Genomic DNA, 53136 nt, shown 5'->3' with positions numbered 1-53136 from the left:
CTCGGCGCTGGCACCTTCGCCCACAAGCTCGAAGCCGCCGATTTCGCCGAGGCTGCGCGCCACGCCCTCGCGAAACAGGGGGTGGTCGTCCACTATTGCGATGCGGATGGATGTGCTCACGGTTGCTCCTCGACAGACAAGGCAATCACCAGTCTTGTTCCTTCCGGGCCGGACAGCGTCTCGAACTGCCCGCCTATGCTTTCGATGCGTTCCCTGAGGCCCGCAAGCCCAAGGCCCTCGCTTCGGGCCGGGTCGAAGCCGGGACCGCTATCCATCACCTCGACCAAAAGCTTGCCGCCTTTGGTCGTGGCTCTGACCTGCTGGCCCTTGCCCTTGCCATGCCGGAAGGCGTTGTTCAGGCCTTCCTGCACGAAGCGATAGACGCTGATCTTTTCCGAGGTGCCGAGTTCCGGCAAGCGCTCAGGCAGGGTTAGCAACACTTTGGTGCTGGTGCGGCGCTCATGCTCGGCCACCGCCAGCCGCAAAATGTCGGCGATGGCCTGCGCCTCGATCTGCGGCAGCACCAGCCCGTTGCAGATGCCGCGTATCTCGCGCATCGCTTCGCCGAGCGTCTTGTGTATGCCGGCGATCTCGGCTTCGCGCAGCGTGCTCGACGTGGCCGGGTCGACCAGCGCCGGGCTGTCCATCCTCAGCGCGGCAAGCGCCACCAGTTGCGCCGGTCCGTCATGCAGGTCGGCGCCGATGCGCCTCAGATACCGCTCGTTGATTGCTGTGGCGCGGCGCGAGGCGCGTTGAACGCGCTGGCGCAGCGACGAGTTCTGCGCCAGGGCCGTCTGCAATTCGGAAACTTTCGCCTCAAGCGCCGCCTGCTGCGTGACGATGGTGCGGCTGCCGCGGAAAACGATGCCGGAGAGCAGGGCGAGCGCCGCGGCGGTGGCGGCCGCCACCACCAGCCATGTCCACAGCAGGGCCGAGTGGAGCGATTCCTCGAAATCGCCGGACAATTCGTAGAATTCGCTGACAGCAACGACCTCGCCGGACCACGGCTCGCGCACCGGGTTGTAGATTTCGAGCAGCGGAACGCCCATCGACCGCTCCTTGTCGTCTTCCTCGTCCTCGAGCCTGTTGTATTTGACCATGACGTCGCCGGCGAAAGCGGCGATGAGGTTGGCGTTGGGCCTGACCTGCTTGCCGATCAGGCTGGCATCCTTGGAGTAGAGGATCGTTCCGTCGCGCCGCCACAGCTTGAACGAGACCAGCCTTTTCCCGAGCGCGCCCTGGCCCAGCGTCTCGTCCAGCGCCCGCTTGACGGTGTCGTCGAGCTCTTGGCTCTTGCGCATATCGGGCAACAGCGGTGCGATCACGCTGTCGACATAGAGCGCGGTGGTGGCGGCGGAATTGTGCAGAACCCCGTCACGGATCTGCGATGTCACCCACAGCCCGACCACGAGCATCACCGCCAGAAGGCCGATGCCGCCCGCGATCACGAACTGCCAGGCCAGAGAGAGCCCGCTCCAGACTCGTGCAGGTCGTGTTAAATACCTCCCAACCATCGGCACCATTCACCCACCCGTCCGCGACAGTATAGGTGAGGGGAGGCAATTGCGACACCGACCTTGGTCCGTGCCCGTGGGGAAGGTTAATGGCAGAGCAGGTTTGGGCGCACGCCGACGGGCGAGCTTTGATTCGCAAGCGAGGAGGCTGCTTGCTCTCCCGGGCGGCAAAGCCAGCGCCATTCCTGTTGACGGAGAAGACGCAGGCCGGCTGTCACCTGAAATTACAGGTTCTTTTGCAATGCCGACACAACCACCAATCAAGCCCCGGCTCCAGACCAACGGCATATGCCCCGCGGGATATAGCGCCACATCGCTGATGCCTTGGCTTGGCCAGGTCTCTTCATCGATCGTTGTGGATGTAGACATATAGCGGCGACCTCTCGGGCGGCCCAGCTTGCAACCCAGCCCATATCGGCGGCCGGGGCCGCTCTTTCCCGACATGAACCGCGGACGTCGCGGCAAAAATTTGCCCCCAAAAGAAGTCAGGATCAAGCTGTTGATGGGTCGAACAACCGCCGCATATACAATGGGCTTCATCACGCTGTTGTTGGCAACGCAGTATGGACGTCGGCAAAAAAAAGCAAAAAACAAACGAGCGGTTGTCGATTTTTGAGCTCGAGGCACTGCGGGAAGCTTTCAGGCAGTCCGTTCGGGAGAATGACGTGGCGGAAGCGGAATGGGCGCAACACGCCGAGCTTTTCGTCAAAAGAGCGCTTCAAGAAGACGGCCATCTTACACGAGTTTAAGCGTTCGGGCGCCTGGAGCAATTCGAGGAAAGTCTGCGCTTTTTTCAGCCTTGGAGTTGCGGCATCGCGGCTTCCAACCGGTCGGACCATTGCGCCGGCGCATCGGACTTCAGCAACAATTGTGGGTGCGGCGGGAAACGGACACTCTGTCCCTGCGCCGGCTCCCCCCAAGGAAACCCAAAGGTCGGCGCTTCAGCCCGGCTTGCCTGTCAAAGAGCCGTACTCTTTTACCGCCAAGGCAAGCCGGGCTACCCCAACCGCCGATCCGGCACTTTCCGCTCGTTTGTCGCACCAGTTGCAGCGTTGCGCGGTGCCGTCAGCCCTGGCCCCACGGGTCATTGCAATGCGCAGAGGGTCCGCTTTCGCGGAAGGAAAAGCGGAGTCGGCGCGTTTTCCGCCGCGATGTCGAGGACTCCTCACCATCACAAGGCCGTAAAGCCTTTTCAGGCTTCCGAAGCGGAGCGCCTGGCGCGTGCGCAAAAGAATGCCAGGCTGAAGGATCTTCGCACCCACGCTTCATGGCTCGTGCTCGATCCGCAGGCTCACTTCCAGGAGGTGATCGACTGTTCGGCATTGCTCGGCGACCTGCCGATCCGAAAGGTCGCCCGCGACGGTTAGGAATTCCGTGCCTTTCAGGCCTCAGGCGGGCTGTAGCCGGGCGGCGTCCTGTCGCGATATCTCCATCAGTCGCGCGATCGCCAATGGCGCCATCAGCGCAAGGAACGCCGTGACATCGAAGAGGATCGACCGCGCCAGATCGATCCCACTGTGGTCGTAGCAAACTGCGAATTGCATCACGCCTGACCCTTTTTGATCCACCCACTGCGCATGTCGTTTCGCGTGTGCCAAAAGCATGACCCTGATTTGCAACAAATACAAGATGTCGCTAATCTAAAGATGGGCCGCGACAGGCCAACGCAATCGACGCCGTCGGGCCCCGAAGCATTCAGGCCGGCTCTGGCCAGAACAGCCAAGTGAGCGCCAGCGCCGCCAGCACCCAGAGCGCGATCATGAAGGCGAGCCCGGCCTTGCTCACCGGCTTCTCGCGTCGCACCGCCTCTTCGCGGAATTCCTGCATCAGATCGGCCGGGACCAGCTTGACCGCGAGCATGATGCCGACAGGCACGATCACCAGGTCGTCCAGGTAGCCGATGATGGGGATGAAGTCCGGAATAAGATCGACTGGGCTCAGCGCATAGGCAGCGACGGCGCCCGCGGTGGCTTTCGCGTACCAGGGCACGCGCGGATCGCGGGCCGCAATCCACAGCGCCACCACATCGCGCTTGATCTTGCGCGCCCATTGTTTTGCCGAGGCGAAAGCCGACATGCGCCTATTCTATACAGCTGTGCGGTTCGTCAGGCCAACTGCCGATCGCCGGCACGGTTCCTTAGGCGCAGTCCTTCAGCTCGACGACCTCGACGCCGAGGCGGAAGGCCTGGCCATCAGCATAGGAGCGCGCATATTGCTCGGCTTCAAATGGAAAGATGAGCGTCGTGCCGTAGGCGGTGACGCGCACCGTCCACTTCTGGCCCCTGACGAGTTCAACGCCGTGAAGCTTCGCCGTAACCATCGCACCCTCCTCAGATCCGGCACTTCAGCGACATCCGCATAGCGTCGCGAAAGTCATTTGAACGCAAATAATCCGACGCAATCGTGTCGTTACGGTGTCGCTTCCAACATTGGGTCGTTTCCGTCCGTGAAATGGTTCACCGACAGGAGCGCTTTTTGCCGGCGGGCCACGATCGGGCAGCATGGCCTGCTCGGAACCGCGAAGGCCCCAGGCGGATTAGAGTCCTGGTTCACAAGGAGACCGCCATGATCCGCAAGCTGAAATCCGGCGAGTACCGGCTCTATTCGCGCAAGATCGATCCCAGAACCGGCAAGCGCCGCAATCTGGGCACCTTCAAGTCCCGCGAAGCGGCGGAAAAGCACGAGCGCGAAGTGCAGTATTTCAAGCGCCACTAAGCAATCCACCGTTTCGCGGGGAGGAGGATCGCGCCTCAGCCGCCGGTTTCACCCATGCGGCGTCGGCGGGGTGCGCGGGCGAGGGTGGCCGGGCACGTTCGAGCCGATATGGTCGAGGTCGCAACGTCTCGTCACCATTTCGACCGACTTGGTGTCGACGGTCACGCGCCCCAGCACCTGCACGGTCGTGCGTCCGAGATCCTCGTCGACATGCACGACGTCGCCCTCCAGTCTGAGCTTGTCGCCTGCCTTGGCATTGGGCTCGGCCATCGAATAATTATGGCCGTCGCCGTCGAGCTTCAGTATCACGCGGTCCTTGATGCGCTCGATCACGGTGGCGATGACAGCCACCCGGTCGCCTATCTCCACTGCGGGCCGTGTCATTGCGGCCTCCTTTCAGCCCCGCGCGGTCTCAGGCCACTGGAGCCGGCTGGCGCCACGGTGGGTGGCGGCAACCGCTAAAATAAACGGCAAACCAAGCATTTGGTTGCCGCGGGGCTGCCGGTCGCTGCAGCCGATCGATCACATGAAGCCGGGATTTCGCGGCAGATACTGCCCCGCAGGCAAGAACCGGCTGCGCCGGCGGGGGCAACATTGGCGAGGTCGCCGAGCGCGTCAGCTACGGCTCGGCCAGCACCTTCAGCGCCTTCAGCCGCCATGCCGGCCGGCCGCCCGGACGCTATGCCAGTGCGGAGGCGCATCAGGCAATTCCGGGGAAAGTGCCCAGTTGCCACGCTCGGCCGGGTGGCGAGTCCAGCCGCTGCAGGAGGCTAGCCTCGAGAGTTCGAGGCATACTGTCTGTTGGCAATATCCTACCCTGGGGGATAGGATATTGCCATGACGATACACAGCTCCCATCCCGATATCATCGCCCGGCTCAAGCGAGCGCATGGCCATCTCGCCGCCGTGCTCACCATGTTCGAGCAGGGTCGGTCCTGCCTTGACCTCGCGCAACAGCTCCACGCCGTCGAAAGCGCGGTCGGCAATGCCAAGCGCGAGCTGATCCACGACCATATGGAGCATTGCCTTGTCGAAGGCGGCGAACCGACCAGGGACACGCTCAAAGAGCTGAAGCAGCTCACCAAATATCTGTGAGGCGGCGATGTGGGAAAAAGCGCTCGACTGGTTCGGCTTCGGCGTGCACGGGCATGACCATGGCGGCCACGGCCACGCCGATCATGGGCCGCATGGCCATACTCATGGCGTGATCGACGCGACCATCGCCACCACAGACCGCGGCATTTGGGCGGTCAAGTGGTCGTTCGTGATTCTCGCGGTCACGGCCGCGCTCCAGATTGTCGTCGTGATGCTTTCGGGTAGCGTAGCCCTGCTTGCCGACACCATCCACAACGTCGCCGACGCGACCACCGCCATCCCGCTTTGGATCGCTTTTGTACTCGTGCGCCGCAAACCGACAAGGGCCTTCACCTACGGCCTCGGCCGGGTCGAAGATCTCGCCGGCATCATCATCGTGCTCATCATCCTGGCCAGCGCGCTGGTGGCCGGATACGAGGCGATCAATCGCCTGTTCAATCCGCAGCCGGTGCGTTTCCTTGGCTGGTTGGCCGTCGCCGGCGTCATCGGTTTCCTCGGCAATGAAGCGGTGGCGGTTTTTCGCATCCGCGTCGGTCGCCAGATCAACAGCGCGGCGCTGGTTGCCGACGGCTATCACGCCCGCACCGACGGCCTCACCAGCCTTGCCGTCGTCGCAGGCGCGGCCGGCGTCTGGCTCGGCCTTCCGCTCGCCGATCCGATCATCGGCCTGCTCATCACCGTCGCCATCTTCGCTATCGTCTGGCAATCGGCGCGCTCGGTGCTGACCCGCATGCTGGACGGCGTCGAGCCCGGCCTGGTCGGCGAGATTCATCACGCCGCCGACCATGTCGCCGGGATCGAAAGGGTGGCCGACGTCAAGGCCCGCTGGCTTGGCCACAAATTGCATGTCGATGTCGAGATCGCGGTCAATGACGGCCTGCTGCTTGCCGCCGCGAACAACATCGCCGCATCGCTCAAGGCCGAGCTCTTCGCGCACATCCCGGCACTCGACGTTGCCACGGTGCGCTTTGCCGAGCCGGAGACGGAAGTCGGCCACCATCATGCGCCGGATCCGTTCCTTGTCGACGGCAAGCTAGCCAGCGGGCTGCTCGAAATCGTCGGCACGCCGCAGGGCGAGCGCATGCGGCTGCGCCTGTCGCGTCACGCCGAGGGCCTGCGGGCGAACGTCGCTATTGAAAGGATGGACGGTGCGGTCGAAAGCCTGCCGCTGTCGCCGGTCGGCGGCGACCATCATTATTTGCAGAGCCTGGTCGCACCTGCCGAACCGCACGAATTCAGCGCCAGGCTGCAACTGGCGGCCGGTCCCGACACCGAGGATTTGCCCTTCGCCATGGCCGAACCGGAAGGCCACCACGATGGGCACGCGAATAGATGATACAGGCACTCTTCGAATATCAACGTGAGATCTATCTGGCTGTGGCGCAACACCTGAAGTCGTTCGCTACGGACGGCAACTGGTTGGCGCTTCTTGCGGTATTGCCGATGGGCGTCGTATTCGGCGCGGCGCACGCGCTGACGCCGGGCCACAGCAAGACGCTGCTCGCCGCCTACATCGCCGGCTCGCAGGTAAAGCTGTCGCGCGGGCTGCTGGTGTCGCTGGCGCTTTCCCTCACGCATATCAGCCTTGCCGTTCTGATCGCCGCGCTGGCGCTGCCGCTGGTTTCGATCGCGCTCGGCAGTGTCGGTCGCGCTCCGGCACTGGAAGCACTTAGCCGAGGGCTGCTCGGGCTCGCTGGTGTTTGGATGATCTGGCGCGCGGTGCGCGGCCGTCACCAACATCATGCCCACGAGGGCGAAGCGGTTGGCGTCATGGCGGGGCTCATCCCATGTCCGCTGACGCTTTTCGTAATGACCTTCGCGATCGCCCGCGGGGTGCCGTGGGCCGGACTGGTGTTCGCCGTCGCCATGATGGCGGGTGTGGCGATTACCCTCGGGATCGTCGTCGCCCTCGCGGTCCTGTTCCGAAAAGGCTCCGTCGCTATCTTCGACCGGTTTGGCTCTAATGACGCACGCATCTCGACGCTGTTGGAGATCGGCACCGGCTTGTTCCTGTTCGGCGCGGCTTTGCGCCAGTTCTTGGTTGCTTGAAATCGCTGGCTTTTTTGCAATTCAGAGGCGGCTGAGCTCTGCCCTGCGTAGGCTGAAATCGGGTTGATTGTCACCTTCTGCAGACAGGCGCAGCTTCATCGCTCCTCAGGCGGCTTAACGTGGCGGAAAGCCCAAAGCAAAGCCAGATCATAGAGGATCGATGGCGACAACGCCGATCTTGAGCGGTCCAAGCCCGATTGAAGCCAGGTATACCGGCAAGAGCACCGCGGCAAAGCCATCGCCGAAATCCCGGAGGGCCCGCGCCGCGTAGATGTCCGCAGCGCAGCCGCCATTCCTCTTGGAGCCGGGTTGCTCGACGCCGCCCGGGCCGATGTAGCTCCCTTCCGAATTTTGAAGGGCTTCTGCCAAAGATCAACTACCCGTCTTGAGGTGCACTTGATCGAGCGCCAGCCTCAGCCCTTTGGCCAACTTCCCGACATCGTCATTTGCCCAAAAATGCATGAAGAATAGCCGTGGTTGATCGTCGAGCATGTGGTTGTGCACAGCGGTCACCTCTATCCCGCTTTCCCGCAGAGCTCGTAGTACCGGATTCACTTCAGAGGCGATCAGGACGAAATCGCCGGTGATCGCGGCCTTGCCACTTCCGGTCGGCTGGAAGTTGATGGCAATCGCAGAGCCCATTGCATCCGGCACTTCCATGCCATCGTCCTTGACGGTCTCCGCGCGCGGGATGCTGACTTGATAGACGCCGCCGTTGACCTTGCCCTTGTGGCCAAGCGCCTGGTCGATGATCGACGTATCGAGATCAATTGACTTCGAAGCAGCGGCGGCGCTCGCCGGCGCGTCAGAAAGCGGCGTAGCACTCTGCTGCAACGCTGAATGCAGCGCGGTGGCCAATTTTTCCGGATCGCCGTGACCAAGGACGTGCATATACATCGTCTCCGGCTGGGCTCTCTGCAGGTGATTGTGGAGGGCCGTGATCTCGATCCCGCTTTCAATCAGTTTCATCATCACGGGGTCGATCTCTGGCACGGTCAACACGAGATCGCCCATTACCATGGCGTCGTGATCGCCCATGGGTTTGAATGCGAGCCATGAGCCGAGCGCCAAGGCCGGTTTGAGTTCCACGCTGTCGAGAGTGACTTTCAGATCGGAGCGAGGCAGCCCGACGCGGTAGACTCCCCCTGGTGCTTCTGTGCCGGATTTCCCGAGCGCCTGCGCTACCGCCTTCCAGTCGGGCGCGGCAAGGGAGGGTTGGGCAATTCCAAGGGAGGCTGCTAACGCGAGGCCAGCTATGATTCTTCCATGCATGATTTGCTCCTGTGTTCAGCCCAGGTGCCCAAATGAAAACGTCTGCCGTTCCGAGATGCCATCGCGCTCGCGGAATTGTGATGCGCGCTCGGTTTCCGTGAAACGGTGAAAAGCCCCTAGGCCGTGCGGCTACGCGGCGCGCCGATAATCGACCATGCGGCGGCGCCGAGCGCGGCCACAGTGCCGAGGATCACCGCAAGGCTCGGCAAGTGGAAGAAGATGTCGCGCCAGCGTGGCTCGACGACCGCGCCGGTGCTGAAGGCCTCGCCGCTATACTGGCACAGGATCCACGACGCGCCGCTGCGCACCATCTCGGCATCGATGTCCGAGATCAGCGCCTTCGCACCCCGTTCAGCTGAAGGCATCGTGGCCATATAGGTGAGCAGCGCCTTGGCGGTGGCGAGATAGGCGTGGCTGCATTCGTTGAACGGGCTTTCCTCGTCGCCGAGGCTGCCCGGCATCAAGCCCCAGAGGCAATAGGTGAATTGCAGATTGCCGTGATTGTAGAGCCGGCGGAAGGTCGGGTCGGTCGTGGTCTGGCGCTGGGCGAGGTCGAGGATATCGCCGCGATAGCGCGCGATGACGGCCATCTGGCCGTGGGTCAGGCTGGGGATCTGGATGCCCGGAGGAGGTGGGGCCGAGGATCCGCTATGCGCTTGCGCGGATGTGGCGGCCACAAATGCGAGCAGCGCCGCAACCGAGCAATTCCAGGAAAAGTGTGCGGCGGTTTTCCGTCCGGAATTGCGAGAAAACAAAAGACCAAAGTGGCTCTGCGGTCGTATCGACCGTTGAGCAACCGAGCAATTCCAGGAAAAGTGTGCGGCGGTTTTCCGTCTGGAATTGCGAGAAAACAAAAGACCAAAGTGGCTCTGCGGTCGTACCGACCGTTGAGCCGCTTTGGCCGCCAGGGCGCGAAACAGTGGCGGCCAACGCATCGGATTTCAGGCGTAGCGGCGTGCCGGGCTGCGCTGGTCGCGCACCGCGACCACGCGTTCGGCAACCGCGCCGAAGCCGAGCCCGACGACGGTCCACAGCACCAGCTGGATGCCGAGCGAGGCGACGCGGAATTGCCACAGCACGGTCGCTGAGAAGTTCTCCGGCACCTCGTTGATGTCGGGCAGCGCCGCCTTCACCAAAGCGAAGACGACGAGGAAGGCGAGCCCGGCCACGATCGAGGCGTTCCAGGCGCCGAGCTGCTTCCACAGACGCTGCGCCAGACCCACCGCCGCCACCATCGCCGCGATCGAGACGACGATCATGATGAAGAACAGCTCGGTGCGGTAGCCAATCGTTTCCGCATTGCCGACCGCGGGCGGGTTGGCCGGATATTTGAGGCCGGGCACCACGATCACGGCCAGAAAGCCGAGCAACGCCAGCAGCGCCGAGGTGCCGCGCGGTCCCAGCGAGCCCAGCCGGCCATAGGCGTAGGCGAAGACCAGCGAGAACAGCCCGCCAAGCGCGGCGCCATAGATCAGCACGCCGGTTGCCAGGCCGATGCCGGCTTGCGTGGCGCGGCTGACCATCTCGGGCTCCGGCGCCCCGCCGGCGGCCTGGGCCTGCTGTTCCTCGAAGGCGATCGCCTTGTCGACCTGCGGCTCGCCATAGACGTGGGCGAAGGCGAACGCCAGAATCCCGGCGACCAGCCCGACAAGCATGCCGCGCAGCAAAAGTTTTCCAACCATGTCACTAATCCCTCCAAGCAATTCCAGGAAAAGTGCGTAGCGGTTTTCCGTCCGGAATTGCGTTAGATCAGAATCGAAAGCGGGTTCAGCGATGCTGTACCGCTTTAGTGGCAGGGGAAGCCGAGCAGGTGTCGGCCGTCATGCACGAATTCGTGCACATAGGTGCCGCGGATCAGCGAGGTCGCGCCTTCTTCCGCGCCGACGAAATAGATCGCCAGCATCAAAAGCAGCCCGCCGAGGATGGCCCAGGGCAGAAGCTCGCGGACCGGAATCGCAACCGGGCCGTAGCTGGGGGCGAAGGTGGTGTCGGACATATTGACCTCCCGTGGGATACTGCGTCCCGTTGATCGAACGATGCTGCGGAATAAGGCCTGACTTTCGGCTGGTGCCGATCACAGTGGCGCGACCGTGCCGGACTCGCACCGGCTTCCAATCCCGTATAGCACTAAGACACTTGTCAGCACTTCGTTCGCCTGTCAACGACATGTAATGGCGGCACGGCTACGTGAGGCCTGTTTTTCGCTGGGCCACGGAGTTTTTCATGCTTGCCCGCCTGACGATGATCGCAAGCGGAGCGACGCCCGGCATGCGCAAGGGCCGCTTTCCGAACGATGAGCCGCCGGAGCCGCGCGCCCTCGATCGCGCCGGCGCGCTGGCCGCTTCGCTGCGTCGCGCCGACCGTGTCTGGACAAGTCCGGCGCTGGCCGCGCGGCGGACGGCCGAGGCGCTCGGCCTTGACGCGGCGATCGAGCCGCTGCTTGCCGAGCAGGATTTCGCACGCTGGGCCGACAAAAGTTTCGAGGAGGTGCAGGTCGAGGATCCCGAAGGCATGGCGGCCTGGCTCGCCGACGCAGACGCGGCGCCTCATGGCGGTGAATCGCTCGCCGCCGTCGCCCGGCGGGGTGCTGCGCTGATGGAGCGGCTGGCCGGCGAGAGCGGTCACACCATCGCGGTGACGCATGCCGTGCCGATCCGCGCCACCATGGCGCATGTGCTCGGCGCGCCGCTTTCCTCGGTCTGGAAGATCGACATCGAGCCGCTGTCGCTCACCGAGTTCCGCGGCGACGGCCGCCGCTGGGTGCTGCGCGCGAGCGGCGTCACTGTCGCCGGCTGAACGCTCAGGCGTGAACGCTCCATCCGTGGACCCGGCCGGCATATCAAGCCGGCACACCACCGTTTCAGTGATCGCTAACGGAACGGAAACGCTTCGCTGCTATGGTGCGGCCCCATGGCGAGGAGAGCCTTGCCTGAGGAGCCCGCCGGATATGGCCAGTTTTCCCGAGACCGAGCGACGTCTTCATGCGCGCGAATTCGTGCTCAAGCAAGCCACGATCATCGCCGCCGGCGTCAGGATCGGTTGCTCGGTCAGAAATCAGCACGAGCAGGGCGCGGAATTGCGCGTTGGCGCAGATGTGGAGATCCCGGACCGCTTCCTGCTCGAGGTCCCGGCCGACGATACGGCCTATCGCGCTTTGGTGCGGTGGCGGCGCAACGACCGCGTCGGCGTGGCGCTCTACAGCAACGTGCCGAAGGACTGATGCTCAAAGGTATCGGCGCACGCTCGCCCTGTAGGCGCGGTAGGGTTCGCCGAACTTGCGTTCCAGATAGGCCTCCTCGCGCAGCACCACGCCGTAATGCAGGATGGGGAAGCTCGCGATGGTCGCGATGACGGCCCACCAGCTGTCAAAGAGCAGCCCGATCCCGAGAAGCAGCCCCATCAGGCCGACATAGAGCGGGTTGCGGGTGAAGCCGAACGGGCCGCCGGTGATGATCGCGGTGGTCGGCAGCGTCGGGTTCACATTGGTGCCGCCGCGCAACATGATCGAGCGTCCCCAGGCGATGATCGCAACCGCCAGTACTGCCAGCACTATGCCGAGCACGATGGTCAGCGGGCGGCCGCCGATCGCCAGCGGCCAGACATAGCGCAGCGCCAGCATCGCGATCAGCGCCACGAGAAAGAGCAGCGGCGGGAACACCGCCACGCCCGGATTGTCCGCTTTGTCATCCATAGCCATCTTCATCGACCAGGCGCCATTGCCGCCACTATGCACGGACGCTCGTCGTCCAGCAATTCGTGACTTGATCCTGCCTAGGCGATGTGCAACCCGGCATATCGGGAACACAACCGTAGCGCGCGCGTTCACTATCGCCGATCAACAGGATTTCGCGGATGAGCAAGACAGCTGTTTGGGTGGCGCTGATCGCCATCGTTCTCGTGGGCCTCTATTTATTGCAGGCCAATGGCATGATCCGGTTTTGATCAGGCGCGGCGCGTCACCATTCGCGGGCTCAACAGCAGCGGCTCGCTCCGCAGCCACTTGCCGCCTTCTGTTCTTCCAGCCAGCGGTCGCGCGGCTTGCAGCTTGCCGGCCGTGGCGACAGCTCGACCTCGACGGTCCCGCCAACAAGGCTCGGCTGGGCTGCCCGGTGCAGTTCGATGGGGCGCAGGCCGTCGCTGACCTCGAAGGTCAGCTTCGCCGCCTGATCGAGCGCCACATGATCCGCCACCTTGCGGATGATCGCGGCGAATTTGCCGGCCGGCATATGGACCGGCCCGCCCTCGTCCACGTCCCACAGCTGGACGAAGATTTCAGACCATGATTCCGGGTTCGCTTCGCAATCCAGCGCCGCGAACTGCCCCGCTTTCACCTCGGTGACATGATAGCCCGGCTTTACCGGCCGCCCGCCACAGCGGAACACCAGCGGCGTGTCCGTATGATCGGCCAGCGCAACCAGCAGATCGCCGATCGTCAGGTCGGAGGGGTCGATTGGGGCCACATTTTTCCGGTTGTCGGAAGAGAGCATGTCGGCTATTCCTCATTTCAATATTTCAAGGATTGTTGAAACGTGGATGAACGTCAAGCCCTGACCGCCTTTGGCGCGCTGTCGCAGGAAACACGGCTGCGCCTGCTGCGGCTGCTGGTCGTTGCCGGCCCGGGAGGCATTGCCGCCGGCTCGCTCGCCGAGCAGGTCGAGGTCTCGCCGTCCAATGTCAGCTTTCACCTCAAGGAACTGGAGCGGTCTGGCCTCGTGACCGCGCGGCGCGATGCCCGCTCGATCGTCTACAGCGCCGAGTTCGACGCGCTATCCGGATTGATCCGCTTCCTGATGGAGGACTGCTGCTCCGGCCGGCCGGAAATCTGCGCGCCGGCGGCTGCCGCATCTTGCTGCCGGCCGGGCGAGGAGGCCCGGCAATGACCGCCACGCCCGTCGCAAAATCCAAGGCTAGCTAATGAACACCTTCGATCTGCCGCGCCGGTTCGCGGCTGAAGCCCTCGGCACCGGTCTGCTGGTGGCGACCGTCGTTGGCTCCGGCATCATGGCCGAGACGCTGACGCATGACACCGCGCTGGCGCTGCTTGGCAACACGCTAGCAACCGGCGCGATGCTGGTGGTGTTGATCACCATCCTCGGGCCGATCTCCGGCGCGCATTTCAATCCCGCCGTTTCGCTGGTGTTCTGCCTCAACCGGTCGCTGCCTGCTCGCGATCTCCCTGCCTATCTGTTCGCGCAGGTCGTCGGTGGAATCGCTGGCACGATCGCCGCGCATCTCATGTTCGCCCTGCCGGTGCTGGAGGTCGCGACGAAACTGCGTGCCGGGCCGGCGCAATGGTTCTCGGAAATGGTCGCGACATTCGGCCTTATCGCCGTCATTCTCGCTGGCCTCCGCTTCGAGCGGCGGGCCGTGCCGTGGCTGGTCGGGCTCTATATCACAGCGGCCTATTGGTTCACGGCATCCACTTCCTTCGCCAATCCCGCCGTCGCCGTGGCGCGCTCACTCACCAACACTTTCTCCGGCATCAGGCCGCTCGATCTGCCGGGCTTCGTCGTGGCCGAGCTGCTCGGCGCCCTGATCGCGCTCGCGTTGATGGCCTGGCTGCTCAAGCCCGAAACCGTTCAGCAATACCAGCCACTGAAAGCAGAGCCATGACGGTCACGATCTATCACAACCCCGACTGCGGCACCTCCCGCAACACGCTCGCCATGATCCGCGCCAGCGGCGAAGACCCTGTCGTGATCGAATACCTCAAGACGCCGCCGGGCCGCGAACGGCTGCTCGAACTGATCGCCGCGATGGGGATTTCTGCGCGCGATTTGTTGCGGGAGAAGGGCACGCCTTACGCCGAACTCGGCCTCGCCGATCCGAAATGGAGCGACGATGAGCTGATCGATTTCATGCTCGCCCATCCGATCCTCATCAACCGGCCCATCGTCGAGACGCCGAAAGGGACAAAACTGTGCCGGCCGTCGGAAGCGGTGCTGCCGCTGCTCGACAATCCGGTGCGGGAGTTCGTCAAGGAGGATGGCGAGAAGGTCGCCTATCCGCCAGAGCAAGCCTGATTGGAAGCCGCCACGCCTGCCGGACACAGTCGCCGCGTCCTCATTGCGGGTCTCGGCATCACGCAGATTCTCGCCTGGGGATCGTCCTACTACCTGCCCGCGGTGCTTGCCGTGCCGATTGCCAAGGATACCGGCTGGTCGCTCGCCTGGGTCATTGCCGGGCTATCCTGCGGGCTCCTGCTTGCCGGGCTGGTGTCCCCCATCACCGGGCGGCTGATCCAGCGCCACGGTGGGCGACCGGTGCTTGCCGCCAGCTCGCTGCTGCTGGCGGCCGCGCATTCGCTGTTGGCGACGGCGACCGACTATCCTCTTTATCTGGCTGCATGGCTGCTCATGGGCTTGGGCATGTCGAGCGGCCTCTACGATGCCGGCTTCGCCACACTCGGCCGCCTCTATGGACAGAGCGCGCGCGGCGCCATCACCAACCTGACGCTTTTCGGCGGCTTTGCCAGCACCATTTGCTGGCCGATCAGCGCCTTCCTTGTCGAGCATGGCGGCTGGCGCACCGCCTGCCTTGCCTATGCCGCGATCCATTTGGCAATCTGCTTGCCGCTCCATCTGTGGATAATACCGTCGCCTCCGGCCGCCGCGCCTGCGCCGGTCAAAGATAGGTCGAAAGAGGCATCGACCACCGGCAGAGCGCGGGCGCGCTTCATTTTGCTGGCCTCCATTCAGACCTTGGCCGCACTGGTCGCGTCCATGCTCTCCGTCCATCTGCTGACGCTGCTGCAGTTGCGCGGCGCGAGCCTGGCAGCCGCCGTCGGACTTGGCGCGCTAGTCGGTCCTTCACAAGTCGGCGCTAGGGTGGCGGAGCTGCTGATCGGCCGCAACCGGCACCATCCGATCTGGACGATGCTGACATCCGTAACGCTGCTCGCCGCCGGAATCTGGCTGCTCCTGACGAGCCAGACTTTCGTTGCTCTCGCCTTGATCCTTTATGGCGCGGGTAACGGCATCCATACGATCGCGCGCGGCGCGCTGCCGCTGGTGCTGTTCGACCCGCAGCAATACGCGGTGCTGATGGGCAAGCTCGCGACGCCCAGCCTCATCGTCCAGGCGGCGGCTCCGTCCGTTGGGGCGCTGCTTTTTGGCACGGGCGGCGCCAATCTTGTCCTGGTCACGCTGGCGCTCGCGGCAACGGTCAACGCGGGGCTGTGTATTTGCCTGCTTGCGAGCATGCGCCGCTGATCCTTGGAGCGGTTCATCGCCCCACGAAATCGCCGACCTGTCCCGGGCTCTCTCGCGGCTCCGGAAGGAACCCGCCACACATTTGTGCCGCGAGGGCAATCCGCATTGACGCTCGTCAGGCCACAAACGAATTTACCGCGCCGCGCAAAAAAACCGACCCGGCAATTGCCGGGCCGAAGTCTTCTGATTGATTGCCAGTCGCGAGGCGTTCCTGTCAGTCGCGATGCTCCGGCATCGCCTTGAGCTGATCCTTCGTCCAGCTGGTGACGGCATGCACGTCGCCGTCCTCGTCGCGCATGAAATCGAGCTGGCTGGCGGTGACAGCCACCGGCTTGGCGCCGATGCCGAGAAAGCCGCCGACATCGATGACGACCTGGCTGCCGTGCAGGTGGTCGACCGAGCCGATCTTCTCGTCATCCGGGCCGTAGATGGTGGCGCCTTCGAGGATGTCGGGCGTCAGCTCGGCGTTGGTCAATCTTACGTGGCTGGTGTGGTCCATGGCGCATCTCCTGTGGTTGTACAGGGATGAACCTCTGATCGGGGCGAGGGTTCCGCCGACGGAGCGAAAAGCGAGCGCTGCTCAGCGAAGCACTGCCCAGCCCGTCACGAGGACGAGGACAAGCGTGACCAGCGCTCCGGAGACATAGAGGATCGTCCTGACGCTGCCGCCCTTGGCGGCATTGCCGCCGCGCAGGTAGATGATCATGTGGACGAGACGAATCGCCAAGTGAACCCAGACGAGCACGGCGAGCGTCATCGGCTCGACGCCGACCATCATCGCCAGCAGCACGGGCACGACGAAGGGCGCGAGCGCCTCGACCGAGTTCATGTGGACGCGATCGATCCGGTAAAGGGAGTTGTCGTCGTCCGCCGGGATCACCGGCCCTGAAAGCTTGCCGGCAAAACCCTTGGACGAGCCTGAGTAGATCGCCAGCGCGACCGACAGGAGGCAGAGCGCAAGCACGCCGAGGGTGCTCAACCAATAGGCTTCCATTATTTCCAGTGCTCCTCCGATCGCCACCGTGCGGGCCATGCCCCAGGGGGGGTGCCGCTGTCAGGCCGCCCGGGAAAAAAGCGCCTGGAACCGCTGCAGGTAGAGCGGCCAGCCCTGATCGCCGTCGACCCCGCTGCGCACGCCTTCCCAGCCTTGGCCATGCCGTTCGATATGGCGGTGCTCGATTTCGACCCGGGTCCGGTTTTCCGCCTCGGCCGTGAAGCGGACCTCCCACTCGCTCGTCCTGGCGAGGTCGGTTTCGATCTGCCAGCGCGGGCTGATGTCCCAGCTCAGAAGCAGCCGGTCGGGCGGATCGTAGGCCAGCACGCGGGCGAAGCGGCACTCTGAGCCGTCGACGCCGCGGTCGTAGACGTGGCCGCCGACGTGCGGCTCGAAGATCGTTTCCGCGATCGGCACGGCAAGCAGATTGTGCTCGCGCGGCTTGAAGCTGCCGAAATCCTCGGTGAACACCTTGAAGGCGCGCGCGATCGGCGCCTCGACGACGACGGAATGCCTTACGGGAGCAGGTGCCGGTTGCTTGATCATGTCTCGTCCTTTGTCGGTTGCTCGACGGCCAGCTTGTAGGCTGCGAGCGTCTTCACCCAGAACTGGTCAATCTCCGCGCGAAACGCCGCGAGCCCGTCCGGATCGATCCGGTAAATGCGCTCCTTGCCGGAGCGCGTATCGGCCACCAGCCCGGCATCCTTGAGCACCTTCAGGTGCTGCGAGACGGCCGGCCGCGTCACGGGCAGCGCATTGGCGAGTCCGCCGACTGAACTGGGACTTTCGACCAGCAGTTCGAAGATCGTGCGTCGTGTCGGATCGCCGAGCGCTGTCCAGTATTTCGCGTTAGTGGCCACTAACGCGAAAATTAGGACGGTGCGTCTGACCTGTCAACCCGGGTGGAGAGTGCCACCTGTGGCCGGTCCGATTGGCTGGCCACCGCCTCTCGGTGCAAGATTCTCCGTTCATTTCCGTGTAATCAGCGCAAACGCCGGAGGATTGGTTTCGGCCGCCCCAACGTCGTCATTCTATGGCGGAGCAAGGAGCGAAGCGACGCGGCGCAGACCATAGAATCCATTCCGTGACTTGGAAGCGCCGCCACGGTGCAGAATTCTGCTCCGTTGCATTCCTTGACGAAGGTAACGGCATGGATTTCCAGGGTCTTCGCGACGGAGCTTCGCTCCTGCTCCGCCCTGGAATGACGATCGCCATGGCGTTTTCGGCCAATCTCCAACGCGTGCCACCTGCCAACGCAAACAGAGCCGACCGGTCAAAATCTCAGTGCAGTGCCACTAATCGACACCGCGCTTGCGTGCCTGCAGATCGCGCGCCGCTTGCTCGATCGCAGCGCGGTCGTTGCCCAGCCTGTCGAGCAGCTCTTGCGCCTCGTCGCCCGAAATGCCGGTGCGCATGGCAAGCGCCTCCACCGTCAGCACATCGGCGCTGTCGATCTCGCGCGTTTCTGGCAGCGCATCGCCTGCCGTCAGCGGCAGGGCGGCCTCGCGGTCGATCTCCATCTCCGCCTGATGCCAGTGCCGTTCATGATTGCCCAGGATGCCGCCCTCGCGCTGAAAGATCTCATAGGCACGCTGCCTGATCTTTTCGGTCCGATCGTCGTCCATCGCCGTTCCTCCTTGCGTGTCACAAGAACGCAGGACAGGGCGGAACGATCCGCGTCGTTCACGAAGTGATCGCCGGCACAATTTCGGCCTCCACCGCGCAGATTTGCGCCTAGTGTTACCGTCCGTATATCGCCACCGCTTTGCCGAACATGCCGGGCTCCGGCTTCACGCCCAGCCCCGGCCCCTGCGGCACGGCGATGTGCCCTTGCTTGATGATCACCGGCTGCTTCTGGTCGAAATGCCCCTTGATGTATTCCTGGGCGATCCAGGCGCCCTCCATGCGGCGCGGCTCGACGGTCGCGGCCAGATGCACACAGGCCGCCGCGATGATGTCGCCGCCCCAGGCGTCGTCGCAACTGTGCGGCAGCGAGCGGATGGCGCAAAGGTCGCGCACGGTCGTCATCTTCGTCAGGCCACCCAGACGTGTCACTTTGAAGCCGAAGCCATCGGCGATGCCCAGCGAGATCGCCCGCAGCACAGCGTTCTGATCCTCGGTGCTTTCGTCGAGATAAACCGGATGTGTCATGCGGCCTTTCAGCGTCGCGATCTCGTCCATCGTGTTGCAGGGCTGCTCGAAGACGAAGGGAATTTGCTGGCAGAGCCGGTCAAGATGGATCGCTGCGGCCACCGTCAGGCCCCGGTTGCCGTCGACCGCTAGCCGAGCCTTGTAGCCGACCGCTTCCCAGACCTTGTGGACGACGGCGACGTCTTCTTCGAGATTGCGCCCGCCGATCTTCACCTGCAGGCGCGGGTAACCGGCGCTCACCTTGTCGGCGGCGATCCTCGCCGTCTCCTCCGGCGGGCCGACGATCAGCGAATAATAGGCCGGCACGCGGTCGGTCAGCGCGCCGCCCAGCAGCGTCGAGACCGGCACGCCGAGTTTTTGGCCGAGCAGGTCGAGGAACGCTATGTCGAAAGCGGCCTTGGCATAACCGTGGCCGTTGAGCCGCTCGTCCATCTGCTTGGCCAGAAGTCTGATCGAGGCGATCTCCGAACCGATCAGCCCCGGGGCGATTTCGGCGATCGCGGCGCGGGCGCCCAGCGCATGATGCGGCTGGTAGACCGGGCCGATCGGACAGGTCTCGCCCCATCCGGCAAAACCGTCATCGGTAACGATCTCGACCAGCGTCGAGTCCAGCGCCTCCACATCGGCGCTGGCCATGCGGTAGACGCCGCCTTTGACCGGCAATTGCGCCGAATAGACGTTGATCCGATCGATACGCATACGGGCTTCCCTCCGAAGGACACGTCGGCAACGGGGCCTTTGCAGGCCCTGCCTATTACATCCGCGCCCTGGCCGAGGTCGGATCGTAAGGCGAATCCGCGATCACCTCGGCGACCTTCCAGTCGCCCAGGATCGCGACGTCGAGCTTGGTGCCGGGTTTCGAAAACCGCTCGGGCAGCAGCGCCAGCGCCACGTCATGCCCGAGCGCGTAGCCGTAGCCGCCCGACGTGATGCGCCCGATCAGCGCGCCGTCGCTGTAGAGTCCTTCATTGGCAAGCGTGCTGGCGCCGTCGGTGTCGATCCTGAGCGTCACGGATCGGCGCTGGTCGTTGCGCTCCTTGTATTTCAGAACCGCGTCACGGCCGACGAAGTCGCCCTTGTCGAGGCGGATGAAGCGCTCCAGCCCGCTCTCCAGCGCGTTGAGCTCCGGGTTCATGTCGCGATGCATGGCGCGATAGGATTTCTCGAGCCTGAGCGACTCCAGCGCGTGCAGCCCGACCAGCCGCATGCCGTGCTTCTCGCCTTCCTTGAGGATCGCGTCGAGCAATCGCCGCTGGTAGGGCAGGGGGTGATAGAGTTCCCAGCCGAGCTCGCCCTCATAGTTCACCCGCAGCAGCCGCACGTCGCTTGCCAAGGCGACGCTGCCGGTCTTGACGCCGAACCACGGAAAATTTTCGTTGGAAAGGTCGATCTCGGTCAGCGGCTGCAGCACCTCGCGCGCCTTGGGTCCGACGACGGTAAAGCAGCCGCGGTCGTTGGTGACGTTCTTCAAGAATACGCTGCCGTCGGCGGGAAGCAGTTTGGAAAGATCGTCGAAGTTCCAGCGTTCGGCGCGCGGCGTCGAGATCAGGTAGAACAGGTCCTCGCCAAGCCGCGCCGCCATATATTCCGCCTGCACGCCGCCGGTTGCGGTCAGCTGATGCGCCAGCGTCACCTTGCCGACGGCCGGCAGGCGGTTGGCGATGATCCGGTCCAGCCAGGCGGCCGCGCTGGGACCTGACACCTCGAACTTGGTCATCGGCGTCATCTCGACCAACCCGACGGCGTTGCGTACCGCCTGCACTTCCTCGCCGACGAGGTTTCCCTTGGGCGTCCAGCGCCAGCTATATTGGTCCTTGGCCTTGACTCCGTCGCGCGCGAACCAGTTGGGCATCTCCCAGCCATTGAGCACGCCCCAAACCGCTCCCAGTTCCGTCAGCCGGTCATAGGAGGGCGCGGTCTTCTGCGGCCGCGCGGCGGGCATGTCCTGTCCCGGGTATTTCTGCTCGGCATGCGTGCCCCACGCCTCTCGCACCTTCTCGCGCGTCCATTCCTTGTTGGCGTAGTCGCCGAAGCGGCGCGGGTCGAGGTCGGATGTGTCGATACTGTTGCCGCCTTCGACGATCCGCTCCGACAAATAGTAGCCGATCGTGCCACCCCACAAGATGCCGCCCGGCACGCCTTCGGCCAGCCAGACGTTGGGCAGGCCCCAGGCCTGCCCCATCAAGGGCAGCTCGTCCGGCGTCATCTGGAACGGGCCACGCACATTGGCCTTGATGCCGACGCGCCCGAGCGCAGGCACCAGCTGCAGCGCCTGCTCCCAGTTCCACGACACCGCCTCGAAATCCTCTTCCAGCAGGTCGGCGCCGAACCAGTCGGGAACGCCGTCCTCGGCGAACAGCTTCAGGTTTTCGGTGCGCTCATAGGGACCGAACATCAGCCCGTCGCCTTCCTCGCGTAGATAGCCCTCGAAACCTTCGTCGCGCAGGATCGGCATTTCGGGCCGGCCAGCGCGCTTGCGCTCCACCACTTCCGGCACCGCTTCGGTGATCCAGTACTGGTGCAGGATGGGGATCGCCGGGATCTCCAAGCCAAGCAGCGCGCCGGTCTGGCGCGCGTAATTGCCGGTGGCGCAAATCACATGCTCGCAGGTGATGTCGCCCTGGTTGGTCTCGACCAGCCATTCGCCGGAAGCGGTCCGCTTGAAGCCTGTGACCTCGGTGTTGAGATAGACTTTTGCGCCGAGATCCCGCGCGCCCTTGGCCATGGCATGCGTCACGTCGGCCGGCGCGATATGGCCGTCATCGGGATGGTAGAGCGCGCCCAGCATGTCCTTGTTGTCGAGCAGCGGCCAGAGCTTGCGCGCCTCGTCGGGGGTAAGCAATTGCGCCCGCATACCCTGCACCTCGGCGACGCTCATATAGCTCTTGAACTCGTCGAGCCGGTCTCTCGAATTGGCGATGCGCAACTGTCCGCATTTGTGCCAGCCGACCGGCTGCCCGGTCTCCGCTTCGAGGCCCTCATAGATTTCGATCGTCTTTTTGATCATCCGCCCAACATTGATGTTGCGGGAATAGGACGGAATCAGCCCCGCCGCATGCCAGGTCGAGCCGGCTGTAAGCTGCGTGCGCTCGAGCAGCGCGACATCCGTCCAGCCGCGCTTGGCCAGGCCATAAAGAATACCCGCGCCGACGCATCCGCCGCCGACGATCACCACCCGCGCATGTGCTTGCATCGAACCACCAAATCCGGACCATTCTCCAAACCGCGCCGTCGAAGCTACAGGCGAGGCAAGGCGGTGTAACGTTCTGAAAAACTGAGGATGACGATAAATTGGGCTTATGCAGCGGTGCGGCTCGGCGGATCGCGACCTGCCGGCATCTCACTGCACTTGCCCGTCCTGCGCCGTCTCGTCCTTGAAGTCGACTTTGGTGCCCGGCTTGACCATGGCGGCGAGGTCCTCGGCGTCCCAGTTGGTCAGCCGGATGCAGCCATGCGAGAAGGTGGTGCCGATCTTGCCTGGGTCAGGCGTGCCGTGAATGCCGTAGCTCTCGATCGAGAGATCGATCCACACCGATCCGACCGGATTGTTCGGCCCCTTGGCGATGGTGAAGGGCCGCTTGCTCTTGACGCCCTTGAAGCCGAATTTCGGATTGTAGCGATAGGTCGGATTGTGCACCACGCGCTTGACCTCGGCCATGCCGCTCGGCGCCGGCTTTTCCTCACTGCCGATCGAGGCAGGATAGACCGCGAGCGCTTTGCCCGAAGCATCGAGCGCGCGCACCTGGCGGGCGCCCTTGTCGACCTCGACGCTCGCGACGGCCGCGGGAGGATCGCCACGGCCGACATCGGGCACCACCAACGTGGTGTCGGCCTTCCTGAAACCGGCTTTGGGATTGAGCAGCCTCAGCAACTGTTCGCTGACATGGAAGCGCTCCGCCAGTTTTTCCCGCGCGCTGCGATAGCCGAGCCGCTTCAGATGCGCCATCCGCTCCATGCGGGCGGGGATGCGCCTGGTGAACGGCCCGCGCACATCCTTGGCCGTGACCTCGTAGTTTATCAGCACCGGCCCGGCGAAAGTCGCCGCGAGCTTGTCCCAGGTCTCGCGGGTGAGCTTGCCGTCGGAGGGCAGTCCGTTGGCCGCCTGGAAGGCCGCGACGGCCTTGGAGAAATTGTCGGAAAGGCGACCGTCGATCAGGCCGGGGGAGAAGCGGGCGCGATCGAGAAGGATCTGCGCTCTGAGCACCATCGGATCGACGCCCTTCGGCTCGCCCTCGCTGAATTGCGCCTGGTTGACAGCGGCGAGGTCGAGCTTGGCTGCCAGCGTCCCGCCGCACGCGAGCGCCAGCGCCAATCCAGCGATAACAAGCAGCCTGATCATCGACGTCACTCCAGGATCGCGGCAAGAGCCTGTCTCTATGACGCGGCACGGCCGATGTGGTTCCTGTCGCGAGGAGCCGCACGAAGATCATCACGAGGGTGCGCTTTCTCCCATATACGTTTGAATTTTAAGCTGGAAACCAGTTCCCATGAACGCAGAGAACTGGCATTATGGTATCAGGGCCTGCGCATTTTCTTATTCCATGGCTCCTCGTCCTGGTAACCGGCGGCTCCCCAACACCCCCCGCCCATGCCGTCGGTTGCCCTGTTGGGCGCGTCTGAGCCCGAACGGCTGCGTCAGCAGCGGCTAATCATCGGCTGGAATTAAGCTTCTGGATACGGCCCTTATCCAGCCGGAACACGCCGTCCGTGCCGCCCTGGAGCTCGAAATCGGTTTGAAGCTCATCCCATGAGCCGAGATATTTACCGCACTCGGCGCAATGGATCGCCGTTTCGGGTTGAGCATCGGCCGGAATTTGCAAACGGATGGTGCCGCAAAACGGGCATTCCAATTTGTGGTCCAGATACTCGCCAGTCATGGTTGCGCAGCATCGCGCAATCGGCGCGTCTTCGCAAGGCTGGGGATTTCGGCAAGCCTTTGCTTCAGCCCGGCTCGATCTCGGAAAACAGCCAATCGCGAAACGCCTTCACCTTGCGCTGGCGGATCGCTTCCGGCGGGTAGACCAGATAGAAACTGGAGACCGCCTTCAGCGCATGGTCGAAGGGCCGGACCAACCTGCCGGTGGCGAGGTCGGCCGAGACGAGCATGGTCCGGCCGAGCACCACGCCTTCGCCCTGCACGGCCGATTCCACCGCGAAAGTGGCTGAATCGAAAGTGAGCCCGCTGTTCGGGTCGACGCCTTCGACGCCGGCGCTGGCCAGCCACGCGGCCCAGTCGATGCGGTATCCGTCGCGGATCAGCGTGTGGTGCTTGAGGTCCTGCGGGTGCTTGAGCGGATACGGCCCTTCCAGAAGCTTCGGGCTGCAGACCGGAAAGACTTCCTCGCCGGTGAGAAATTCCGACGTCAGCCCGTGATAGTGGCCGGCGCCGTAGCGGATGGCGACGTCGATGCCGTCGCCGCGGAAATTGGTCAGTCGCCCGGTGGTCGAGACGCGCACGTCGATATCGCTATGCGCGCGATGAAAGCGGTAGAGCCTCGGCACCAGCCATTTTCCGGCGAAGCCGTCCGAGGTGCTGACGTTGAGCGTCGAGCCGGAATGACGCGAGGTCGCGGTTTGCGTCGCCAGCGCGAGCTGGTCGAGCGCCTCGCGCACGGCAACCGCATAGGGCTCCCCGACGGGGGTGAGCCGCACTGAGCGCGTTGCCCGCTCGAAGAGCTGCACACCAAGCTGGTCCTCGAGATGCTTCACCGCGCGGCTGATCGCGCCATGGGTGAGGTTGAGCTCGTCGGCGGCCCGCGAAAAATTCAAATGCCGTGCAGCGGCCTCGAAGGCCGGCAAGGCGTTGAGCGGCGGCAGTCTGCGGGCCATGACGACAAAGCCATTTGTGAGTTATGGTAACAAATACTTGCCAAATTTTGGTTTGTCCGTCGAGCCTTTTCCAATCAAAAATCCTCACAGAATTTGTGATCAATACTCACTCAAGATCAAACCTGCGAGGACATCATGGCGACCGTTCATCCCTTCCTCTGGTTCAACCTCGATGCCGAAGCCGCGCGAGATTTCTATCTCTCGGTCTTCAGCAACAGCCGCGCGCTGCGGACCATCGAGTTCACCGACAAGCCGCATGCGATCTTCGATTTCGAGCTCGAAGGCCAGCGCTTTACCGCGCTCAACGCCGGCGGAGTGCCGCCCTTCAATGAGCGGATTTCGCTCTACATCGAAACCAAGGACCAGGCCGAAACCGATTATTTTTGGAACGCGCTGACCGCCGGCGGCGGCTCGGAGCAGCCCTGCGGCTGGCTGAAGGACAAGTTTGGCGTCTATTGGCAGGTCATTCCCGAACCGGCGCTGCGCCTGATGGACGACCCCGACCGCGCCAAGGCCGACCGGGCGCGTCAGGCGATGTATTCGATGAAGAAGATCATCCTCGCCGATATCGAAGCAGCCCACGCCGGCCGCGCCTGATTTTGAACCCATCATTGGAAGGACGGAGAAGACCCCCATGACCAGTCTCCCCATGACATCGCTCAATGGAAAGAAGATCATTGTCGTCGGCGGCAGCTCCGGCATCGGTTTCGGCGTCGCGGCAGCGGCGCTTGAAAGCGGCGCGGAGGTGGTGATCGCCGGCCGTTCGGCCGAAAAGCTGAAGGCCGCCGAAAAGCGGCTCGGCGGGGCAGGGCGCGTGACGGGCATCGCCGCCGACATGGCCAATGAGGCCGAGGTGTCCGGCTTGTTCGAGCAGGCCGGCGCTTTCGATCATCTGGTGGCGACGGCCGGCACGCCGCCGCCCAATCATCCGATCGGCGAGACCGATATGGATTTCGTGCGCCGATTTGTCGACGGCAAGCTGATCGGCGCGGTGATGCTAGCCAAGCACGCCGTGCGCACGCTGAACAAGGCTGGCTCGATGATCTTCACCTCCGGCATCAACAAGGACCGCCCGCCGGTCCCCGGCGGCTCGGTCGTTTCGGCGGTCGCCGGCTCCTTCACCTATTTCGCCCGGGCGCTGGCGCTGGAACTTGCGCCAACCCGCGTCAACATCGTCTCGCCTGGTTGGGTGGACACCGAAATGTGGGACGAGATCGTCGGCACCGCCAAATCAGGCTATTTCGAGCAGATGGGCGCCCGACTGCCGGCTGGAAAGATCGCCAGGCCCGCCGATATCGCGCCGGCCTATCTCTATCTCATGCAGAACGAGTTCATGACCGGCGAGACCATCCACATCGACGGCGGACAGCGGCTGGTGTGAGCGGTAGAGCCGGACCTTGATTGGAAGGTTCCGGCTTCACCTATTGCCACCCAAAAGGCCGGGCGCCGCCTTCCACACTTTCGCCGGCCAATGGCGTTTCCAGCGGAACGCTAATATAGATGATGCTCGAATGAGCAGCGCCTCCGCACCGTCGAGGAACGCCATGCGAAGGGTCATCGTCACAGCCATGTGGATTGTCGCCGCGACAGGCGCCGATGCTCATGACTGGTACGAAAACAAGGTCGACCCGGTAACCAACTTCAAATGTTGCGGCGGCACGGATTGCCGCCCCATCCCCGAGTCTGCCGTGCAATCCGGGGCCGACGGCGGCTATGTCTATCTTCCCGATGGCTTCAACATCCCGCGAGACCGCGTGCAGGAATCGCCGGACGGCCGATACCATATCTGCGAGAACCATTACGTCATAACCAACCAGCCCTATCTGCGCTGCTTCTTCGCGCCGCGGCTCAAGGTCTCCCGACTGCTCCCGCGCTAGTCACGGCCCGCGATATCTGCATGGCACCTGACACTGGTCATCGCCACCATTTGAGCTTTCACTTTCGTGCGAAGCTGAAGGTGAAATGGCTGCCGCGGTGATAGACGGCGGCATGGACGACCGGGGTTCCGGTCCCATCGAAACAGGTTTCCGTAATGAGCAGGGCTGGCCCGAAGTCGCGTAAGTCGTTGCGCTGCACGATTTCGTCGGGCAGCGTTACGGCTGCAACGGAGGCGGCCGACATACGCGGCTGATGGCGGTGCTTTTCCAGCAGGGCGAGCAGCGAGCCGCTCCATTCGATGTCGAAAAGGCGCCCCGGCAAAAGGCTGCGTGGTACGTAGTCGAGCGAATAAATGAGGGGCAGATCATTGTGCAGCCGCAGCCGTTCAAGCCGGATGACGCGCTCTCCGTCCGCTAACCGCAATTGCTGCTGGATCAATGGATCGGGCGTTTCCTCGTTGATGGAAAGAACCTTGTTGACGGTGTTGTAGCCATAGTGGCGCGACATGTCGGTCACGCTTTCGAACACCGTGATTGGACGGTCGACCTGGACGGCGGAGTTCGCGGTCACAAAGCGGCCGAGACCATGAGTGACGGAGATGATGCCGTCCTGTTCGAGAAGCTTCAGCGCTTCGCGCAGGGCAGGGCGCGAGATGCGGAAGCGCTGCGTCAGCTGGGATTCCGTTGGCAGCCGGTCGCCGGGCTTGAGCCCTTCGGTCCTGATGAGGTCGGCCATGCGGTCGCGCAGCTGAACCGCCAATGTGCGCGCGTCCCGAAGCGGCTCGTCCAAGTCCCTCTTCCCCATTGTGCCAACTCTCCTTTTGTTGTCGGACAATCGCGCTCAGGTCAAGCGGAGGCATGCCGTGGCGATCGCATGTCGTATAGGCAACGTATGGGAACCTATCCGCAAAATTTCTCTTGAAATGCGCTCCCACAGATGTCAGTTGTCTTACAACTGAATTGATCGAGGGAACGATGCTCAATTTCGATGAAGCCCGGTTTATGCGCATCCAATCGGGGGCGGTGGCCTTGCGCGAGCGCATTGAGGCCGTTGTGGCGCAGTGCCTCGCCGCCGAGGCGCAAAACATCTTCTTTCTCGGCACCGGCGGTGCAGCGATCCTGATGCATCCGGCGGCGCAATTGCTGCAGCGCCGATCTGGCTTTCCGGCCTTCGTCGACATCACCGCCGAGCTGCAGCTTGTCCAATCCGTGCACCTGACCGACAAATCGATCGTCGTGTTGCCCTCGCTCTCCGGCACCACGAAGGAAAGCGTGGCACTGCTGTCCCGGATCAAGGACGTCGGGGCGACGGTGATCACGCTGGTCGGACATGAGGAGACGCCGCTCGGCAAGGGCGGGGACCATGTCTTCGTCAACTTCGCCGAGGACGACACGTCCTGCGAGTCCTTCTATCTCCAGTCGCTCTTCATCGCGCTTGCAGCGCTGAAGCATCGCGGCGAGCTCGCCGAATCCGAACGGATTTTCGCCGAACTGGAGCAGTTGCCGCGACTGTTGCTGGAGGTGAAGCAGAGCTATGAACAGGAAGCCGCCGGCTTCGCGCAAAAACTGGCCGCCACCGACTATCACATCATAACCGGCGCCGGGAATGTCTGGCCGCAGGCCTGGTATTACGGCATGTGCATCCTGGAGGAGATGCAGTGGATCCGGACCCGCCCCGTGCATGCTTCCGACTTTTTCCATGGCACGCTCGAGCTGCTGGACAAAGACGTTAGCGTGGTGCTCTTCAAGGGCGAGGACAGCGCCCGGCCGCTGGCCGATCGCGTCGAGAAATTCGCGCCCACCTATACGGACAAGTTGACGGTGCTCGACACGGCCGATTTTGAACTTCCCGGCATTTCGCCGGATGTGCGCGCGCTGGTTTCGCCGATCGTGCTCGCGACCGCGCTCGAACGGGTCAGCGCGCATCTCGAGGTGATCCGTGACCACCCGCTCACGACGCGCCGTTACTATAAGCGCGTTGCCTATTGAGCTTAGCTCTCGGCGTCAGCTTTGATCGTGCAGCGCAGGATATGAGCAGCCTTCGATTTGCCGCCGTCGGCGACAACTGCATCGACCGCCTCGGAGCGCCGATCGGCCGCTCTCTGGTCGGCGGCAACGCGCTCAACGTTGCCGTCCAGCTCGCGCGGCTTGGCCATAACAGCTTCTATTTCGGCGCGGTCGGCCGCGACGCCGAGGGCGAACGCACCCGCGCTGAGCTCGAAGCCAATCGGGTGGCGGTCAAGCACCTGCGCGTAGACCAGCGCAATACCGCCTGGACCGACATCAAAGTCTTGCCGTCCGGCGAGCGTTTGATTGCTGCCGAGGATTTCGGCGCCTGCGCCGGTTATGCGCCGGACGAGGCCGAACTGGCGATCCTGGGGACGATGGATCACGTCCATATCGGCTGGCTGGATGACGGCGGCGCTTTACGCAGGCGCCTGTCGCGGGCAGGCGTCAGCGTCTCGCAGGATATCTCGGTCAACGCCGATCCCGCCGATCTCGGTGTCGCGGGTCTGAGCATAGTTTTCTGCTCGACCGGCCAACATCGCGACGCGGCCGAAGCGATGGCCGCGGATCTCCTGTCGCGCGGCGCAGGCTGTGCCGTCGTCATGCGCGGTGCCGATGGGTCGATGGCGCTGACGGCCCGCGAGCGCGCCGAGACCGGCATCCGCCCGGTCGAGGTCGTCGACACGACCGGCGCCGGCGACAGTTTCATCGCCGGTTTCCTGCATGCCTGGCTGGCGAGGAAGCCGCTCTTGCTGTGCCTCGAAAGCGGCCGCGATCATGCCGCTGTGGCCTGCTGCCATCTGGGCGGCTTTCCCCAGGAGGGGATGCCGCATTGAAGCTCAGCGTTTGAGCGAGCGGCCGAACCGTTCCTCGATGCGGGACTGCAGGAATTCGAGCCCGATGGACAAAATCCAATAGATCATCGAGGCGGTGATCAGCATCTCGATATGCCGGAACTCGGTCTGGCCCTGCGTGCGCGCCAGATACATGATCTCCCAGACCCCGACCACCGAGACCAGGGAGGAATCCTTCAGCATCGCGATGAACTGATTGCCCGTCGGCGGCACGATGACGCGCATCGCCTGCGGCAGGATCACCAGGAACATCGTCTGGTTGGGGCTGAGCCCAAGTGCGGTAGCTCCCTCCGTCTGGCCGCGCGGAATGCTTTCGATGCCGGCCCGGAAAATCTCGGTCATATAGGCGCCGTAGCAAAGCGACAGCGCCATGATCCCGGCGGGCACGGCCCCGATCACATAACCGACCTGCGGCAGGCCGAGATAGATGATGTAGATCTGCATCAGTAATGGCAGCCCGCGAAACAGCGAGGTGTAGAAGGTTGCAAGGCCATAGACGATGCCGTTCTTGGAGAGCTTGGCTATGGCGCCGATGAAGGCGATGACTGTCGCGATGGCGATCGAAATGGCGGAGATGTAGAGCGTGGTCACCACGCCCTGCGAGATGAGGAAACCGATCTTCCGGGCGATGAAAGAAAAGGACAGGTCAAAGGAATAGAAGAACAGCATCAGCAGCACGAACAGCTCGACCCATACCGCCACGATCTGCTGCTTGCGCCCGAGTTGCTGCAGCGCCTTCCAGTTGGCGGCCACGATCAGCGCGATCAGCACCGCTGAGACGGCTCGCGCCACCACGGGATTGGCCGCAAGCCATTCGATCGAGCTCGGGATCAGCTTGCCGATCCAGTCTGCCTTGATGCCGAGACCGTAGAGGCCCGCGGCGAAAGCGGCGAGCGCCAGGCACACGCCGATGCGGCGCGTGGCGTCCGGATAGTTGAGCAGCAGTCTGCCGATCACCTGTCGATATCCTTCTGGTTAGCGGGGGCGTTCGCGCCACCAATCTTGCGCCTGCAGCTTCCAATAGGTGAGTTGCGCCGCGGCAAGCCCCACCGGTCCGCCTGCCCAGGCCAGGCCGAACGGCGCGAACAGAAGGTGGCGGTCCGATTGGCCGAGTACCGCCTCGGCGACCACCTTGCCGGCGATGGCCGTCGTGTTGATACCGTGCCCGCCAAACGCGGTGAGATACCAGGCGCCTGGCTGCAGCTGCCCGATCTGAGGCATCAGGTGGCGGGCGTAGGCCATCAGCCCAGACCAGGCGAGTTCGGTCTTGAGCGCAGCGAGCCGAGGGTAGGTTCCAACCATCTCCCGGCGCAATTCCCTGGCCAGCGCCGCCGGCGAAGCGGCCCGCGTAGTGATGCGCCCGCCCCAGAGCAGCCGCTTTCCATCCTCCACGACGCGGTAGTAGTCGCCGGCCCGGCGGTTGTCGCCGACGGCATCCGTCGTCGCGATAGCGCCGGCGATGAGATCCGGGGCTTCCTCGCTCAGCATCACATAGGTCGCGATCGGCAACATGGCCCGCTTCAGCCGACCGACCAGCGGTCCTGTATAGCCGCCGGTGGCAAACACCGCTTGCCGCGCGCGTACTTCGCCGCTTGCGGTGCGTAGGGTCTTGTGCGGGCCATCGAGTTTAGCCTCGATCGCGCTGGAGCCCTCGTGAATCCTGCCGCCCAGCCGCTCGATCTCCGCCCCGATGGCGCGCAGATAGTTCAGCGGATGCATGTGGAAGGCGTTGCCATCGCGTAGGCCTTGGTAGTAGCGCTCGGAACGCAGCACAGCGCGCACCTGGTCGCGCTCGAGATATTCGAGCGGATAGTCAAAATCCCGCGCCAGTTTCTCTGCATGAGCCTTCAGTTCGGCGCCGCCGTCATGGCGTAGCACGCCCATGATTCCGGGGCGGGGCTTCGCTGCCGTGATGTCGAGATCCTTGATCGTCTGCCGCACGAAATCGACGCCTTCGATCGACAGCCGATGCAGCTCTCGTGCCGCCGCCGCGCCGGCCATCGCGGCGATCTTGTCGCTGCCGGTCGCGAAGCCGGGGCTGACGAAGCCGCCGTTGCGGCCCGAGGCGCCGAAGCCGATGCTCTCGGCTTCGAGCAGCACGACCTGCTGCCCGGCGCGCGCCAGCTGCAGCGCCGTCGTCAGACCGGCCAGTCCGCCGCCGACAATGACCGTGTCGCATTCGGCCGGACCCGCGAGCGGCGGTCTGACCTTCTCGTCGGCAAGTGTACGGCGATAATAGGTATCGGGATAAGTCATGATAGGTTCTGACGGAAGCAGGCGGCCTTGAGGGGCCGCCCGCGATGAGCGTCAATCGGCGCTGTAGTTCTTGCCGTACCACTTGGTGGTCAGCGTGGCGAGCGTGCCGTCTTTCTTCATCTGGTCGATGATGCCGCCGATCTTGGTGGTCCACTCGGCATCGCCCTTGTCGGCGATCACCACCAGCGGCTCGCGGAAGGCGTAGTCGCCCTCGACGATGCGCAGCGGATAACCGTTCTTGATGGCGTTTTGAGCGGTCTGCTCGGGCGCGATGACCGCGTCGAGCCGCACGCCGTCCCCAAGTCTCAGATCGTCGAAGGGCAGCATGGAATCGGCGAAAGTCCGGATTTCGCCAGGCTGCAGCTTGTATTCGATTGGCGGAAGGCCGGGAGCGTCGATCTCCAATTGGCGGCGGATGAAATCTTCCGAAGTGGTGGCGGTCTCGACGCCGATCACCTTGCCGTTCAGATCATTCACCGATTTTGCCTTGCTGTCCTTGTGGACCACATAGACATAAGGGCTGTAATAATAGATGCCGGCGAAATCGATCACCCTGGCCCGGGCCTTGGTCGGCGTCACCGAGCCGACGCCAAGATCATAGCGGCCCTGCCAGTGGCCGCCGGTCATAGTCGCCCAATCGGGCGTCTCGAAGCTGACTTCGACGCCGAGGCGCTTGGCGATCTCTTTCGAGACGTCGATGTCGAAGCCGACCAACTGGTTGCTCTCGTCGAGAAAGCTCTGCGGTGGCCAGCCGCTGTTGGTCGCGACCACCATGGCCTTCTTGGTTGTGACGCGATCCAGGGTTTCTCCCGCCCACGCTGCCGACGCAAATGCGAGCGCGCCGGCAGCCAGCGCGAAACAAGCGATAAATCTCCTCACGAAACCTCCCTCTCGTATGTAAGATGTCTGACAACGCAACTTGTCCGTAAGCGGGAGGGTGAGTCAAGCGTCTTTATCGGGCGATCGTCGAGTTTGGCCTGCGATGCGCGTTCCCGGCGTTGGCCGAATCGGCATTGGTCGAATTTCCTGGACTTCTATGCGATCGGCCGCGGCAGCCGGCAGTTGCGAATTCGCGGATCAATCGGGCCCGCCACCAGTTCTCGGCGCTGGCTGCTGGTTACCGGCCCGTTGTGCGCGCCCAATCCATGCTGAAGGTGTTGCTCATTTTATGGCAGGCGCGGGCGCTCGGATGCGCAGCCAGTATCCGGGCGAGCAAAGTTGACCCATATGCCCGCATCCGCAAATGAACATTGAAATCTTGGGCTTCGGAAGAAGCCGCACCACGCCTCTATTCACGATTTCGTTTCCCCCAGAGATTCTAATCAACCTTTTTTCTTCCGGGGATTGCAATAGAGAACGCTTATATGCGGTCAGTGACGAACAGCTAATTGCTGCCGGCGCTTTGATCTGGAGGCAGGGTGGCTGGGGTGAAAGGCTCCGTTGTCAGGCCGGCAGCCCGAGCTGCTTTCGCAGGCTCTTGTCGAATGCGGATGCGGGGACGAAACGGCGCAGGAAACTGACTTGGCGCGCTGTCTTTCCCGCCGCATAGCGCCGCTTCGGAGCGGGATCGGTCGCAGCCGCCAAAACGGTGTTGGCCACCACTTCGGGTGTATCGCCTTTTTCCATTGCCTTCCGCACGGCTGTGGTCATGCCGGCGCGCGCGGCGTCATAGACATCGAGCACCTGGTCCGGCCTGGCCAGATTGTCTTCGAACAAAGTCCGGGTATAGGCCGGCTCGACCAATGCGACGCGAATTCCGAACGGCCGCACTTCGTGATCAAGCGATTCGGAATAGCCCTCAACGGCATGTTTGGTCGACGAATAAAGCGCGAAATAGGGGGCGGGGATGAACCCCTGCACTGAGCTCAAGTTGACGATCCTGCCTTTTCCTTGACGTCGCATGATCGGCAGCACCGCGTTGATCATCCGGATGACACCGAAGACGTTCACGTCGAACAGAGCCTGGGCCTGTGCAGTCGAGGATTCCTCCGCGCCGCCGAGCAGGCCGATGCCGGCATTGTTGACCAGCACGTCAATGCGCCCGGCATCGGCCAGCACCTCATCGACCAGCTTCGCCACGGACGCGTCATCGGTCACGTCGCAGGTCAGCATGGTAATGCCGTCGGTTTTCTTGGAGACCGCGCGACGGCTCGTTCCGAACACGCGAAAGCCGGCGCTCTGCAGGGCCTTGGCCGTTGCGTGCCCGATGCCGCTGGATGCCCCTGTGACGATGGCGACGCCAGGATTGGTCCTATTCATGGAGATCACTTTCTTTGGGTTGGACTGGAAAAGCAGGAAAGGCTGGAGCAAAGAGCGTCAATCACGAGCGGCTCGACCCGTTCACGCCATGTCCGTCCCAGCGCCGGAACAGCGCGCTGGCGTTGACGCCGCCGAAGCCGAAGCCGTTGGCGATCGCGTAGTCCATCTCCATCGGCCGGGCCCGGTTTGCGACGAAGTCTATTCCGTCGCCGGCCGGATCGGGGGCGCTCAAATTGAGGGTCGGCGGCGCCATTTGGTCCCTCAGCGCCAGGATGGTGAAGATGGCGCCAATTCCGCCGGCGGCTCCGAGCAGGTGTCCGGTCGCCGACTTCGTTCCGCTGACGGCTATGGAGAAATCCGTGCCGAAGACGGTTTTGATCGCTTCGATTTCTCCCAGATCGCCCACCGGCGTGGAGGTCGCGTGCGCATTGAGATGGCGGATCTCGCGCGCTGAAATGCAGGCCTGGGCGATCGCGATTTCCATGGCGCGGCGCGCGCCATCCCCATCCTCGGGACCGGACGTGACGTGATGGGCATCCGCCGTCGTGCCGTAGCCGACGACCTCGGCGAGCGGTTTCGCGCCGCGCGCCAGCGCATGGCTCAATTCCTCGATGACCAGGATGCCGGCGCCTTCGCCCATGACGAAACCATCCCGCGTCATGTCGAACGGACGCGAGGCCTGATCGGGACGGTGATTGAAGGAGGTTGAAAGCGAGCGCGCCGCCGCGAAGCCGCCCAGGCTGACGACGTTCATGCAGGCTTCCGTGCCGCCGCACACGGCGATGTCGGCTTCATCGGCGCGGATGATGCGCGCCGCATCGCCGATCGCCTGGATACCGGCGGCGCACGCCGTTACCGGCGCGCCGATGTGGCCCTTGAAGCCGTAACGGATCGTGACGTGGCCGGCGGCGAGGTTCACCAGGAAAGACGGAACCGTGAACGGCGAAAGACGCCGAACGCCGCGCTGGTCGACGGTCCGCACCGCCTCGGTTATGGCGGGGAACCCTCCGATACCTGAAGCAATGATCGTCGCGGTGCGAAGCCGATCCTTTTCCGAGGCCGGCTGCCACCCCGCCTGGGCAAGCGCCTCTTCCGCCGCCGCCAGCGCGAAAAGGATGAAGCGATCGATCTTGCGCTGATCCTTCGGCGCCAGGAAGGCATTCGCATCGAGGCCGGCTTCGGGATCCTCCTCCAGGGAAAGAACCGTTCCGCCGATCTTTGTCGGCAGGGCTTCCACCATGTCCTCAGGAAGCCTTCGGATGCCTGAGCGGCCGGCCAGGAGACGCGACCACGACGTCTCGGTATTCGCGGCAAGGGGCGTGACCGCGCCCATGCCCGTGACAACAATCCGTCGCATCTATTCTCCTATCGATCTGAGTGGCCAGCCCGCGCCGGTCAGACGCTGACGGTGTCGCGAACCTGTTCGGCCGCTGCATCCAGAAAGGCCTGCGCGAGGTCGGGATCATTGACGATGCGCGAGAGAACCACCGCACCGACCATCGTCGAGAGGACGGCCATGGCTTTTTCACCGGTCTCCTCGATCTCAGTCCTGGCAATCATCCTACCGAGCACTTCAAGGTATGCTTTGATGCCGACTTCGAACGACGCTTTCACCTCGGTCCCCTGTCGGGCCGCATCCGACCCGAGCGCCGCGACCGGGCAGCCGTCCATCCTTTCCTCGCGATGGCCCATGCTGAGGTAGAACTCGATCACCGCCCCAAGCGGATCGCCGGGATTCGCCGCAGTCGCCGCCGTCCATCTGTCGGCAGCGCTCTCCATCGCACGCCTGGAAGCTTGCGCCGCAAGGTCCTCCTTTGATGCGAACTGCTTGTAGAAAGCGCCTTGCGTCAGCCCGGCGCCCTTCATCAGGTCCTTAAGGCCGATACCGTCAAAGCCGTGCTCCCGAAAAAGCCGGCTTGCGACATCGATCACGGTTTGCCGGTTCTGCTCAGCCTGAATGCGGCTCACGCGCATCGTCGATCTCCATTTAGATTACGTACGACATCTATACTTCAGTTAGAAGCCGAACGCAATCTATCAATGGGTGGCGCCCCACGTGGCGGTTTGCTGCGGGCTGAATGTGGCTGCGGCAGGCTTAGATCAGCCTCGATGCCGAAGCGCCGCGACGATCACCGCCATCGCCGGCGAGAGCTGGCGCCGGCTTGGGTAGTAGAGGTGGTAGCCCGGGAAGGGCAGGCTCCAATCGTCGAGCACGAGTCTCAGCCGGCCCTCGGCTACATGCTGGCTAACGAGGTCTTCCGGGACATAGGCTATGCCGTATCCGTTCAGCGCGGCATCGACCATGGGGATGGTCGTGTTGAAGGTAAGTTGGCCCTCCACCCGGACCCTGAGCTCGCGGCCCTTTTTCTCGAACTCCCAGGCATAGAGCCCGCCGAACGTCGTCTGCCGCAGGCAGATACAGTCATGCGTGACCAGGTCCTGCGGTGTCCTCGGGGTGGGGCGGCGCGAAAAATAATCCGGCGAAGCGACGGCTACCAGCCGCCAGTCGGGGCCGATGCGCACCGCGATCATGTCCTTGTCGACGCTCTCGCCGAGCCGCACGCCGGCGTCGAAGCGCTCCTCGACGATGTTGCGCATGCCGTTGTCGCTGTAGAGCTCGACGCGCATGTCGGGATAGTCGCGCAGCATCGGCTGCAGCCTCGGCCAGACGATCATCCGCAGCGCATGGTCGGACAGCGTGATGCGCACCGTGCCCGCGGGCCTGTCGCGGAAAGCCACCAGGCTCGAAAGATCGGCCTCGATGCCTTCGAACCGCGGGACGAGCGACTGGTAGAGCCGCTCGCCCGCTTCCGTCGGCGCCACGCTGCGGGTCGTGCGGGTGAGCAACCGAACGCCGAGCCGTGCCTCCAATTGCTTGATGGTATGGCTGAGCGTCGATTGCGACGTGCCTAGCTCGGCCGCCGCCCTGGTGAAGCTGCGCTCCCTGGCCACCGTCAGGAACCACAGCAAATCCTTCAGATCCTCGCGCTGCATGGGCACCATCCTGGCTCAGCCGCTCGCTCAAGCCGCGGCGGTTCAAGGCCACCATTCGTCAATTCATATCAACAATGGATAAGTCCATGCAGATTGCAACGGCTAATCCGGATAGTGCCGGTGATTTATATAGCCGCCAGCGAAATGACTGGAGGGCTCGACGACGAGCCGCGGCACATGGATACGACCTACGACAGCCAATTGGCGAAAGCCCAACTGGTGAAAGAGCCGAGCGCCTGGGGAGCGGTGGCGTGTCTGTCTCTGCTCACCTTCGTGCTGGTGGCCGCGGAGTTCATGCCGGTCAGCCTGCTCACCCCTATCGCCAATGAGCTCGCCATCTCCGCGGGGCAGGCCGGCCAGGCGATCTCCGTCTCCGGCTTCTTCGCGATCCTCACCAGCCTGTTCGGCAATGCGCTGCTGTCGCGGCTGGACCGGCGGACCGTCATTATCCTCTACACGGCCGTCCTCGTGGTATCCGGCCTGGCGGTCACCTTTGCACCAAACTATCTCGTCCTCATGCTCGGCCGGGCTCTGATCGGCGTTTCGATCGGCGGCTTCTGGTCTCTATCGACCGCCATCCTGGCGCGCATCGTGCCTGGCGCCGACCTGCCCAGGGCGATCGCCATGCTGCAGGGCGGAACGGCCTTCGCCTCGGTGATCGCTGCGCCGCTCGGAAGCTTTCTCGGCGGCCTGATCGGCTGGCGCGGCGCCTTCTTCGTCGTCGTCCCGATCGGCCTCGTCGCGATCGTCTGGCAGCTTGCCATCCTGCCCAGGTTGCCCGCCGATGAGCAGGCGTCGGTCGGCAAAATGTTTGGCCTGCTCGGCAATCGTGTGTTCGCCATAGGCATGGCCGCCACCACGCTCGCCTTCATGGGGCAGTTTGCGCTTGCTACCTATCTGCGCCCGTTCCTCGAAGGCGTCACCGGCCTCGACGTTAACACGTTGTCGATGGTCCTGCTCGGGCTGGGACTTGCGGGCCTGGTCGGCACGTCGCTCGTCGGCTTCGTTCTTCGCACGCATCTCGGCGCGGTGCTGATCGGCCTGCCGACGGTCCTGGCGATCATTGCGCTTTCGTTGATCGCACTCGGCCCGTTCGCTATCGCGACCGCGTCCCTACTGGTCGTCTGGGGCCTGTTCACCACGCCGATCCCCGTCGCCTGGAATACCTGGATGGCCAAAATGATCCCCAACGATCTCGAAGCGGGCGGAGGGCTGCAGGTCGCGCTGATCCAGTTCGCCATCACCTTCGGCGCGTTCGCCGGCGGACTGCTGTTCGACAGCGCCGGTTGGTGGAGCCCCTTCGCGCTCGGCGCATTCCTTCTTCTCGGCTCGGCGCTGTTGGCCATCGCGGCGACGAAAAGCGGGGGTCACTATTGACGAAGCGACGACCGATCAGCCGACGAACGCTGCTTTATGCCGCGCTTGCAACCATTGTCCCGCCGGGAGCGGCCAACAGCCGACAGGGCAGGGACCCGGCCAACCAGCAGCCGACCGGTATGCGGATCAGGATGGCCTTCGACGGCCGCGCCATGTCGGCCACGCTCTACGACAACCCTTCGGCGCGGGATTTCTTTTCCATGCTGCCGCTCCATCTCATCGTCAGCGACTACGCCCACAACGAGAAGATCGCTTATCTGCCGCGCAAGCTGACCGAGGAGGGCAGCGGTCCGTTCGGCAACGAGCAGCCTTACGACCTCAGCTACTTCATGCCCTGGGGCAATCTGGCGATGTTTTACGCCGATTATCGCCATCCCGGGCTGATCAGGCTCGCTTCGACGAGGGCGAGCAGGCGCTGCATGTGCGCGGCGAGTTCCCGCTTCACATAGAACGCATCTGACGACGCAAAGGAGATCACCATGAACATTCTTCGCGCAGGCTCTCGGCCTTCCGGCAAGGGCCCCTCCGACTGGTTCACCGGCGCGGTGCGGATCGATCCGCTCTTCAATCCCTTCGATGCCGCCCGGGTGCAGGGCGCGCAGGTGACTTTTGAGCCCGGCGCCCGCACCGCCTGGCACACGCATCCACTGGGGCAGACGCTGATCGTCGTCTCCGGCCTCGGCCGCGTGCAGCGCGAGGGCGGTCCGATCGAGGAGGTCCGACCGGGCGACGTCATCTGGTTCGCGCGCGGCGAGAAGCACTGGCACGGCGCATCCCCCGAAACCGCCATGACCCACATTGCCCTCCAGGAGGTCAAGGACGGCAAGGTCGTGGATTGGCTGGAACATGTCAGCGACGCCGATTACGGCGCCTGACCCGATCGACGAAAGGAAAGCAAGAAAATGCTCGCAACCATTCTTCACAAGCCCGGCGACATCCGCTGCGAGGACGTCGCCGACCCGAAAATCCTGCGCCCGACCGACGCCATCATCAAGCTGTCGGCGAGCTGCATCTGCGGCTCGGATCTCTGGCCCTATCGGGGGCTGCAGCCGGTCGACGGGCCGCAGCACATGGGTCATGAGTATTGCGGCATAGTGGTTGAGGTGGGCAGCGAAGTCCGTACGGTTCGCCCAGGACAGTTCGTCGTCGGCTCCTTCTGCCTCTCCGACAACACCTGCCCGCATTGCCGCTTCGGCTTCCAGTCGTCCTGCGAGCAGCGTGAGTTCATGAGCGGCGCCCAGGCGCCTTACGCCCGCGTGCCGCTGGCCGATGGAACGCTGGTGGCGACGTCCGAGGTTCCGCCGGTCGAGCTTATTCCTGACCTTTTGGCCGTCTCGGACGTTCTCGGCACCGGATGGTACGCCGCCGATGCCGCCGAGGTTCGCGAAGGCTCGACGGTCGTGGTCGTCGGCGACGGCGCCGTCGGCCTGATGGGCGTGCTTGCGGCCAAGGAGATGGGCGCCGCGCGCATCATCGCCATGAGCCGCCACCCGAGCCGCCAGAAACTCGCGCACGAGTTCGGCGCGACCGACATTGTGGCCGAACGCGGCGAGGAAGGCGTTGCACGCATCAAGGAGCTCACCAAGGGGGTGGGTGCGGATTCGGTGCTGGAATGCGTCGGGACGGCGGAATCCTTCGAGCAGGCGCTGGCCTGCTCGCGGCCCGGCGGCACGATCGGCTATGTCGGCGTGCCGCATGGCGTAAGCTTCGATGGCCAGAAACTCTTCTTCGGCCAGAAGCGCATGCTCGGCGGCCCCGCGCCGGTACGCCGCTTCTTGCCCGACCTCATGGAGCGCGTGCTGCAAGGCCGCATCAAGCTAGGCAAGGTCTTCGACCTCAAGCTGCCGCTGGCCGAGGTGGCCGAAGGCTACCGCGCCATGGACGAGCGCCGCGCCATCAAGGTCATGCTCGAGGTCTAGAGCATGATGCCGAAAAGTGTGGAGCGGTTTTCGGACGACATCATGCTCTATCTCTTTGATTTAGAGCCGGATTCAGATTTCAGGTCGACTCGACCTGAAATCATCCGGCTCTAGGCGCCGATCGGGCGCTGAACCGTCTCAGCGCTCTGGAACCACCGCCCACAATTTTTCGGCGAAGCCGCGCTTGTCGAGCGCCCATGGCTGGCCGGTGATCACCGCTTTGCCACCCACGCATTTGTAGGCATAGACGGCGTCGTGTCCCGTCGCGAAGGCCGGCACGACGTCGTCATTCGGGTTGGTCCGGCAGAACTCGTCCGCGCCGGGATTGTCGCGCGCGGCGTTCATCTTCGCGCAGGGCAGGTTGGCGCCGACGAAGCAGGCCAGCAGCTTGCCGTTCATGCAGCGATAATTGGCTTGCGTCGTAAGCTCCGATTCCTGCGGCGCGCTCTTGGCCTGCGGAAACAGCTTGTTGAACGCCTTGACGGTGCCGGCGTGAAGCGCGTGCGAATAGGGGCGGACCGTGTCGTCGTTTTTCACCTGGCGGCAGAGCTTGCGGAGATCCTGCGCAGGCGCCGCGATTGCGGTCGCAGGCGCCGCCTTGGCGTTGTCGGCGGCGACGGCGGTGAAGGCAAATGCCGATGCAAGAAGGCCGATTGCCGAAAGACGAAATGCAGCCATTGTGACCTCCTCAGACTGGCCGGAGCAAAATCCGCGGGAAACCGTTAGGTCCGATTAAGACCATGCAGGAAACCGCAAGGATGGCACAACCCGTCGACAAACAGGAACCGCTCGCCTTCCGCTTCGCCGATGACGGGCTGGTGCCCAACCATCCGCGCTGGCCCATGCTCGTCTATCCCGGTGCCGTGCAACTGCCGGACGAGGGCGATCCGGCTGCTGTCCTCGAGGATATTTTCGGCGCCAATGGGTGGGGCGACAGCTGGCGCAATGGCATCTACAGCTTCGTCCACTATCACTCGCGCATTCACGAGGTGCTGGGCATCGCGCGCGGCGTCGCCGAGGTCCGCTTCGGCGGCGACAAGGGCAAGGTGCTGGAGGTGAAGGCGGGCGACGTGGCGGTGCTGCCGGCCGGCACCGGCCATCAGCGCCTGTCCGGCTCGGCCGATCTTCTGGTGGTCGGCGCCTATCCGCCCTTCGGCACCTATGATTTGTGCCGGAGCCCGGAGCAGCACGCCGAGGCGCTGCGCACCGTCCCGAAGGTCGGCCGGCCCGACAAGGATCCGCTCTTCGGCGGCGAAGGGCCGTTGCTCAAGGCATGGAGCGAAGGCTGAAATGGCAAGCATCGTCGCCATCGAGCATGTGACGCTGGACGGCGTCTTCCAGGCGCCGGGGCGCGCCGACGAGGACACTCGCAATGGTTTTGCGCACGGCGGTTGGGGCAATCCAGGCAGCGACCCGAAGATGCAGGAAGTCATTGGCCGCGCCATGGCCGGCGGCTGGTCGTTGCTCGCCGGCCGCACGACCTATGAGGATCTTCACGAAGCCTGGGCTGTTCGTCAACCGGCCAGTCCGATGACCAGGGCGCTGACCGGCGCGCGGAAGTTCGTCGCCTCGCATGACGCCGGCTATGAGCCGCGCTGGGAGAATTCGGCGCTGCTTGCCGGCGATGCCGGGGAGACGGTGCGCGCGCTCAAGCAAGGTCACGACAAGGCGCTGATTGTGTTCGGCAGCGGCAAGCTGCTGCGCGCGCTGATGCGGCACGGGCTTGTCGATGAGATGGTGCTGATGGTCCACCCTCTGGTGCTGGGCGCAGGCTCGCGCCTTTTCGAGCCGGGGCAGGCGCCCTCGATGCTGAAGCTGTCCGGCCAGATCGCGACCGCGACGGGCGTGGCGATCCTCACTTACGCATTCGACGGCAAGGCTGCGGCGGAGCTGCCAGAGTAACCGGAACCCGAGGTCCTTCCTCTATGGATAGTGCGTTTTCTTCGGCGCGTAGCTTGCCGGATCGAAATCGAGCTCCTTCGGCAGCGGCTGGCTCGAGCATTGCAGGTGCATCTGGCGGGCAAGAAGCCGTCGCTGCTGGTGCTCATGCTCCTTGACCGCCGCCACCATCCCCATGCTGTAAGGGCCAAGCAGCACACCGAACCCCCAGCCGGGATGGTCCTTCTCGCGCTGGGCGTAGTCCGATGCCGCGGCGCGGGCCTGCTGGCATTCCGGCGATGCCCATTTCGGATCCTGCTGCAACAGCGAAGCGCCATTATCGGCGGCAGAGGACACGCATCCCGCCGCTGCCGCGCAGAGCGCAACAAGCACCGCAATTCTCATCGTTTGAGTCCCTGCTAATTTAAGGCGGAGAGAACACAGAACGCTCCTTCGCACAAGCGAGACAGCGGCGAAAAGAACGGGTAGGCGGGACAGCCGCCATTGTCGACCTTCGGCGCTCTCGAGATTTTTTCAACGTTCCGTTCCGTTTGCCCCCACCATTTCGTCCTTGGTTCCGTCCCAACGAAAAAGGAGAACCGCAATGGCTGGAATGGTCGTCATCTACAAGCAGCCGGCTGATGCCAAGGCGTTCGACAAGCATTATTTCGAGACGCACATACCGCTGGCCAAGAAGATCCCGGGTCTGAGGAAATACGAGGTCAGCCAGGGGCCGATCACCGTGGTGGCCGGACCATCCGATGTCTACCTGATCGGGACGCTTTATTTTGACGATCTCGAAGCGATGAAAAAGGCGTTCGCAAGCCCGCAGGGAAAGGCGGCCGGGGCGGACCGCCGGCTTTACGCGCCCGATGAATCGGGCGTCCAGATGTTCCTCTTCGACAGCAGGGAAGTTTGAGCCCGCGGCCGAGATAGGATGATCGGCCCGCCGACAACCGCGGCCGCATTGCTGCTCATGTCGACTTTGCCCGCTCGATGTCGATGCGTTTTTGCTCGGCCGCGGCAATCGCGGTTTCCATCACGGCATCCAGATCGGCCATCGCCTCCAGATGGCCGTGATCGACGATCGACTTGCGCAGCATGCGCATGGCCAGCAACGCGTCGTCCAATGCCTGTTCGACATTTTTGACCATGGCAAGGTCAGCCTTTGCGCCGGCTGCGCTTCTTCGGCGCCGGATCGTCGACGGCCGGCCTGTCCGGACGATTTGCCAGGGCCTTGCGCGCCAGCGCCTCGGCCGCCGACCGGTCCGGCTGGCCGGCCGGTATCGTGACCGCGCCGGGCATCGCAGCACCCGGCTGTTCGCCCAAGCCGTTGTCCTCGCGCTCGATTTCCTCGCAAGCCTGACGCCAGTGCTCCTCGTCCTGGCCATTTGCTTCGCCGCTGCGTTGCCAGATCTCATAGGCGCGGCGCTTGATGCGTTCGTATTTGTCGGTCGCCATTGTCCGATCCTCCGTCATCTGTCTTCAAACGCGCGCTGGCCCCGAATGATCCGTGACGAGGACAGGGAATGGACAAGGTTGCGGCTCAGAACCTGCGGCTGAGATAGGCCGATCCGCCGAGGCCAAAGCGCCACTCGGCTTCCACGCCCTTGGTGAGGCCGATCCGGCGACCGGCGAGGATCGCGGCCGGGTCGGCCTCGGAACGGGCGAACTCAAACGGCGGCGCGGCAAACGAGAGCCGGTTATGCGAACCGTCGATGCCCAGCGCCTGGCAGAGCTTGCCGGGACCGGAGCAGAGCAGCCGGTCGTCATCCGTTCCGCGCCGCTCGCGCATCGCGGCGATGCCGGATTGCGGCTGGATGGCGCGGATCAGCACGGCGCTGCCCGGCAGGCACACCGCGTTCAGGCACCAATGCAGCCCGTAGGAACGATAGACATAGGCGTCGCCAGGCGCGCCATACATCGGACCATTGCGTGGCGTGCGGCCGCGAAAGCTGTGCGATGCGGGGTCGTCGGGCCGGTAAGCCTCGGTCTCGACGATGATGCCGCCGATACCGGCGAGCCCAAGCCTGGCGCCGATCAGCGCGCGTGCGACGATAACCGCGTCGCGGGCGAAGAAATCGGGCCCGACACTAAGCGGCATGGCGATCGGCGTCGTTCGGACAGGTCATCGTCGGCGTCCGCTCAGCCCAAAAGATTGCGCGCCGCGCGCATGAAGATCCGCGAACCGATCGGGATAAGATCATCCGGGAAATCATAGTCGGGGTTGTGCAGGGAAGGGTGCCTTTCGCCGGCGCCGAGGAAGAACATCGCCGACCTCGCCTTGTGGCCGAAAATGCCGAAATCCTCCGAGGCGCGCATCGGCAGCGCCGCTTCGCTGCGCGCAACGCCTTCCTCGTCGAGCGCGCGGTTGAGGTGCTCCACCGCGTCCGGCGCATTGACGCTGGCGAGGAAGATCTCGTGATAGTCGAAGCGCACGGCAAGGCCGTGCCTGGCCGCGATTTTTGCCGCGAGCGCCTCCGCCGCGGCGACCTGCTCGGCCATGCGCTCGTCGCGGCGGGTGCGAAGCGTCGCCCACACTTCGGCATAGCCTGGCGCGATGCCGAACACGGCTTCGCCCATCGCGCAATGGGTGACGGTCACCATGCCGAAATCCTCGTCGGTGAAGGTCCCGCGCCCGAGCGCGGGCAGCGCCGGCATCAGCTCGCTCATCGCCGGCATCGGCGAGGCGCCGGTCTCGGGCATCGAGGAATGCGCCGTCTTGCCCTCGAGCACGATGCGCATGCCGCGCGAGGCGCAGTTGACGGTGCCGGCCTTCACCCGCACCTCGCCGAACGGCACGCCCGGCAGATTGTGCAGCGAAAACGCAAAATCAGGCTGGATCTCGCCAAAGCGTGGATCGGCGACGACCCCGGCCGCGCCGTTGCCGGTTTCCTCGGCCGGCTGGAACATCAAGACGACGCGGCCGCGCGCCGGCCTTTCGCGTCCGAACTGGCGACCGAGCGCGGCCATGATCGCGGTGTGCCCGTCATGGCCGCACATATGCGACTTGCCCGGCACCTGCGAGGCATGGGCGACGCCCGAAAGTTCCGTGATCGGCAGCGCGTCCAGCTCCGAGCGGAACAGCACCGTCGGGCCGGCCTGTCCGCTGTCATAGACCGCCGCCACGCCGTGGCCGCCGAGCCCGGTCAGCACCTTGTCGGGAGCTGTGTCGGCGAGGAAATTCACCACCTCTTTCGCGGTCCTTTCCTCCTCATTCGAAATTTCCGGCTGCCGGTGCAGCTTGCGCCGCCATTCGGTCAGCTCGACGATGTCTCGATTGGTCAGGGTCATGGGTTGGCGCTCCGATCGGCTTGCGGGTCACACCAAACACGATAGGGTTTTTCTCGCGCCGTGCCATGCCGATCAATTCAAATGGTCCATCGACGAATTCCCGAGCCTATGTCTCGGGCGCGGCCGACAAGACTGCAGGTTTCCTTGCCCCCGAGAGGTGGTTCGGCGGAGCCGAGGCTGAGAGGGGGCAGCGCCGCCTTAGCCGATTGCCGGGCAGCGTGAAACCTTTTGATTTTTGGGCCGTTGTGGCGCGATGTCCCCGGCCAAGCACAAACCGAAACCGGCCGACAGCGCCACGCAGCGCGGTGCAAGCAAGCCGCGTTCGGCGCCGCCGCGCCAGGACAAGCCGCGCCAGTCGGAACCGCGCGGTGCCCCGAAGCCGCGCGCGGAGATGGCGCGGGAAGACGCACCGCAGGAGGACCGGCTGAAAGACGACAAGGCGCAGCAACGCAAGCCGCAGGCCGGCGAGGCCGAAGAAAAGGCATCCGCCGACGCCGCGCCGGAAGCCATCGGCCATGCCGGGTCGCCGCCGCCCGAGGCGATCGAGCCGGATCCCGAGCTTTCCCCCGAGGAGGCCGTGCGGGCGCGCAAGAAATATCTGCTGCGGCGCTTCTGGATCAGCGGGCGCGGCTATTGGGGTTTGCGCGGCGACAGGCTTGCCTGGCCGCTGACGATCGGGCTGCTCACGCTGATCTGCGTCAATGTCGGCTTTCAATACGGCATCAACCGCTGGAACCGCGCGATCTTCGACGCCATCGAGCTGCGCGACGCGCACACCGTCTACTGGTTGAGCGCCGTCTTCCTGCCGCTGGTCGCCGGCAGCATCAGCCTGGTGGTCGCGCAAGTTTACCTGCGCATGACCATGCAGCGCCGCTGGCGCTCCTGGCTGACCACGGCGGTCATCCAGCGCTGGCTGGCCAGCGGCCGCTACTACCAGCTAAACCTCGTCAAGGGCGACCATGCCAACCCGGAGGCCCGCCTGACCGAGGATTTGCGCATCGCCACGGAATCGCCGGTCGACTTCATCGCCGGCGTCCTCAACGCCTTCCTGTCGGCCTCGACCTTCATCGTCGTGCTATGGACGATCGGCGGCGCGCTGAGCTTTTCGCTGGGCGGTTCCACCATCACCGTGCCCGGCTTCCTCGTCGTCACCGCGGTCATCTACGCGGCGATCACCTCGACCTCGATGTTCGCCATCGGCCGCCGCTTCGTCCAGCTTTCCGAGGACAAGAACCAGGCCGAGGCCGAGTTCCGCTACGTGCTGACGCGCGTGCGCGAGAATGGCGAAAGCATCGCACTGCTGGGCGGCGAGGAGGAGGAGAACGCCGGCATCGACCGCACCTTCGCCGGCGTGCTCGGCCGCTGGGCGCGGCTGACCGGGCAGCACATGCGCACGGCACTGGTCTCGCAAGGCTCCAGCCTGTTCGCGCCGGTGGTGCCGGTGCTTCTATGCGCGCCGAAATTCCTCGATGGCTCGATGACGCTGGGCCAGGTGATGCAGGCGGCCTCCGCCTTCGCCATCGTGCAGGGCGCCTTCGGCTGGCTGGTCGACAATTATCCGCGCCTGGCCGACTGGAACGCCTCGGCTCACCGCATCGCCTCGCTGATGATGTCGCTGGACGGGCTGGAGCGCGCCGAGGAGAACGACAAGCTCGGCCGCATCCAGCGCGGCGAGACCGCAGACGGCGCGATGCTCAGCCTCAACAATGTTTCCGTGACGCTCGACGACGGCACCGCCGTGGTCAAGGAAACCGAGGTGGAGATCGAGCCTGGCGAGCGCGTGCTGGTCTCGGGCGAATCCGGTTCGGGCAAGTCGACGCTGGTGCGCGCCATCGCCGGCCTTTGGCCCTGGGGCAGCGGCAGCGTCGATTTCCACCCGGGCAAGCGCCTCTTCATGCTGCCGCAGCGCCCCTACATCCCGTCCGGCACGCTGCGCCGCGCCACCGCCTATCCCGCCGCCGCCGAGAACTGGAAGACGAAAGAGATCAATGCGGCCCTCGACAAGGTGGGCCTGAACTATCTGAAGAGCCGGCTGGAGGAGGAGGCGCCCTGGGACCAGACGCTGTCGGGCGGCGAGAAGCAGCGTCTCGCCTTTGCTCGCCTCTTGCTGCACGCGCCGGACATCGTGGTGCTCGACGAGGCGACCTCGGCACTGGACGAGAAGAGCCAGGACAAGATGATGCAGACGGTGATCAAGGTGCTGCCCCAGGTCACCATCATCAGCGTCGCGCACCGCGCCGAGCTGGAAGCCTTCCACACGCGAAAGATCACGCTGGAGCGGCGTGAGGGCGGGGCGCGGCTGGTGAGCGATGTCGAGCTCGCGCCGAAGAAGCGCGCGCCGGGCCTGCTGCAGCGCGCGCTGTGGGGCAGCGGCGGCGATAAGGGATAGGGGCACTCTGACGTCGTGCGTAATCGCCGGCGGCGCTCCCCCGCTCCGCCAATCGCCAAGCGAGCGGCCTTCGCAGCCTGGGTTCCTCGCCCCGCGAAGGTGGCTACGCTATGCACATATCGTCTGTGACTGCGCGACTGATCGGCCTGAGGCTTGATTGCCACGTGGTTCCCCCAATCCGTCGCTGCTTCGCAGCGCCACCTTTCCCCCCTCCGGAGGGAAAGGAAGGGAGCGTTGCTGGACGGGCGTTGACGGCAAAAAGCTTGGCGCCTTCCTCTACCCCGTCGATCGGGGGAGCTCGGCGAAGCCGAGACGGAGTGGGGGTCGACCAGCGCTACACAAGACAATGCATGCGCCAAGCTGCCAAGCACGCTATCGCCAAAGGCCGGCCGCTTGGAAATGTGTGCATGCCGTAGGCGAAGGCGGGGAGAGGTGGCTCGGCGAAGCCGAGACGGAGAAGTCCGCGCGGCTGCGATTACGGCCAAACGCGCCCACACTGAACAGTCTGTAGAGCTGCTCGCCGTTTCCAGGAACCGAAGAACCGCCTAGAGTTCCGCACGACAGACTGGAACCATCGGGGAGGGGAGCATCGCGATGAACGAAGCCACGCCGCACGATCCGAGACCGCTTTCGGAAATCGCCAGCTATCACGCCCACATCTATTACGGCGATGAGGCGCAGCGCCGGCACGCCGAATGGCTGCGCCAGCGCATCGGTGAGCGTTTTCGCGTGCGGCTCGGCAACTGGCGCGACGAGCCGGTCGGCCCGCATGAGCAGGCCATGTACCAGGTCTCCTTCGCCACCGAAATCTTCGCCACGCTGGTTCCCTGGCTGATGCTGAATCACGGCGGCCTGAGCATCCTCATCCACCCCAACACCACCAACCCCAAGCGCGACCACCTGATCGACCCGATCTGGATCGGCCGCGCGCTCGGCGTGCATGGCGAAGTGCTGGGGGAGGAGGATGAGGCGGAAGAGGCGCTGGAGGTGAATACCGAGCCGACGCTGGGGGCGTGAGGGGCGGGGCTCTCGTTACCTGGTAAACGATTTGTGCTCGCGCCGAACTTGGCAGCGACGCCGAAAAGCTGCAGCGCCCCGGATCAGCACGCGTCGCCCAGCAAAGCCATGCTCGGGGCATGAGTGCAGGAATGGCTGCGGTAGACATAATGCTGCCCGGCGCGCCAAGCATCAGCGCGGTGCGATCGGCCCTACCGTGCGATGGGCAGTCCCGGCACTGCAGCCTCAACTCAATTTCCGAGGGTCAACAGCCAGCTTGGCACGAATGATTGCCCGTGCCCTAGAAAGAGCTGGAATTAGCCGTTCGTCTCGGCGTCCGAGTACGTCAAGTATGCTACCGATGCCGGATAGGGCTTGGCTATCATTGATCGCAAAGCACAGTTTTGTGGCCGTCGCGCCGAGTAGCTCACGGTGCTTTTGCGGGTCAGCGTGGGCCGCGCAAGCCTCTGCCATTATCATGAACAGGTCCGATGACGCTGTTGCTGGCTCGCTATTTCTCGCCAAGAAGATACACCGGTTGATGACAGCCTCCGCAATCGGCTCGCTGCGCGAAATAGCAGAGACATGCGCGCCAAGTACCAGGAAGGAAAGCTCATCCACTTTAGCGATCGGTTCGTCAACAGGCTGGTTGAGAATGCGCAGGACATTCGCAATGAAGCGCTGTGATGGCTGAGCCGTATTCGCGAGCGCGACTACTCCAGGGACCTCATCCAACGCCCATGCTGCCTCCAGATTGGACTCAACGTCATTGAAGACATCCATCTGGGATGAAACCAACGGATACTCTCTGAAATCGTCAAAAGGTCCAGGGAAGTACGCTGCAATGACTTTTTTGGACTCCTCAAGGCGCGCCACTGCAGCCTCAATCGCAGCAACCCACGTAGGTGGGCGTTCGGTAGCGGGGATCGTTGCAAGTGCTCCTAGCGCACGGCCAACAAGCTCCGCAAAGAGGTGGTCGGGACTGATCCATTCTGGCCTCCATCGCGGTGCATCTCGTCGATCAATCACTCCGTGCCACAAATAGGTCGAAGAGAATTTCTCCGTTGCCCACTTCAAGAAATCTTCGGAGCTGGGTAAATCGTACAGCGCATTCGTCAACACTCCCGCGTGGGCAAGCGCTGCCAATCGAACCCAAAAAACGGGAGCATTCGACGCCCTCGCAACCCGTCGTAAATTGATGGTGCTAACTAGTGTCATTGCGCAGAAGATGTTGCAACGGTCGGTGGTTGCAATGGGATCGACCAGCAGCTTGTTTAAGAACGAGGTGCCAAGCTCGACGAATGCTGAGTCCGACTGGAGCAGCTGCCTACACAACTCGAAGCCGCACAAGAGGCTGAACGGATCATCTGCCTCAAGCAGTGACGAGATATCTGAGGAGCCAATCGAGGCCAAGATCTCAAAAGGAATTAGTGGTTGCCATAGCGCGGCAAATGCTATTCGCCGCAATGCTCGTTTAGGCTGCCGTTCTACTAGGCTCTTACGCGCTGTGGCGAGTTCAGACCTGTTGAATGTTTCCAGGTCCCTTGAGTCGCTAAGCGGCGCGATAAGTCGCCCGAAGTAGTCCGGTTCATCTGGCATGAGGGAATCGACATCCAACTCCTGCGCGGCCCGCAACTGCGTCTTGATCGCCTCAGGGGTAGCGGCTAATGCCGTCTTAAGTGTCACGTATTCGCGGTCGGTGAGCGCTCTTTCGCCCGCAATCGCCAGCCACTTCTCCTCTTCGTCGCCCCGAAGAGGCTTTGCTGCGAAGACACGCGTCAGCGCTTTGATGCGGGTGTCGCGTTCGTCGCTCAGAAGATCGGCGTCGGAAAAAGCGAATCCTTTCTGATCTATCACAAGTGTGGCTTGTCCTTCGTCGCCCATACCCAACTCCGCGCGGATATCCGGGCCGCTCTGAGTTTTCAGGAAAGCCGATTTTTTGCCCGCAATGGCCCCTCGCAGTGCTTGGTGCAAGCTGTCGGAAGTTACCGAGCTAACATCGTTAAGTGGGAACCAGAATTGGGGCTCGATTCCAAAATTCGCGCAAAAACCTTCATCCAACAGAAGCTTGCTGCGCACTTCTGATGGGAGAGGGTTGACCAGAAGCGCAAATCGCAGGTCAATCGCGTCACGGCTCATCTTCATCGACCTCTGCTAACCTAACAACGTGCGCCTTCAGGAAATCGAGGACTTCATCCCAGATTTCAGGATGATTGTGTCGCAACGGCTCAATGAGTGCTTTGTCGAGCCATTCGAAATATCGGCGCCGTCTCTGGCGTGTCCCAGAGACGAAAATCATCATGAGCCCGGATTGGACTGCGAGCTGTTGCCGGGAAGCGGCCCAGGCCAGCTCATTCCCAGGTTCCACGCACCATTCCAAAGGATCGGGCAAGAATGAGATGAGCCAGTTGGCACACGCTTCCGCCTGGTCAATGTCATCCGCTTTACTCCAAATCTCCCTGATGGCGGAGCAGGCTGCGAACCGGGCACTGATAAGCCACAGGACCTCCTCAGGGACAAAAGCACTGTTTATTTGGGGCAGCGTCAGACTTTTCGACAGCGCCTTTAGCTCGGGCGTTTCAGGTATCTTCCCATCAACGACTGCAGGAGCGGCGGCAAGGTGATGCAGCAGCTCGTCCGCTTCAAATGGAACGGCATAGTACCCAGCTTCCCTCAGTCTATGGCGGCTGCGCCAGTAAACTTGAGCGTCAATTCGGCCGCTGTCCTTCAAAGCTGCGAGAATGTCGAGCGTTGAGGCCGAGTATGCACTGCGTTTGGAACTGTCTACCCAAGCCGGACGTTTGTTGAGACACCGATCATCAGAAAGCACAACCTCGGTTTGTGAAAGGTCGGCCACGAGGTCCAAAGTTGGTGAGGAGTCGAAGGTCTCGTCCCTTTCGTGCTCTTCATCATTCCCGTTGTCGATTCTGTGCCGAGCCGAGAAGGTGAGCCGCCCTGCTTCCACGCTTGTGCTGACATTTGCCCGAATCCTTTCGATAGCGCTAAGCAAGTCATCTACGTGCTTGCCATGCTGTAGAGTTTCCCTTGTTCTCGTGTCCAAGTCGACATGAACAAACACCGCCTTAACTGATCGGGTCAAAACATCTAGCAACCCTACATAATCGAGGTACACAACGGCCAAGTCATCTAGATAAAGCGTCGATTGGGGAGTGATTGTTTGTGGAGTCTCCCAACCAACATCTACGTGGGTGAGGTAGGCCTCCGCAGCTCTCTTCGTTTCCGCGTCTAGGTTGCCGGAGCCAGACAAGAAGGAAAGAACCGATAACGTATCTGTCAGGACGCTGCGGTGGGAAGTCATGTCAGCCGTATCCTCAAGAAACGTGCCAAGTTTCGCGACGGGTGCACTTCTGACGACCAAACCCCCATCACGTTGCGCCACAGAGAGCAGCGCGGCAAGGTCGCGACCGATCTCCTTTGCGGCCGCACGATCCCCGTTGCTATCGGCAACAACCGTCACGCGTCCCGATGCGATAAGAGCTTGAATCCGCCGCGCTTTCGCCATTTCCGACGGCTGTTGGACTTTGAGAAACTGCCTATCTATGAACAGCATGCTCAGCGTTTTGGGCGCTATGGTAGGCCGGTGTACGAATGCCAGCGCCTCCTCTGCCAACCCGAGATAGTCGAGTGTTATCAATGCGGTGATGTCAAAGGCCACAGTCTTTGCCTGTGTGAGATCGTAGCGAGGGCGCGAGCCTGAGAAGGCAAAGACCGGATAGTTGATACGCAAATCGTATGGATCAGAGTTACGAAGAGCCTGCCCTAGGGTCAGGTCGAGTAACTGGCGGCGAACACCCTTTGCGGCAATAAACAGTGGTATTTCTGCATGCCGCACCAATTGATCGATTTTTTCGGTGTGCTCCTCCCAACCCGGCGCTCTATCGATCACCTCCTTGATCGACATACGCTGCACCGGACCTTCGCTACCGGAATGATCAACGGCCTTCTGAAACCATTCTCGGGGTTTCGATCCTTTGTATTCTTCGCCGCGTCCCGTTGCCAGCAGGTACGCTGCGAGGTTGACCTGGGGATCATCGGGAGCCTTGCGAAGCGCTTCATCACGAAAATGGTCGACGTAGGGGCTGCCAGCCTCCAAAGCTAAGCGAGCAAGGCGGAGAAGGTCATGTGTCGGAAGCGCATCCGCGCGAGAAGCTTCCTGTGCTAGGATAGCCTGTAAGTTGCCCCAAT

General features: G+C 63.5%; 64 protein-coding genes, 2 pseudogenes and 1 riboswitch (2 of these 67 running past the window's edge). Of the genes and pseudogenes, 27 read left to right on the top strand and 39 right to left on the bottom strand.

From position 1 onward, the window contains the following. Both FJW05_RS12035 and FJW05_RS12030 read right to left on the bottom strand, forming a co-directional pair. Positions 1-120, bottom strand: the beginning of a protein-coding gene (locus tag FJW05_RS12035) for a response regulator transcription factor (RefSeq protein ID WP_140545005.1). The gene continues 525 nt to the left of window position 1, outside the view; only the first 120 of its 645 coding nucleotides appear in the window; it begins with the start codon at positions 118-120; its stop codon lies off the left edge, out of view. Further along, a complete protein-coding gene (locus FJW05_RS12030; RefSeq protein WP_140545031.1) occupies positions 117-1514 on the bottom strand; it encodes a sensor histidine kinase in 1398 nt (465 codons plus the stop codon). Before FJW05_RS12030 ends, FJW05_RS12035 begins: the two co-directional genes overlap by 4 nt. A 563-nt stretch (positions 1515-2077) precedes the next feature. Between FJW05_RS12030 and FJW05_RS12025 the strand changes: the two genes are divergently transcribed. Next, positions 2078-2263, top strand: coding sequence for a hypothetical protein (locus FJW05_RS12025; RefSeq protein WP_140632007.1), 186 nt, complete (start codon positions 2078-2080; stop codon positions 2261-2263). A gap of 402 nt (positions 2264-2665) precedes the next feature. Continuing rightward, the gene (locus FJW05_RS12020; protein WP_140632005.1) at positions 2666-2881 is read left to right on the top strand and encodes a hypothetical protein; all 216 of its coding nucleotides are present in this window, start codon (positions 2666-2668) and stop codon (positions 2879-2881) included. A 21-nt stretch (positions 2882-2902) separates the two neighbouring features. Here FJW05_RS12020 and FJW05_RS27425 read toward each other — a convergent pair whose 3' ends face one another. The 3 genes from FJW05_RS27425 to FJW05_RS12010 all read right to left on the bottom strand — a co-directional run bounded on the left by FJW05_RS27425 (position 2903) and on the right by FJW05_RS12010 (position 3834). Beyond that, complete coding sequence (locus FJW05_RS27425) at positions 2903-3058, bottom strand: hypothetical protein (protein ID WP_181164916.1); 156 nt, start codon at positions 3056-3058, stop codon at positions 2903-2905. Positions 3059-3209: 151 nt separating this feature from the next. Continuing rightward, the gene (locus tag FJW05_RS12015) at positions 3210-3590 is read right to left on the bottom strand and encodes a YkvA family protein (RefSeq protein ID WP_140632002.1); all 381 of its coding nucleotides are present in this window, start codon (positions 3588-3590) and stop codon (positions 3210-3212) included. A gap of 61 nt (positions 3591-3651) precedes the next feature. Beyond that, positions 3652-3834, bottom strand: coding sequence for a hypothetical protein (locus FJW05_RS12010; RefSeq protein WP_036258067.1), 183 nt, complete (start codon positions 3832-3834; stop codon positions 3652-3654). Between the two features lie 245 nt (positions 3835-4079). On the opposite strand from FJW05_RS12010, the gene FJW05_RS12005 reads away from it, so the two are divergent. Continuing rightward, positions 4080-4229, top strand: coding sequence for a hypothetical protein (locus FJW05_RS12005; protein ID WP_112100506.1), 150 nt, complete (start codon positions 4080-4082; stop codon positions 4227-4229). Between the two features lie 48 nt (positions 4230-4277). On the opposite strand, the gene FJW05_RS12000 is transcribed toward FJW05_RS12005, so the two are convergent. After that, positions 4278-4613 (bottom strand): hypothetical protein, encoded by a 336-nt coding sequence (locus FJW05_RS12000; protein WP_140632000.1) that lies wholly within the window; start codon positions 4611-4613, stop codon positions 4278-4280. A 215-nt stretch (positions 4614-4828) separates the two neighbouring features. Here FJW05_RS12000 and FJW05_RS27725 point away from each other — a divergent pair. From FJW05_RS27725 to FJW05_RS11980, 4 genes and pseudogenes are all read left to right on the top strand, one after another. Further along, positions 4829-4915: pseudogene (locus FJW05_RS27725) on the top strand (AraC family transcriptional regulator); the annotation flags it as partial. Positions 4916-5066: 151 nt separating this feature from the next. After that, entirely contained in the window at positions 5067-5324 is a 258-nt protein-coding gene (locus FJW05_RS11990; protein ID WP_040973109.1) for a metal-sensing transcriptional repressor, read from the top strand. A 7-nt stretch (positions 5325-5331) separates the two neighbouring features. Next, positions 5332-6660: a cation diffusion facilitator family transporter gene (locus tag FJW05_RS11985; protein WP_140631997.1), complete on the top strand. Its 1329-nt coding sequence runs from the start codon at positions 5332-5334 to the stop codon at positions 6658-6660. After that, positions 6657-7373 carry an ABC transporter permease gene (locus FJW05_RS11980; RefSeq protein WP_140631995.1) on the top strand — a complete coding sequence of 239 codons (717 nt, stop codon included), beginning with the start codon at positions 6657-6659 and terminating at the stop codon, positions 7371-7373. The genes FJW05_RS11985 and FJW05_RS11980 overlap by 4 nt, the downstream gene beginning before the upstream one ends. A 147-nt stretch (positions 7374-7520) precedes the next feature. Here FJW05_RS11980 and FJW05_RS11975 read toward each other — a convergent pair whose 3' ends face one another. The 5 genes from FJW05_RS11975 to FJW05_RS11955 form a co-directional block, all read right to left on the bottom strand. Further along, complete coding sequence (locus FJW05_RS11975) at positions 7521-7742, bottom strand: hypothetical protein (RefSeq protein ID WP_140631993.1); 222 nt, start codon at positions 7740-7742, stop codon at positions 7521-7523. A gap of 3 nt (positions 7743-7745) precedes the next feature. Next, positions 7746-8645 carry a DUF1259 domain-containing protein gene (locus tag FJW05_RS11970; RefSeq protein WP_140631991.1) on the bottom strand — a complete coding sequence of 300 codons (900 nt, stop codon included), beginning with the start codon at positions 8643-8645 and terminating at the stop codon, positions 7746-7748. Positions 8646-8761: 116 nt separating this feature from the next. After that, positions 8762-9235 (bottom strand): hypothetical protein, encoded by a 474-nt coding sequence (locus tag FJW05_RS11965; RefSeq protein ID WP_140631988.1) that lies wholly within the window; start codon positions 9233-9235, stop codon positions 8762-8764. Positions 9236-9586: 351 nt separating this feature from the next. After that, positions 9587-10327 carry a CbtA family protein gene (locus FJW05_RS11960; RefSeq protein ID WP_140631986.1) on the bottom strand — a complete coding sequence of 247 codons (741 nt, stop codon included), beginning with the start codon at positions 10325-10327 and terminating at the stop codon, positions 9587-9589. Positions 10328-10431: 104 nt separating this feature from the next. After that, positions 10432-10641, bottom strand: a complete 210-nt coding sequence (locus tag FJW05_RS11955; protein WP_095770085.1) for a CbtB domain-containing protein — start codon at positions 10639-10641, stop codon at positions 10432-10434. Continuing rightward, a riboswitch (adenosylcobalamin (AdoCbl) riboswitch) is annotated at positions 10642-10785 on the bottom strand. A gap of 83 nt (positions 10786-10868) precedes the next feature. On the opposite strand from FJW05_RS11955, the gene FJW05_RS11950 reads away from it, so the two are divergent. Beyond that, positions 10869-11441, top strand: a complete 573-nt coding sequence (locus FJW05_RS11950; protein WP_140631983.1) for a histidine phosphatase family protein — start codon at positions 10869-10871, stop codon at positions 11439-11441. Positions 11442-11592: 151 nt separating this feature from the next. Next, positions 11593-11865, top strand: a complete 273-nt coding sequence (locus FJW05_RS11945) for a PilZ domain-containing protein (protein WP_140631981.1) — start codon at positions 11593-11595, stop codon at positions 11863-11865. Positions 11866-11868: 3 nt separating this feature from the next. On the opposite strand, the gene FJW05_RS11940 is transcribed toward FJW05_RS11945, so the two are convergent. Further along, the gene (locus FJW05_RS11940; protein ID WP_181164915.1) at positions 11869-12336 is read right to left on the bottom strand and encodes an isoprenylcysteine carboxylmethyltransferase family protein; all 468 of its coding nucleotides are present in this window, start codon (positions 12334-12336) and stop codon (positions 11869-11871) included. Between the two features lie 280 nt (positions 12337-12616). Continuing rightward, the gene (locus FJW05_RS11935) at positions 12617-13132 is read right to left on the bottom strand and encodes a DUF6428 family protein (protein ID WP_140631975.1); all 516 of its coding nucleotides are present in this window, start codon (positions 13130-13132) and stop codon (positions 12617-12619) included. A gap of 42 nt (positions 13133-13174) precedes the next feature. Between FJW05_RS11935 and FJW05_RS11930 the strand changes: the two genes are divergently transcribed. The 4 genes from FJW05_RS11930 to FJW05_RS11915 are packed head-to-tail and all read left to right on the top strand — an operon-like array spanning position 13175 to position 15856. Further along, the gene (locus tag FJW05_RS11930; RefSeq protein ID WP_140631972.1) at positions 13175-13525 is read left to right on the top strand and encodes a metalloregulator ArsR/SmtB family transcription factor; all 351 of its coding nucleotides are present in this window, start codon (positions 13175-13177) and stop codon (positions 13523-13525) included. Between the two features lie 34 nt (positions 13526-13559). Continuing rightward, positions 13560-14258: an MIP/aquaporin family protein gene (locus tag FJW05_RS11925; protein ID WP_140631970.1), complete on the top strand. Its 699-nt coding sequence runs from the start codon at positions 13560-13562 to the stop codon at positions 14256-14258. Beyond that, complete coding sequence (gene arsC, locus FJW05_RS11920) at positions 14255-14668, top strand: arsenate reductase (glutaredoxin) (protein WP_140631967.1); 414 nt, start codon at positions 14255-14257, stop codon at positions 14666-14668. Before FJW05_RS11925 ends, arsC begins: the two co-directional genes overlap by 4 nt. Then, on the top strand, positions 14669-15856 hold the full coding sequence (locus FJW05_RS11915; protein ID WP_140631964.1) for an MFS transporter: 1188 nt from the start codon (positions 14669-14671) through the stop codon (positions 15854-15856). It abuts the gene before it with no gap. Between the two features lie 214 nt (positions 15857-16070). Here FJW05_RS11915 and FJW05_RS11910 read toward each other — a convergent pair whose 3' ends face one another. The 10 genes from FJW05_RS11910 to FJW05_RS11865 form a co-directional block, all read right to left on the bottom strand. Next, on the bottom strand, positions 16071-16355 hold the full coding sequence (locus FJW05_RS11910; RefSeq protein ID WP_040980340.1) for a hypothetical protein: 285 nt from the start codon (positions 16353-16355) through the stop codon (positions 16071-16073). An 81-nt stretch (positions 16356-16436) separates the two neighbouring features. Beyond that, positions 16437-16835 (bottom strand): MAPEG family protein, encoded by a 399-nt coding sequence (locus FJW05_RS11905; RefSeq protein WP_246673364.1) that lies wholly within the window; start codon positions 16833-16835, stop codon positions 16437-16439. A gap of 75 nt (positions 16836-16910) precedes the next feature. After that, positions 16911-17396: an SRPBCC family protein gene (locus tag FJW05_RS11900; protein ID WP_140631958.1), complete on the bottom strand. Its 486-nt coding sequence runs from the start codon at positions 17394-17396 to the stop codon at positions 16911-16913. Beyond that, positions 17393-17710, bottom strand: a complete 318-nt coding sequence (locus FJW05_RS11895) for a metalloregulator ArsR/SmtB family transcription factor (protein ID WP_181164914.1) — start codon at positions 17708-17710, stop codon at positions 17393-17395. Before FJW05_RS11895 ends, FJW05_RS11900 begins: the two co-directional genes overlap by 4 nt. A gap of 435 nt (positions 17711-18145) precedes the next feature. Further along, on the bottom strand, positions 18146-18475 hold the full coding sequence (locus tag FJW05_RS11890; protein WP_140541736.1) for a DUF2934 domain-containing protein: 330 nt from the start codon (positions 18473-18475) through the stop codon (positions 18146-18148). A gap of 115 nt (positions 18476-18590) precedes the next feature. After that, on the bottom strand, positions 18591-19700 hold the full coding sequence (locus tag FJW05_RS11885; protein WP_140631953.1) for a mandelate racemase/muconate lactonizing enzyme family protein: 1110 nt from the start codon (positions 19698-19700) through the stop codon (positions 18591-18593). Between the two features lie 55 nt (positions 19701-19755). Further along, entirely contained in the window at positions 19756-22194 is a 2439-nt protein-coding gene (locus tag FJW05_RS11880) for an FAD-dependent oxidoreductase (RefSeq protein ID WP_140631951.1), read from the bottom strand. Positions 22195-22341: 147 nt separating this feature from the next. Further along, positions 22342-23340 carry a L,D-transpeptidase gene (locus FJW05_RS11875; protein WP_140631948.1) on the bottom strand — a complete coding sequence of 333 codons (999 nt, stop codon included), beginning with the start codon at positions 23338-23340 and terminating at the stop codon, positions 22342-22344. A 310-nt stretch (positions 23341-23650) separates the two neighbouring features. Continuing rightward, the gene (locus FJW05_RS11870; RefSeq protein WP_140631945.1) at positions 23651-23878 is read right to left on the bottom strand and encodes a hypothetical protein; all 228 of its coding nucleotides are present in this window, start codon (positions 23876-23878) and stop codon (positions 23651-23653) included. Positions 23879-23942: 64 nt separating this feature from the next. Next, positions 23943-24830: a transcriptional regulator GcvA gene (locus FJW05_RS11865; RefSeq protein ID WP_140631942.1), complete on the bottom strand. Its 888-nt coding sequence runs from the start codon at positions 24828-24830 to the stop codon at positions 23943-23945. Positions 24831-24965: 135 nt separating this feature from the next. On the opposite strand from FJW05_RS11865, the gene FJW05_RS11860 reads away from it, so the two are divergent. The 3 genes from FJW05_RS11860 to FJW05_RS11850 all read left to right on the top strand — a co-directional run bounded on the left by FJW05_RS11860 (position 24966) and on the right by FJW05_RS11850 (position 26707). Then, a complete protein-coding gene (locus FJW05_RS11860) occupies positions 24966-25427 on the top strand; it encodes a VOC family protein (RefSeq protein ID WP_140631939.1) in 462 nt (153 codons plus the stop codon). Between the two features lie 37 nt (positions 25428-25464). Then, positions 25465-26211 (top strand): SDR family oxidoreductase, encoded by a 747-nt coding sequence (locus FJW05_RS11855; RefSeq protein WP_140631937.1) that lies wholly within the window; start codon positions 25465-25467, stop codon positions 26209-26211. Positions 26212-26341: 130 nt separating this feature from the next. Next, complete coding sequence (locus FJW05_RS11850; protein ID WP_140541729.1) at positions 26342-26707, top strand: hypothetical protein; 366 nt, start codon at positions 26342-26344, stop codon at positions 26705-26707. A 58-nt stretch (positions 26708-26765) separates the two neighbouring features. Here the strand turns inward: FJW05_RS11850 and FJW05_RS11845 are convergent, their stop codons facing one another. Next, on the bottom strand, positions 26766-27497 hold the full coding sequence (locus tag FJW05_RS11845) for a GntR family transcriptional regulator (RefSeq protein WP_140631931.1): 732 nt from the start codon (positions 27495-27497) through the stop codon (positions 26766-26768). A 185-nt stretch (positions 27498-27682) separates the two neighbouring features. Here FJW05_RS11845 and FJW05_RS11840 point away from each other — a divergent pair, with 185 nt between their 5' ends. Continuing rightward, on the top strand, positions 27683-28696 hold the full coding sequence (locus FJW05_RS11840) for an SIS domain-containing protein (protein WP_140631928.1): 1014 nt from the start codon (positions 27683-27685) through the stop codon (positions 28694-28696). A gap of 41 nt (positions 28697-28737) precedes the next feature. Beyond that, positions 28738-29550, top strand: coding sequence for a PfkB family carbohydrate kinase (locus tag FJW05_RS11835; RefSeq protein ID WP_140631925.1), 813 nt, complete (start codon positions 28738-28740; stop codon positions 29548-29550). A 3-nt stretch (positions 29551-29553) separates the two neighbouring features. On the opposite strand, the gene FJW05_RS11830 is transcribed toward FJW05_RS11835, so the two are convergent. The 7 genes from FJW05_RS11830 to FJW05_RS11800 form a co-directional block, all read right to left on the bottom strand. Further along, on the bottom strand, positions 29554-30525 hold the full coding sequence (locus tag FJW05_RS11830; RefSeq protein WP_140631922.1) for an amino acid ABC transporter permease: 972 nt from the start codon (positions 30523-30525) through the stop codon (positions 29554-29556). A gap of 18 nt (positions 30526-30543) precedes the next feature. Then, complete coding sequence (locus FJW05_RS11825) at positions 30544-31824, bottom strand: FAD-binding oxidoreductase (protein WP_140631920.1); 1281 nt, start codon at positions 31822-31824, stop codon at positions 30544-30546. 51 nt (positions 31825-31875) lie between these two features. After that, entirely contained in the window at positions 31876-32703 is an 828-nt protein-coding gene (locus FJW05_RS11820) for a transporter substrate-binding domain-containing protein (protein ID WP_140631917.1), read from the bottom strand. A 564-nt stretch (positions 32704-33267) separates the two neighbouring features. After that, positions 33268-34083: an oxidoreductase gene (locus FJW05_RS11815; protein WP_140631914.1), complete on the bottom strand. Its 816-nt coding sequence runs from the start codon at positions 34081-34083 to the stop codon at positions 33268-33270. Between the two features lie 61 nt (positions 34084-34144). Continuing rightward, positions 34145-35440: a beta-ketoacyl-ACP synthase II gene (gene fabF, locus FJW05_RS11810; protein ID WP_140631911.1), complete on the bottom strand. Its 1296-nt coding sequence runs from the start codon at positions 35438-35440 to the stop codon at positions 34145-34147. A 38-nt stretch (positions 35441-35478) separates the two neighbouring features. Continuing rightward, the gene (locus FJW05_RS11805; protein WP_140631908.1) at positions 35479-36057 is read right to left on the bottom strand and encodes a TetR/AcrR family transcriptional regulator; all 579 of its coding nucleotides are present in this window, start codon (positions 36055-36057) and stop codon (positions 35479-35481) included. A gap of 126 nt (positions 36058-36183) precedes the next feature. Next, positions 36184-37077, bottom strand: coding sequence for a LysR family transcriptional regulator (locus tag FJW05_RS11800; RefSeq protein ID WP_140631905.1), 894 nt, complete (start codon positions 37075-37077; stop codon positions 36184-36186). Positions 37078-37254: 177 nt separating this feature from the next. On the opposite strand from FJW05_RS11800, the gene FJW05_RS11795 reads away from it, so the two are divergent. From FJW05_RS11795 to FJW05_RS11785, 4 genes and pseudogenes are all read left to right on the top strand, one after another. After that, entirely contained in the window at positions 37255-38454 is a 1200-nt protein-coding gene (locus tag FJW05_RS11795; protein ID WP_140632075.1) for an MFS transporter, read from the top strand. Positions 38455-38483: 29 nt separating this feature from the next. Next, positions 38484-38914, top strand: a pseudogene (locus tag FJW05_RS27420) (cyclophilin-like fold protein). Between the two features lie 19 nt (positions 38915-38933). Next, positions 38934-39329 (top strand): cupin domain-containing protein, encoded by a 396-nt coding sequence (locus tag FJW05_RS11790; protein WP_140631902.1) that lies wholly within the window; start codon positions 38934-38936, stop codon positions 39327-39329. Positions 39330-39356: 27 nt separating this feature from the next. Beyond that, positions 39357-40373, top strand: a complete 1017-nt coding sequence (locus tag FJW05_RS11785; protein ID WP_140631899.1) for a zinc-dependent alcohol dehydrogenase family protein — start codon at positions 39357-39359, stop codon at positions 40371-40373. A 138-nt stretch (positions 40374-40511) separates the two neighbouring features. On the opposite strand, the gene FJW05_RS11780 is transcribed toward FJW05_RS11785, so the two are convergent. Continuing rightward, positions 40512-41051, bottom strand: coding sequence for a hypothetical protein (locus tag FJW05_RS11780; protein ID WP_140631897.1), 540 nt, complete (start codon positions 41049-41051; stop codon positions 40512-40514). A gap of 80 nt (positions 41052-41131) precedes the next feature. On the opposite strand from FJW05_RS11780, the gene FJW05_RS11775 reads away from it, so the two are divergent. Both FJW05_RS11775 and FJW05_RS11770 read left to right on the top strand, forming a co-directional pair. Next, complete coding sequence (locus FJW05_RS11775; RefSeq protein ID WP_140631894.1) at positions 41132-41662, top strand: cupin; 531 nt, start codon at positions 41132-41134, stop codon at positions 41660-41662. A 1-nt stretch (position 41663) separates the two neighbouring features. Further along, entirely contained in the window at positions 41664-42275 is a 612-nt protein-coding gene (locus FJW05_RS11770; RefSeq protein WP_140631892.1) for a dihydrofolate reductase family protein, read from the top strand. A gap of 21 nt (positions 42276-42296) precedes the next feature. On the opposite strand, the gene FJW05_RS11765 is transcribed toward FJW05_RS11770, so the two are convergent. Then, complete coding sequence (locus FJW05_RS11765) at positions 42297-42656, bottom strand: hypothetical protein (protein WP_140631889.1); 360 nt, start codon at positions 42654-42656, stop codon at positions 42297-42299. A gap of 199 nt (positions 42657-42855) precedes the next feature. On the opposite strand from FJW05_RS11765, the gene FJW05_RS11760 reads away from it, so the two are divergent. Then, entirely contained in the window at positions 42856-43170 is a 315-nt protein-coding gene (locus FJW05_RS11760; protein WP_140541711.1) for an EthD family reductase, read from the top strand. Positions 43171-43225: 55 nt separating this feature from the next. Here the strand turns inward: FJW05_RS11760 and FJW05_RS11755 are convergent, their stop codons facing one another. The 4 genes from FJW05_RS11755 to FJW05_RS11740 all read right to left on the bottom strand — a co-directional run bounded on the left by FJW05_RS11755 (position 43226) and on the right by FJW05_RS11740 (position 45545). After that, positions 43226-43405 (bottom strand): hypothetical protein, encoded by a 180-nt coding sequence (locus FJW05_RS11755; protein ID WP_140631886.1) that lies wholly within the window; start codon positions 43403-43405, stop codon positions 43226-43228. Positions 43406-43412: 7 nt separating this feature from the next. Further along, positions 43413-43712 (bottom strand): DUF2934 domain-containing protein, encoded by a 300-nt coding sequence (locus FJW05_RS11750; protein ID WP_181164913.1) that lies wholly within the window; start codon positions 43710-43712, stop codon positions 43413-43415. An 85-nt stretch (positions 43713-43797) separates the two neighbouring features. Beyond that, entirely contained in the window at positions 43798-44355 is a 558-nt protein-coding gene (locus FJW05_RS11745) for a DNA-3-methyladenine glycosylase (protein ID WP_140631880.1), read from the bottom strand. A 41-nt stretch (positions 44356-44396) separates the two neighbouring features. Further along, positions 44397-45545 carry an amidohydrolase gene (locus FJW05_RS11740; protein WP_140631877.1) on the bottom strand — a complete coding sequence of 383 codons (1149 nt, stop codon included), beginning with the start codon at positions 45543-45545 and terminating at the stop codon, positions 44397-44399. 253 nt (positions 45546-45798) lie between these two features. Here FJW05_RS11740 and FJW05_RS11735 point away from each other — a divergent pair, with 253 nt between their 5' ends. Further along, positions 45799-47934 (top strand): ABC transporter ATP-binding protein/permease, encoded by a 2136-nt coding sequence (locus FJW05_RS11735; protein WP_140631874.1) that lies wholly within the window; start codon positions 45799-45801, stop codon positions 47932-47934. A gap of 594 nt (positions 47935-48528) precedes the next feature. Continuing rightward, positions 48529-48951 carry a DOPA 4,5-dioxygenase family protein gene (locus FJW05_RS11730; protein ID WP_140631872.1) on the top strand — a complete coding sequence of 141 codons (423 nt, stop codon included), beginning with the start codon at positions 48529-48531 and terminating at the stop codon, positions 48949-48951. 225 nt (positions 48952-49176) lie between these two features. Here FJW05_RS11730 and FJW05_RS11725 read toward each other — a convergent pair whose 3' ends face one another. Both FJW05_RS11725 and FJW05_RS11720 read right to left on the bottom strand, forming a co-directional pair. Continuing rightward, the gene (locus FJW05_RS11725; RefSeq protein ID WP_140631870.1) at positions 49177-51075 is read right to left on the bottom strand and encodes a hypothetical protein; all 1899 of its coding nucleotides are present in this window, start codon (positions 51073-51075) and stop codon (positions 49177-49179) included. Next, positions 51059-53136, bottom strand: partial view of a hypothetical protein gene (locus tag FJW05_RS11720; RefSeq protein ID WP_140631867.1) — the 3' end only. 2221 nt of this gene lie beyond the right edge of the window; only the last 2078 of its 4299 coding nucleotides appear in the window; its start codon lies off the right edge, out of view — the gene reads right to left on this strand; it ends in the stop codon at positions 51059-51061. The genes FJW05_RS11725 and FJW05_RS11720 overlap by 17 nt, the downstream gene beginning before the upstream one ends.

It is taken from the genome of Mesorhizobium sp. B2-9-1, assembly GCF_006439455.1.
Lineage (GTDB): Bacteria > Pseudomonadota > Alphaproteobacteria > Rhizobiales > Rhizobiaceae > Mesorhizobium.
The sequence above is the reverse complement of the archived record's forward strand: the minus strand, read 5'-3'. Positions and strand labels throughout refer to the sequence as shown.

What these genes read in the sequence shown, in the direction of transcription:
- FJW05_RS12030 (WP_140545031.1), bottom strand. Translation starts at nt 1,514, where the DNA reads ATGGTTGGGAGGTATTTAACACGACCTGCACGAGTCTGGAGCGGGCTC.
- FJW05_RS12025 (WP_140632007.1), top strand. Translation starts at nt 2,078, where the DNA reads ATGGACGTCGGCAAAAAAAAGCAAAAAACAAACGAGCGGTTGTCGATT.
- FJW05_RS12020 (WP_140632005.1), top strand. Translation starts at nt 2,666, where the DNA reads ATGTCGAGGACTCCTCACCATCACAAGGCCGTAAAGCCTTTTCAGGCT.
- FJW05_RS27425 (WP_181164916.1), bottom strand. Translation starts at nt 3,058, where the DNA reads ATGCAATTCGCAGTTTGCTACGACCACAGTGGGATCGATCTGGCGCGG.
- FJW05_RS12015 (WP_140632002.1), bottom strand. Translation starts at nt 3,590, where the DNA reads ATGTCGGCTTTCGCCTCGGCAAAACAATGGGCGCGCAAGATCAAGCGC.
- FJW05_RS12010 (WP_036258067.1), bottom strand. Translation starts at nt 3,834, where the DNA reads ATGGTTACGGCGAAGCTTCACGGCGTTGAACTCGTCAGGGGCCAGAAG.
- FJW05_RS12005 (WP_112100506.1), top strand. Translation starts at nt 4,080, where the DNA reads ATGATCCGCAAGCTGAAATCCGGCGAGTACCGGCTCTATTCGCGCAAG.
- FJW05_RS12000 (WP_140632000.1), bottom strand. Translation starts at nt 4,613, where the DNA reads ATGACACGGCCCGCAGTGGAGATAGGCGACCGGGTGGCTGTCATCGCC.
- FJW05_RS11990 (WP_040973109.1), top strand. Translation starts at nt 5,067, where the DNA reads ATGACGATACACAGCTCCCATCCCGATATCATCGCCCGGCTCAAGCGA.
- FJW05_RS11985 (WP_140631997.1), top strand. Translation starts at nt 5,332, where the DNA reads ATGTGGGAAAAAGCGCTCGACTGGTTCGGCTTCGGCGTGCACGGGCAT.
- FJW05_RS11980 (WP_140631995.1), top strand. Translation starts at nt 6,657, where the DNA reads ATGATACAGGCACTCTTCGAATATCAACGTGAGATCTATCTGGCTGTG.
- FJW05_RS11970 (WP_140631991.1), bottom strand. Translation starts at nt 8,645, where the DNA reads ATGCATGGAAGAATCATAGCTGGCCTCGCGTTAGCAGCCTCCCTTGGA.
- FJW05_RS11965 (WP_140631988.1), bottom strand. Translation starts at nt 9,235, where the DNA reads ATGGCCGTCATCGCGCGCTATCGCGGCGATATCCTCGACCTCGCCCAG.
- FJW05_RS11960 (WP_140631986.1), bottom strand. Translation starts at nt 10,327, where the DNA reads ATGGTTGGAAAACTTTTGCTGCGCGGCATGCTTGTCGGGCTGGTCGCC.
- FJW05_RS11955 (WP_095770085.1), bottom strand. Translation starts at nt 10,641, where the DNA reads ATGTCCGACACCACCTTCGCCCCCAGCTACGGCCCGGTTGCGATTCCG.
- FJW05_RS11950 (WP_140631983.1), top strand. Translation starts at nt 10,869, where the DNA reads ATGCTTGCCCGCCTGACGATGATCGCAAGCGGAGCGACGCCCGGCATG.
- FJW05_RS11945 (WP_140631981.1), top strand. Translation starts at nt 11,593, where the DNA reads ATGGCCAGTTTTCCCGAGACCGAGCGACGTCTTCATGCGCGCGAATTC.
- FJW05_RS11940 (WP_181164915.1), bottom strand. Translation starts at nt 12,336, where the DNA reads ATGGATGACAAAGCGGACAATCCGGGCGTGGCGGTGTTCCCGCCGCTG.
- FJW05_RS11935 (WP_140631975.1), bottom strand. Translation starts at nt 13,132, where the DNA reads ATGCTCTCTTCCGACAACCGGAAAAATGTGGCCCCAATCGACCCCTCC.
- FJW05_RS11925 (WP_140631970.1), top strand. Translation starts at nt 13,560, where the DNA reads ATGAACACCTTCGATCTGCCGCGCCGGTTCGCGGCTGAAGCCCTCGGC.
- arsC (WP_140631967.1), top strand. Translation starts at nt 14,255, where the DNA reads ATGACGGTCACGATCTATCACAACCCCGACTGCGGCACCTCCCGCAAC.
- FJW05_RS11910 (WP_040980340.1), bottom strand. Translation starts at nt 16,355, where the DNA reads ATGGACCACACCAGCCACGTAAGATTGACCAACGCCGAGCTGACGCCC.
- FJW05_RS11900 (WP_140631958.1), bottom strand. Translation starts at nt 17,396, where the DNA reads ATGATCAAGCAACCGGCACCTGCTCCCGTAAGGCATTCCGTCGTCGTC.
- FJW05_RS11890 (WP_140541736.1), bottom strand. Translation starts at nt 18,475, where the DNA reads ATGGACGACGATCGGACCGAAAAGATCAGGCAGCGTGCCTATGAGATC.
- FJW05_RS11885 (WP_140631953.1), bottom strand. Translation starts at nt 19,700, where the DNA reads ATGCGTATCGATCGGATCAACGTCTATTCGGCGCAATTGCCGGTCAAA.
- FJW05_RS11880 (WP_140631951.1), bottom strand. Translation starts at nt 22,194, where the DNA reads ATGCAAGCACATGCGCGGGTGGTGATCGTCGGCGGCGGATGCGTCGGC.
- FJW05_RS11875 (WP_140631948.1), bottom strand. Translation starts at nt 23,340, where the DNA reads ATGATCAGGCTGCTTGTTATCGCTGGATTGGCGCTGGCGCTCGCGTGC.
- FJW05_RS11870 (WP_140631945.1), bottom strand. Translation starts at nt 23,878, where the DNA reads ATGACTGGCGAGTATCTGGACCACAAATTGGAATGCCCGTTTTGCGGC.
- FJW05_RS11865 (WP_140631942.1), bottom strand. Translation starts at nt 24,830, where the DNA reads ATGGCCCGCAGACTGCCGCCGCTCAACGCCTTGCCGGCCTTCGAGGCC.
- FJW05_RS11860 (WP_140631939.1), top strand. Translation starts at nt 24,966, where the DNA reads ATGGCGACCGTTCATCCCTTCCTCTGGTTCAACCTCGATGCCGAAGCC.
- FJW05_RS11855 (WP_140631937.1), top strand. Translation starts at nt 25,465, where the DNA reads ATGACCAGTCTCCCCATGACATCGCTCAATGGAAAGAAGATCATTGTC.
- FJW05_RS11850 (WP_140541729.1), top strand. Translation starts at nt 26,342, where the DNA reads ATGAGCAGCGCCTCCGCACCGTCGAGGAACGCCATGCGAAGGGTCATC.
- FJW05_RS11840 (WP_140631928.1), top strand. Translation starts at nt 27,683, where the DNA reads ATGCTCAATTTCGATGAAGCCCGGTTTATGCGCATCCAATCGGGGGCG.
- FJW05_RS11835 (WP_140631925.1), top strand. Translation starts at nt 28,738, where the DNA reads ATGAGCAGCCTTCGATTTGCCGCCGTCGGCGACAACTGCATCGACCGC.
- FJW05_RS11825 (WP_140631920.1), bottom strand. Translation starts at nt 31,824, where the DNA reads ATGACTTATCCCGATACCTATTATCGCCGTACACTTGCCGACGAGAAG.
- FJW05_RS11815 (WP_140631914.1), bottom strand. Translation starts at nt 34,083, where the DNA reads ATGAATAGGACCAATCCTGGCGTCGCCATCGTCACAGGGGCATCCAGC.
- fabF (WP_140631911.1), bottom strand. Translation starts at nt 35,440, where the DNA reads ATGCGACGGATTGTTGTCACGGGCATGGGCGCGGTCACGCCCCTTGCC.
- FJW05_RS11805 (WP_140631908.1), bottom strand. Translation starts at nt 36,057, where the DNA reads ATGCGCGTGAGCCGCATTCAGGCTGAGCAGAACCGGCAAACCGTGATC.
- FJW05_RS11800 (WP_140631905.1), bottom strand. Translation starts at nt 37,077, where the DNA reads ATGCAGCGCGAGGATCTGAAGGATTTGCTGTGGTTCCTGACGGTGGCC.
- FJW05_RS11795 (WP_140632075.1), top strand. Translation starts at nt 37,255, where the DNA reads ATGGATACGACCTACGACAGCCAATTGGCGAAAGCCCAACTGGTGAAA.
- FJW05_RS11790 (WP_140631902.1), top strand. Translation starts at nt 38,934, where the DNA reads ATGAACATTCTTCGCGCAGGCTCTCGGCCTTCCGGCAAGGGCCCCTCC.
- FJW05_RS11785 (WP_140631899.1), top strand. Translation starts at nt 39,357, where the DNA reads ATGCTCGCAACCATTCTTCACAAGCCCGGCGACATCCGCTGCGAGGAC.
- FJW05_RS11780 (WP_140631897.1), bottom strand. Translation starts at nt 41,051, where the DNA reads ATGGCTGCATTTCGTCTTTCGGCAATCGGCCTTCTTGCATCGGCATTT.
- FJW05_RS11775 (WP_140631894.1), top strand. Translation starts at nt 41,132, where the DNA reads ATGGCACAACCCGTCGACAAACAGGAACCGCTCGCCTTCCGCTTCGCC.
- FJW05_RS11770 (WP_140631892.1), top strand. Translation starts at nt 41,664, where the DNA reads ATGGCAAGCATCGTCGCCATCGAGCATGTGACGCTGGACGGCGTCTTC.
- FJW05_RS11765 (WP_140631889.1), bottom strand. Translation starts at nt 42,656, where the DNA reads ATGAGAATTGCGGTGCTTGTTGCGCTCTGCGCGGCAGCGGCGGGATGC.
- FJW05_RS11760 (WP_140541711.1), top strand. Translation starts at nt 42,856, where the DNA reads ATGGCTGGAATGGTCGTCATCTACAAGCAGCCGGCTGATGCCAAGGCG.
- FJW05_RS11755 (WP_140631886.1), bottom strand. Translation starts at nt 43,405, where the DNA reads ATGGTCAAAAATGTCGAACAGGCATTGGACGACGCGTTGCTGGCCATG.
- FJW05_RS11750 (WP_181164913.1), bottom strand. Translation starts at nt 43,712, where the DNA reads ATGGCGACCGACAAATACGAACGCATCAAGCGCCGCGCCTATGAGATC.
- FJW05_RS11745 (WP_140631880.1), bottom strand. Translation starts at nt 44,355, where the DNA reads ATGCCGCTTAGTGTCGGGCCCGATTTCTTCGCCCGCGACGCGGTTATC.
- FJW05_RS11740 (WP_140631877.1), bottom strand. Translation starts at nt 45,545, where the DNA reads ATGACCCTGACCAATCGAGACATCGTCGAGCTGACCGAATGGCGGCGC.
- FJW05_RS11735 (WP_140631874.1), top strand. Translation starts at nt 45,799, where the DNA reads ATGTCCCCGGCCAAGCACAAACCGAAACCGGCCGACAGCGCCACGCAG.
- FJW05_RS11730 (WP_140631872.1), top strand. Translation starts at nt 48,529, where the DNA reads ATGAACGAAGCCACGCCGCACGATCCGAGACCGCTTTCGGAAATCGCC.
- FJW05_RS11725 (WP_140631870.1), bottom strand. Translation starts at nt 51,075, where the DNA reads ATGAAGATGAGCCGTGACGCGATTGACCTGCGATTTGCGCTTCTGGTC.